General features: G+C 36.1%; 53 protein-coding genes, 1 pseudogene and 1 other annotated feature (2 of these 55 cut by a window edge). Of the genes and pseudogenes, 23 read left to right on the top strand and 31 right to left on the bottom strand.

What is annotated here, in order from left to right; translation table 11 throughout:
• The 4 genes in view from LZ480_RS14840 to LZ480_RS14825 are tightly spaced (at most 19 nt apart) and all read left to right on the top strand, a layout consistent with a single transcriptional unit that may run on beyond the window.
• Positions 1-65, top strand: partial view of a hypothetical protein gene (locus LZ480_RS14840; RefSeq protein ID WP_241370324.1) — the end only. It extends 76 nt beyond the left edge of the window; 65 of the gene's 141 nt are visible here — the last part of the coding sequence; its start codon lies beyond the left edge, outside the window; it ends in the stop codon at positions 63-65.
• A 19-nt stretch (positions 66-84) separates the two neighbouring features.
• Positions 85-1,329, top strand: coding sequence for an amidohydrolase (locus LZ480_RS14835; RefSeq protein ID WP_241370323.1), 1,245 nt, complete (start codon positions 85-87; stop codon positions 1,327-1,329).
• A complete protein-coding gene (locus LZ480_RS14830) occupies positions 1,326-2,540 on the top strand; it encodes an amidohydrolase (protein WP_241370322.1) in 1,215 nt (404 codons plus the stop codon). The genes LZ480_RS14835 and LZ480_RS14830 overlap by 4 nt, the downstream gene beginning before the upstream one ends.
• A 3-nt stretch (positions 2,541-2,543) precedes the next feature.
• Positions 2,544-3,458, top strand: a complete 915-nt coding sequence (locus LZ480_RS14825; protein ID WP_255731473.1) for a DMT family transporter — start codon at positions 2,544-2,546, stop codon at positions 3,456-3,458.
• A 794-nt stretch (positions 3,459-4,252) separates the two neighbouring features.
• On the opposite strand, the gene dgoD is transcribed toward LZ480_RS14825, so the two are convergent.
• The 5 genes from dgoD to LZ480_RS14800 are packed head-to-tail and all read right to left on the bottom strand — an operon-like array spanning position 4,253 to position 8,685.
• Positions 4,253-5,404 (bottom strand): galactonate dehydratase, encoded by a 1,152-nt coding sequence (gene dgoD / locus LZ480_RS14820; protein WP_241370320.1) that lies wholly within the window; start codon positions 5,402-5,404, stop codon positions 4,253-4,255.
• Positions 5,401-6,276 (bottom strand): SMP-30/gluconolactonase/LRE family protein, encoded by an 876-nt coding sequence (locus tag LZ480_RS14815; protein WP_241370319.1) that lies wholly within the window; start codon positions 6,274-6,276, stop codon positions 5,401-5,403. The genes dgoD and LZ480_RS14815 overlap by 4 nt, the downstream gene beginning before the upstream one ends.
• Positions 6,277-6,281: 5 nt before the next feature.
• Positions 6,282-6,920 carry a bifunctional 4-hydroxy-2-oxoglutarate aldolase/2-dehydro-3-deoxy-phosphogluconate aldolase gene (locus LZ480_RS14810; protein WP_241370318.1) on the bottom strand — a complete coding sequence of 213 codons (639 nt, stop codon included), beginning with the start codon at positions 6,918-6,920 and terminating at the stop codon, positions 6,282-6,284.
• A gap of 11 nt (positions 6,921-6,931) precedes the next feature.
• A complete protein-coding gene (locus tag LZ480_RS14805) occupies positions 6,932-7,891 on the bottom strand; it encodes a sugar kinase (protein ID WP_241370317.1) in 960 nt (319 codons plus the stop codon).
• A gap of 11 nt (positions 7,892-7,902) precedes the next feature.
• Positions 7,903-8,685, bottom strand: a complete 783-nt coding sequence (locus LZ480_RS14800; protein WP_241370316.1) for an SDR family NAD(P)-dependent oxidoreductase — start codon at positions 8,683-8,685, stop codon at positions 7,903-7,905.
• Positions 8,686-8,984: 299 nt separating this feature from the next.
• Between LZ480_RS14800 and LZ480_RS14795 the strand changes: the two genes are divergently transcribed.
• Together LZ480_RS14795 and LZ480_RS14790 are read left to right on the top strand one after the other, a co-directional pair.
• A complete protein-coding gene (locus LZ480_RS14795; RefSeq protein WP_241370315.1) occupies positions 8,985-10,739 on the top strand; it encodes a glycoside hydrolase family 35 protein in 1,755 nt (584 codons plus the stop codon).
• 24 nt (positions 10,740-10,763) lie between these two features.
• On the top strand, positions 10,764-11,966 hold the full coding sequence (locus LZ480_RS14790) for an ROK family transcriptional regulator (protein ID WP_241370314.1): 1,203 nt from the start codon (positions 10,764-10,766) through the stop codon (positions 11,964-11,966).
• A gap of 269 nt (positions 11,967-12,235) precedes the next feature.
• Here LZ480_RS14790 and LZ480_RS19940 read toward each other — a convergent pair whose 3' ends face one another.
• From LZ480_RS19940 to LZ480_RS14775, 4 genes are all read right to left on the bottom strand, one after another.
• The gene (locus LZ480_RS19940; RefSeq protein WP_255731472.1) at positions 12,236-12,367 is read right to left on the bottom strand and encodes a hypothetical protein; all 132 of its coding nucleotides are present in this window, start codon (positions 12,365-12,367) and stop codon (positions 12,236-12,238) included.
• A 414-nt stretch (positions 12,368-12,781) separates the two neighbouring features.
• Positions 12,782-13,852, bottom strand: a complete 1,071-nt coding sequence (locus LZ480_RS14785; RefSeq protein ID WP_241370313.1) for a nucleotide kinase — start codon at positions 13,850-13,852, stop codon at positions 12,782-12,784.
• Between the two features lie 382 nt (positions 13,853-14,234).
• Positions 14,235-14,498, bottom strand: a complete 264-nt coding sequence (locus tag LZ480_RS14780) for an SRPBCC family protein (RefSeq protein WP_241370312.1) — start codon at positions 14,496-14,498, stop codon at positions 14,235-14,237.
• A gap of 322 nt (positions 14,499-14,820) precedes the next feature.
• Positions 14,821-15,294, bottom strand: a complete 474-nt coding sequence (locus LZ480_RS14775; RefSeq protein ID WP_241370311.1) for a MarR family winged helix-turn-helix transcriptional regulator — start codon at positions 15,292-15,294, stop codon at positions 14,821-14,823.
• A 148-nt stretch (positions 15,295-15,442) separates the two neighbouring features.
• Here LZ480_RS14775 and LZ480_RS14770 point away from each other — a divergent pair, with 148 nt between their 5' ends.
• The 3 genes from LZ480_RS14770 to LZ480_RS14760 all read left to right on the top strand — a co-directional run bounded on the left by LZ480_RS14770 (position 15,443) and on the right by LZ480_RS14760 (position 17,430).
• Positions 15,443-16,027: a DUF3238 domain-containing protein gene (locus tag LZ480_RS14770; RefSeq protein WP_241370310.1), complete on the top strand. Its 585-nt coding sequence runs from the start codon at positions 15,443-15,445 to the stop codon at positions 16,025-16,027.
• Positions 16,028-16,084: 57 nt separating this feature from the next.
• Entirely contained in the window at positions 16,085-16,711 is a 627-nt protein-coding gene (locus tag LZ480_RS14765; RefSeq protein WP_241370309.1) for an FMN-dependent NADH-azoreductase, read from the top strand.
• A 257-nt stretch (positions 16,712-16,968) separates the two neighbouring features.
• The gene (locus tag LZ480_RS14760) at positions 16,969-17,430 is read left to right on the top strand and encodes a nucleoside deaminase (RefSeq protein WP_241370308.1); all 462 of its coding nucleotides are present in this window, start codon (positions 16,969-16,971) and stop codon (positions 17,428-17,430) included.
• A 262-nt stretch (positions 17,431-17,692) separates the two neighbouring features.
• On the opposite strand, the gene LZ480_RS14755 is transcribed toward LZ480_RS14760, so the two are convergent.
• From LZ480_RS14755 to LZ480_RS14745, 3 genes are all read right to left on the bottom strand, one after another.
• The gene (locus LZ480_RS14755; RefSeq protein ID WP_241370439.1) at positions 17,693-19,054 is read right to left on the bottom strand and encodes a sodium-dependent transporter; all 1,362 of its coding nucleotides are present in this window, start codon (positions 19,052-19,054) and stop codon (positions 17,693-17,695) included.
• 85 nt (positions 19,055-19,139) lie between these two features.
• Positions 19,140-19,372 (bottom strand) — a binding site (T-box leader).
• A gap of 1,198 nt (positions 19,373-20,570) precedes the next feature.
• The gene (locus LZ480_RS14750) at positions 20,571-21,107 is read right to left on the bottom strand and encodes a D-glycero-alpha-D-manno-heptose-1,7-bisphosphate 7-phosphatase (RefSeq protein ID WP_241370307.1); all 537 of its coding nucleotides are present in this window, start codon (positions 21,105-21,107) and stop codon (positions 20,571-20,573) included.
• Between the two features lie 666 nt (positions 21,108-21,773).
• Positions 21,774-22,112, bottom strand: coding sequence for a hypothetical protein (locus LZ480_RS14745; protein WP_241370306.1), 339 nt, complete (start codon positions 22,110-22,112; stop codon positions 21,774-21,776).
• A 142-nt stretch (positions 22,113-22,254) separates the two neighbouring features.
• On the opposite strand from LZ480_RS14745, the gene LZ480_RS14740 reads away from it, so the two are divergent.
• The gene (locus LZ480_RS14740; RefSeq protein WP_241370305.1) at positions 22,255-22,791 is read left to right on the top strand and encodes a carbamoyl-phosphate synthase small subunit; all 537 of its coding nucleotides are present in this window, start codon (positions 22,255-22,257) and stop codon (positions 22,789-22,791) included.
• A 670-nt stretch (positions 22,792-23,461) separates the two neighbouring features.
• Here LZ480_RS14740 and LZ480_RS14735 read toward each other — a convergent pair.
• From LZ480_RS14735 to LZ480_RS14720, 4 genes and pseudogenes are all read right to left on the bottom strand, one after another.
• On the bottom strand, positions 23,462-23,926 hold the full coding sequence (locus tag LZ480_RS14735; protein WP_241370304.1) for a VanZ family protein: 465 nt from the start codon (positions 23,924-23,926) through the stop codon (positions 23,462-23,464).
• 229 nt (positions 23,927-24,155) lie between these two features.
• Entirely contained in the window at positions 24,156-24,782 is a 627-nt protein-coding gene (locus tag LZ480_RS14730; protein WP_241370303.1) for a GNAT family N-acetyltransferase, read from the bottom strand.
• A 104-nt stretch (positions 24,783-24,886) separates the two neighbouring features.
• Positions 24,887-25,249 carry a hypothetical protein gene (locus LZ480_RS14725; protein ID WP_241370302.1) on the bottom strand — a complete coding sequence of 121 codons (363 nt, stop codon included), beginning with the start codon at positions 25,247-25,249 and terminating at the stop codon, positions 24,887-24,889.
• 210 nt (positions 25,250-25,459) lie between these two features.
• A pseudogene (locus tag LZ480_RS14720) lies at positions 25,460-26,266 on the bottom strand (class I SAM-dependent methyltransferase).
• Between the two features lie 128 nt (positions 26,267-26,394).
• On the opposite strand from LZ480_RS14720, the gene LZ480_RS14715 reads away from it, so the two are divergent.
• Positions 26,395-26,823 (top strand): hypothetical protein, encoded by a 429-nt coding sequence (locus LZ480_RS14715; RefSeq protein WP_241370301.1) that lies wholly within the window; start codon positions 26,395-26,397, stop codon positions 26,821-26,823.
• A 150-nt stretch (positions 26,824-26,973) separates the two neighbouring features.
• On the opposite strand, the gene LZ480_RS14710 is transcribed toward LZ480_RS14715, so the two are convergent.
• From LZ480_RS14710 to LZ480_RS14700, 4 genes are all read right to left on the bottom strand, one after another.
• Positions 26,974-27,960, bottom strand: coding sequence for a serine hydrolase domain-containing protein (locus LZ480_RS14710; protein ID WP_255731468.1), 987 nt, complete (start codon positions 27,958-27,960; stop codon positions 26,974-26,976).
• Positions 27,950-28,444 carry a serine hydrolase domain-containing protein gene (locus LZ480_RS19935; protein ID WP_255731467.1) on the bottom strand — a complete coding sequence of 165 codons (495 nt, stop codon included), beginning with the start codon at positions 28,442-28,444 and terminating at the stop codon, positions 27,950-27,952. The genes LZ480_RS14710 and LZ480_RS19935 overlap by 11 nt, the downstream gene beginning before the upstream one ends.
• A gap of 892 nt (positions 28,445-29,336) precedes the next feature.
• A complete protein-coding gene (locus LZ480_RS14705) occupies positions 29,337-29,627 on the bottom strand; it encodes a hypothetical protein (protein WP_241370300.1) in 291 nt (96 codons plus the stop codon).
• 329 nt (positions 29,628-29,956) lie between these two features.
• On the bottom strand, positions 29,957-30,505 hold the full coding sequence (locus tag LZ480_RS14700) for a GNAT family N-acetyltransferase (protein ID WP_241370299.1): 549 nt from the start codon (positions 30,503-30,505) through the stop codon (positions 29,957-29,959).
• A 328-nt stretch (positions 30,506-30,833) separates the two neighbouring features.
• On the opposite strand from LZ480_RS14700, the gene LZ480_RS14695 reads away from it, so the two are divergent.
• Entirely contained in the window at positions 30,834-31,253 is a 420-nt protein-coding gene (locus LZ480_RS14695; RefSeq protein ID WP_241370298.1) for a hypothetical protein, read from the top strand.
• Positions 31,254-31,557: 304 nt separating this feature from the next.
• Here the strand turns inward: LZ480_RS14695 and LZ480_RS14690 are convergent, their stop codons facing one another.
• The 4 genes from LZ480_RS14690 to LZ480_RS14675 form a co-directional block, all read right to left on the bottom strand.
• Positions 31,558-32,301 (bottom strand): DUF418 domain-containing protein, encoded by a 744-nt coding sequence (locus LZ480_RS14690; RefSeq protein ID WP_241370297.1) that lies wholly within the window; start codon positions 32,299-32,301, stop codon positions 31,558-31,560.
• On the bottom strand, positions 32,298-32,591 hold the full coding sequence (locus LZ480_RS14685) for a DUF418 domain-containing protein (protein WP_241370296.1): 294 nt from the start codon (positions 32,589-32,591) through the stop codon (positions 32,298-32,300). Before LZ480_RS14685 ends, LZ480_RS14690 begins: the two co-directional genes overlap by 4 nt.
• A gap of 423 nt (positions 32,592-33,014) precedes the next feature.
• Complete coding sequence (locus LZ480_RS14680) at positions 33,015-33,773, bottom strand: SDR family NAD(P)-dependent oxidoreductase (protein ID WP_241370295.1); 759 nt, start codon at positions 33,771-33,773, stop codon at positions 33,015-33,017.
• 110 nt (positions 33,774-33,883) lie between these two features.
• Positions 33,884-35,545, bottom strand: coding sequence for an ABC-F family ATP-binding cassette domain-containing protein (locus LZ480_RS14675; RefSeq protein ID WP_241370294.1), 1,662 nt, complete (start codon positions 35,543-35,545; stop codon positions 33,884-33,886).
• A gap of 928 nt (positions 35,546-36,473) precedes the next feature.
• Between LZ480_RS14675 and LZ480_RS14670 the strand changes: the two genes are divergently transcribed.
• Positions 36,474-37,442, top strand: coding sequence for an NAD(P)-dependent alcohol dehydrogenase (locus LZ480_RS14670; protein WP_241370293.1), 969 nt, complete (start codon positions 36,474-36,476; stop codon positions 37,440-37,442).
• Between the two features lie 93 nt (positions 37,443-37,535).
• Here the strand turns inward: LZ480_RS14670 and rlmD are convergent, their stop codons facing one another.
• Entirely contained in the window at positions 37,536-38,900 is a 1,365-nt protein-coding gene (gene rlmD / locus LZ480_RS14665; RefSeq protein WP_241370438.1) for a 23S rRNA (uracil(1939)-C(5))-methyltransferase RlmD, read from the bottom strand.
• 187 nt (positions 38,901-39,087) lie between these two features.
• On the opposite strand from rlmD, the gene LZ480_RS14660 reads away from it, so the two are divergent.
• Positions 39,088-40,773 carry a methyl-accepting chemotaxis protein gene (locus LZ480_RS14660; RefSeq protein ID WP_241370292.1) on the top strand — a complete coding sequence of 562 codons (1,686 nt, stop codon included), beginning with the start codon at positions 39,088-39,090 and terminating at the stop codon, positions 40,771-40,773.
• Positions 40,774-40,826: 53 nt separating this feature from the next.
• On the opposite strand, the gene cydS is transcribed toward LZ480_RS14660, so the two are convergent.
• The 5 genes from cydS to LZ480_RS14640 form a co-directional block, all read right to left on the bottom strand.
• On the bottom strand, positions 40,827-40,928 hold the full coding sequence (cydS, locus tag LZ480_RS20115; RefSeq protein WP_408641626.1) for a cytochrome bd oxidase small subunit CydS: 102 nt from the start codon (positions 40,926-40,928) through the stop codon (positions 40,827-40,829).
• Between the two features lie 12 nt (positions 40,929-40,940).
• On the bottom strand, positions 40,941-41,966 hold the full coding sequence (locus tag LZ480_RS14655; RefSeq protein ID WP_241370291.1) for a cytochrome d ubiquinol oxidase subunit II: 1,026 nt from the start codon (positions 41,964-41,966) through the stop codon (positions 40,941-40,943).
• 1 nt (position 41,967) lies between these two features.
• On the bottom strand, positions 41,968-43,302 hold the full coding sequence (locus tag LZ480_RS14650) for a cytochrome ubiquinol oxidase subunit I (RefSeq protein WP_241370290.1): 1,335 nt from the start codon (positions 43,300-43,302) through the stop codon (positions 41,968-41,970).
• Between the two features lie 133 nt (positions 43,303-43,435).
• Complete coding sequence (locus LZ480_RS14645) at positions 43,436-44,353, bottom strand: diacylglycerol kinase (protein ID WP_241370289.1); 918 nt, start codon at positions 44,351-44,353, stop codon at positions 43,436-43,438.
• Positions 44,354-44,526: 173 nt separating this feature from the next.
• Positions 44,527-45,084, bottom strand: a complete 558-nt coding sequence (locus LZ480_RS14640; RefSeq protein ID WP_241370288.1) for a thioredoxin family protein — start codon at positions 45,082-45,084, stop codon at positions 44,527-44,529.
• Positions 45,085-45,442: 358 nt separating this feature from the next.
• Here LZ480_RS14640 and LZ480_RS14635 point away from each other — a divergent pair, with 358 nt between their 5' ends.
• The 5 genes from LZ480_RS14635 to LZ480_RS14615 all read left to right on the top strand — a co-directional run bounded on the left by LZ480_RS14635 (position 45,443) and on the right by LZ480_RS14615 (position 51,149).
• On the top strand, positions 45,443-47,068 hold the full coding sequence (locus LZ480_RS14635; RefSeq protein ID WP_241370287.1) for a peptide ABC transporter substrate-binding protein: 1,626 nt from the start codon (positions 45,443-45,445) through the stop codon (positions 47,066-47,068).
• Between the two features lie 248 nt (positions 47,069-47,316).
• Positions 47,317-48,246 (top strand): ABC transporter permease, encoded by a 930-nt coding sequence (locus tag LZ480_RS14630; RefSeq protein WP_241370286.1) that lies wholly within the window; start codon positions 47,317-47,319, stop codon positions 48,244-48,246.
• A complete protein-coding gene (locus LZ480_RS14625) occupies positions 48,246-49,178 on the top strand; it encodes an ABC transporter permease (protein ID WP_274308233.1) in 933 nt (310 codons plus the stop codon). Before LZ480_RS14630 ends, LZ480_RS14625 begins: the two co-directional genes overlap by 1 nt.
• Before the next feature lie 14 nt (positions 49,179-49,192).
• Positions 49,193-50,239, top strand: a complete 1,047-nt coding sequence (locus LZ480_RS14620; RefSeq protein WP_241370285.1) for an ABC transporter ATP-binding protein — start codon at positions 49,193-49,195, stop codon at positions 50,237-50,239.
• A 1-nt stretch (position 50,240) separates the two neighbouring features.
• The gene (locus tag LZ480_RS14615; RefSeq protein ID WP_241370284.1) at positions 50,241-51,149 is read left to right on the top strand and encodes an ABC transporter ATP-binding protein; all 909 of its coding nucleotides are present in this window, start codon (positions 50,241-50,243) and stop codon (positions 51,147-51,149) included.
• 102 nt (positions 51,150-51,251) lie between these two features.
• On the opposite strand, the gene pruA is transcribed toward LZ480_RS14615, so the two are convergent.
• Positions 51,252-52,796 carry an L-glutamate gamma-semialdehyde dehydrogenase gene (gene pruA / locus LZ480_RS14610; protein WP_241370283.1) on the bottom strand — a complete coding sequence of 515 codons (1,545 nt, stop codon included), beginning with the start codon at positions 52,794-52,796 and terminating at the stop codon, positions 51,252-51,254.
• A 158-nt stretch (positions 52,797-52,954) separates the two neighbouring features.
• Between pruA and LZ480_RS14605 the strand changes: the two genes are divergently transcribed.
• From LZ480_RS14605 to LZ480_RS14590, 4 genes are all read left to right on the top strand, one after another.
• The gene (locus LZ480_RS14605; RefSeq protein ID WP_241370282.1) at positions 52,955-54,250 is read left to right on the top strand and encodes an AAA-type ATPase lid domain-containing protein; all 1,296 of its coding nucleotides are present in this window, start codon (positions 52,955-52,957) and stop codon (positions 54,248-54,250) included.
• Between the two features lie 379 nt (positions 54,251-54,629).
• Positions 54,630-55,604 carry a proline dehydrogenase family protein gene (locus tag LZ480_RS14600; protein WP_241370281.1) on the top strand — a complete coding sequence of 325 codons (975 nt, stop codon included), beginning with the start codon at positions 54,630-54,632 and terminating at the stop codon, positions 55,602-55,604.
• Positions 55,605-55,695: 91 nt separating this feature from the next.
• Positions 55,696-57,183: a sodium/proline symporter PutP gene (gene putP, locus LZ480_RS14595; protein WP_241370280.1), complete on the top strand. Its 1,488-nt coding sequence runs from the start codon at positions 55,696-55,698 to the stop codon at positions 57,181-57,183.
• Between the two features lie 104 nt (positions 57,184-57,287).
• Positions 57,288-57,671: the 5' portion of a sigma-70 family RNA polymerase sigma factor gene (locus LZ480_RS14590; protein ID WP_241370279.1), read on the top strand. The gene runs 120 nt beyond the window's last position; only the first 384 of its 504 coding nucleotides appear in the window; it begins with the start codon at positions 57,288-57,290; the stop codon falls past the right edge of the window.

Below are 57,671 nucleotides of genomic sequence, written 5' to 3'. Positions count from 1 at the left end.
TACAGAACATTCGGATAGTTGCATCAAACTACACAATAATTAATGATGTAGAAATTTCAAAATAAACGAAAGGGTGACTTTTACATGAAACAATTGATTAAGCAAGTTCATTTAGAAACGGGTTATCAATATGAAGACGGCGTAGTTATAGGGACAACGATTGCTCCTTTCGATATTTTAATAGAAGACGGACAATTTACGCAGATTGAGCCTGTAATTGAAGTGACATCTGATATGCAAGTAATGGAGGCCCACGAGCAATTATTGTTGCCCTCCTTCCGTGAAATGCATATTCACATTGATAAAACGTATTTTGGTGGAGAATGGAAAGCACCTACAGCAATAACGAAAGGTATCTTAACGCGCATTGAAGAAGAGCAAACTTTACTACCGAAGCAACTTCCTTATGCGAAAGAGCGTGCCATCAAAATGGTGGAACATCTAATCGCTAATGGACATACACATATTCGTTCACATTGTAATGTTGATCCGCAAATCGGTACGAAACACATCGATATAACGATGGAAGTATTGGCATCATTCCAAGATAAAATTACATACGAGATCGTCGCGTTTCCACAGCACGGTTTAATTCGATCAGCCGTTGAACCTTTAATGCGTGAAGCGATGGAAAAAGGAGCAACTCATGTTGGTGGTGTAGACCCAGCAATTGTTGACCGCGCAACACACCAATCTTTAGAAACGATGATTCAAATTGCTATTGATTATGATAAACATATCGATATTCACCTACATGACCGCGATACGCTTGGTGAGCATGAATTCCATGTAATGATGGATTTATTAGAAAAGCATAACTTTAAAAATAAGGTAACAATTAGCCATGCAATTGCATTATCAGATTTACAAGGTACTTCTTTAGAAAAGCTCACGAAGCGTCTTGCATCATTTAATATTGATGTGACAACTACAGTACCAATTGGACAAAATCGCTCGACAATCCCTATTCCTTATTTATATGAAAATGGTGTACAAGTTTCCGTTGGACATGATAGTTTAACAGATCACTGGTCTCCTTTTGGGACTGGCAATACGATACAGAAACTGAATGTATTAGCTGAGCGCTTTAAATTTATTAATGAATATCAGTTAAGCCAATCTTTGAAATATGCAACAGGTGGTATTACTCCACTGAATGCACAAGGTGAGCAAGTATGGCCGAAAGTTGGACAAACAGCAAATGCATTACTCGTTGATGCAGTGAGTGCAGCACATACAATTGCCCGCAATTGTCCTATTACTACTGTCATTTCAAACGGTGCGATTATTTATGAGGATAATATTGAATTGAAAGGAGCTTACCGATGAATCAATGGTTATTAAATGTTCGTTTAGAAACAGGCGAAGAGTTACACGAAGATGGAAGTATCCGTACAAAGACAAATTTATTCAATATCGAAATTGATGACAATGGACGTATCGTTCAATTAAAGGAAAATGACGCTTCATTCCAACCTGAAAATGCACAAGATATGCAAGGTCAGTTAGCATTACCTGCCTTTAAAGAAATGCACAATCATTTAGATAAAACATACTTATCTTTACCGTGGAAAGCTTGCCGTACTGTGAGTGGACTTGAAGAGCGTTTGCATTTAGAGTCACTTGAACTTTCAGCTTTAGCCGAAAATTGTGAGCAACGTGCGAGCGCTATGATTGAGAAAATTTTAGGATTTGGCTCAAACCATATCCGTACGCACGTAAATATCGATCCATATATTGGATTGAAAAATTTAGAAGGCGTTTTAAAAGCACTCGATAAATATAAAGATTATGTCATTGCAGATGTAATCGCCTTCCCACAGCACGGGCTACTGCGAGATGATGTCCCAAATTTATTACGTGAAGCATTACGTAATGGTGCGACAATGCTTGGTGGATTAGATCCAGGTGGAATCGATCGCAATATAGAAAAGTCTTTACATACGACGATGGGGATCGCCCAAGAATTTAATGTAGATGTAGATTTCCATTTACATGATAATGGACATTTAGGTTATTACACGATTGATAAATGGCTAGATATGGTCGAGGAAAATGATTTTAAAGGGAAAACGGATTTTAGTCATTCTTTCTCCTTAGGTGATGTTACAGTACCTGAGCAGATTGCTATGGCGCAACGATTAAAAAAACACAATGTCGCAATTATGTCGACAGTGCCGTTTAATTTAGGACGTAATATTCCACCGATTGATTTATTAACAGCACATGGTGTAAACGTGCATTTCGGATGTGATGGATTCTATGATTCTTGGAGTCCTTATGGTTCGGGGGACATTTTACAAAAAGTTTGTACATTTGCTGATGTTACACGTAAAATTACAGAGCGGGAACTTCGCCAAAGCTTAGCATACATTACAAATGGCACCACACCACTTGACAATGAAGGGAAAATACAATGGCCACAAGTTGGTGATGAGGCAAGCTTTGTTTTTGTCGCATCTAGCTGTAGTGCTGAAGTTGTAGCAAGACCAACAGCAAAACGTCTATTGATGAATAAAGGAGTATTTTTTAAGCAATAATTTATGAAGTTAAAAATTTATGGAACTCTTATTTTTTGTGTTAGTTTATGGGCATCCAACTTTATTATAGGTGCAGTGCTGGTCAATTATTGGTCAGCGCTGCACGTCTCGATTTATCGGTTAATTTGTATTAGTTTATTTTTAGGCATCATCGGCTTTCCTATTATACGAAAAGCACGTATTCGTCCGAAACAATGGCTATTACTATGCATCGCAGCTATTCTCGGTGTAAGCATTAACCATTTGAGCTTTTTCAAAAGTTTGGAAACGACGAGCCCTATTACAGCTGCCTATATTTTAGCACTCACACCCATTATTACAGGAATTATTAACGGCATTGTGCGGGGGGAAAGAAAAAGCTGTCTGTTTTGGCTCGGTTCTATCATTTCTTTCATAGGTGTCGGCTTTATTATTTCAGCAAAACAAGGAGCTAGCATACAGTTTGGCATCGGGGAATTTTTTAGTTTTTGTACAATGCTTAGCTTTGCGATTTTCCTCGTAATGCTTGATGTATTACGGAAAGAGCTTGATAGTTTTACAATCACTTTTTTCACAAGTTTTCTAGGCTGTATTGCACTGCTCCCTTTTTTATTTTTCGCACAAGTGCCCGTAAAACAGGTAGCAGAATTACCTATCATTTTATTATTAATCATTTCAGCTATTCTCGTACATGGTGTGAGTAACCTTGTATGGAACGCAAAACAACACGAAGTTGGCTCTACAAATGCCGCGATATTACTAAATTTAGAGCCTATCATCACGATGATATTGAGTATGATTATTTTACAAGCCATTATCCAGTCAAATCACATTATCGGTGGTGTACTCGTATTGGTAGGGATTGTAATTTCAGTTATAGTGAATGATAAAGTGCTACCGCAAAAAGTGTTAAAAGCAAACTACAATTTTAATGAGTAGTTTGTTTTTTTATTACTTGAGCCCGTGCCTCCAGAAAAGCGTCCGCCAGAACGGAGAACAATAGCTAAGAAGTAGAAATAAAAATAATGCAGTTCAAATTTTACTCAGTGTAAATTTTGAACTGCTTTTAGTTTTGAGGTGGTTTTGTACCAACCTCTTTTTATTTATAATAAATTCATAATGAGCAAATTCACTTCCAAAAAACGGATTAAGAAAGTGTTACTTATTTTTGGCGGGCTACGGCATGACCGCGTTAGAGCCATGTCGTACATGTCTCTACCACTTTCACTAATGCCGCATGCAAGGCCCGCCAAACTAAAAAGTTACTTTTTCTATATAGTTAAGAGCGCAAAATACTGCCGCTTGCGCTATCGCGAGGCGGCGGTGATGAATAAAATAGTACGTTTTTTACAACATTTTCTCTTTAATTAAAATTTAGCTCTGTAAATAAAAGCATTTTTAGATGAAGTAGACTTTATTTCAAATTACATAGTTCAATTCTGTACACTTCATTCAAAAGTTTTGTAATAAAAACCAACTTTAGTTTTATAGTAGAGTGGCGCGAAGTGAAGGGGGCGACTTCTAGGGGATCAAGCGTGCGCGGAAAATCCACTATATGCTTGCCGCCGTAGTGGCAAGCATATAGTTAGTTGAAGCCACGCCCCCAGAAAAGCGTCCCCCGTAGCGTAGCAAAACGAAATATATTACCTGCATGCACTTTATCCTAAAATTTGTATTTAAAAACACTCATTATGGGTAATTAACTCATTATTTCCAAGAATCTTAAAGAGCATTTACCACTCTGCAATAGAGCCATCTTTATGACGCCAAATTGGGTTCTTCCAATCATGTCCTTGTTGTGCCATTTCCCTTATATAAGCCTCATTCATTTCAATACCTAAACCCGGTCCATCAGGAATAGTAATAAAGCCGGCTTCATAATGAAACACTTGGGGATTTTTTAAATAATCTAATAGATCCTGACCTTCACGATTATAATGAATCCCTAAACTTTGCTCCTGTATAAACGCATTATAGCAAGTAGCATCTACTTGTAAACAACTAGCCAATGCAATCGGACCAAGCGGACAATGTGGAGCTAAAGCAACATCATATGCTTCTGCCATCGATGCTATTTTTTTCGTTTCTGTAATGCCTCCTGCATGCGATAAATCCGGCTGGATGATATCGACAAAACCTTCTTGTAGTACTTGTTTAAAGTCCCATCTTGAGAACATCCTTTCACCGGTTGCAATTGGCGTCGAACTATTCTTCGTAATATCTTTTAATGCTTCTAAATTTTCAGCAAGAACAGGCTCTTCTATAAATAATAAGTTAAACTGCTCTAATTCTTTTATTAATACCTTTGCCATCGGTTTATGAACCCTTCCATGGAAATCTAAACCGATATCTAAGTCATATTTAAATGTATCTCGAAGTAATCCAATGCGCTCGACCACCTCATCGACCTTTTTAAATGAATCGACTATTTGCAATTCTTCTGTGGCATTCATTTTAACTGCTGTGAACCCTAAGTCCATCACTTTTTTAGCTTCATCTACCAAATCCTGTGGACGATCTCCACCTATCCAGCTGTACGTTTTTATTTTAGAGCGACATGCCCCTCCCATTAACTCATGGATGCTTGCATTATGAAAATGCCCTTTAATATCCCAAAGTGCCTGATCAATACCGGCAATTGCACTCATTAGAATAGGACCTCCTCGGTAAAAGCCACTCCTATACATCATATTCCAATGATCCTCAATATGAAGAGGGTTTTTGCCAATTAACTGGCTCATTAATTCTTCAACGGCTGCCTTTACCGTATGGGCCTTCCCTTCAATAACCGGCTCTCCCCATCCTACATAGCCTTCATCTGTTTCAATTTTCAAAAATAGCCATCGTGGTGGGACTTGAAATAATTCAAAACGGGTAATTTTCATTTCGCTTCTCCTCTATACAATGAACTTTTTGCTCCCTTTGAATTTGTTTTAACAACAAAGACACTTCCGGATAATGGGTATTTTTGCAGCTGCTCTTCTGATAAATCACTTTTGGCCGTAGTAATCCAAAGCGTATCCAAAAATTCACCTGTAAATGAACAACTTGTAACATACGGTGCTGGGACAATAATTTCACTTACAATTTCTCGACGTTGTGGATTAAACCGGATTACTTTGCCACCGCCCCAAATTGCTATCCATATATCCCCATCCGAATCAATTGTTATGCCATCAGGTGTCATCCCCTCTGGCGAACAAAAAATAACTTCTTTATTATCCCAATCATATCCATTATTTTTCCTCTGCACTGCATACAATTCCCTTTTGCCGCTATCTACGATGTACATCGTGTCGTTGAACCAGGAAATACCATTTGGAATAATAAAGCCTCGTGCCTCCTCAATGAGCTGACCTGTTTTTGTATAGCGGAAAATTGAACCTTGTGGCTCTACAGGATTATATTGCATTGTTCCAAACCAAAAATCTCCATCATAATCTACTTTCCCGTCATTACATCTCATTTGAGAAGGAAGTTGGAAATATTCACATAGATGTTCATATTGATCGTCATCAAAAGAATAGTGAAACAAGCCTTTACTTGTGGCTAGTAGCATACGCTCTTCTTGCTCGTAAAATGCAAAACTACCAATATGAAATGGCAAAATACGCTTTTCGATTGCATCTCCTGTGAGGTTGAAACGATACAAACAACCATTTAAAATATCAGTCCAATATACTTTTTGACCTTTCTCATCCCAAAGCGGACCTTCCCCTAGAGTTTGCTGTAATTTAATTTTTAATTTCGCTTCCATTGTTTTTACCCCTCTTGAAACTTCGTTACAATTAACGTAATTTCCAGCGCTTTTTTGACAATTTCTTGATACTCAAAATCACCTATTGTTTCTCCATTTATGGGGAACGCACTTGATACACCTAAACAATATGCACCAGCTTCAAGGTATTCTAAAATATTTGAGGAATCTATACCACCAGTTGGTGCACATGGAATAAAAGGTAATGGCCCTGATATATCCTTTATAAATTTACTACCTAGTAAATGCGCAGGAAATACTTTAATGATTTGTGCGCCTGCCTCAAACGCTTCCAACACCTCAGTAGGGGTAAACGCACCCGGTATCATAATACAATCATTCAAAACAACTTTTTGAATTACCTCTTTATTTACAACAGGAGATAGCATAAAATCAACGTGACAATTAAGCAATTGCTCTGCCATGTCCATTGATAGCACTGTCCCTGCACCAACTTTCATTGATGGGTAACGCATTTTAATTTCACCAATTGTTGATACAATATCTTCTGAATCAGCTGTAATTTCAACACTCCTTATGCCACCCTCATATAGCGCTTGGACAGCTTTCAAACAATTCTCTTGTGGTAAACGCCGCAAAATAGCGACAATAGGATACTTTTTTAAATGCTCTAACGTGTTCATCTTTGCACTCCTCATCGAAAGACAGTATCATTTCCAGTAATTCGCTTTAGAAATCTGTCGAGTTCATCTATTGTCGGTAAATTTTCGATATCCCCCTCAGCCATAACAGCCATTGCGCCCATTGCATTTCCTTTCAATACACTGTTTCTCAAACTACCGTTATGCAACGTGCTGTAAATCATACCAGCGGCAAAGGCATCGCCTGCTCCTATCGCATCCACCTCTTCTACTTCAAACGCTTCGACAAATCCACTCTCTTCTGGACTGAAAAAATAAGTACCTCTAATGCCGTCTTTTAAAATAATTGTCGCCTTTATTTCACTAGCCAATTTATCGAGAATAACTTTCGGGTCAGTTGATGTAATATTGAATAAAAATTGCGCTTCATGCACATTTGGCATAAAAAAATCACAATGCATGACTAATTCTTTTAATTTTGCTATTTGGTCGCCACTTGATATTAATTTCATACGAATATTTGGATCAAAAAATATGCGCATCTGGTGTTTCTTGGCTAATCGTATACATTCCATACAGGTTTCAAATGCACTTTCACTCAACAATGGCGTAATTCCCGTTATATGCAAAATTTTCGCTTGTATAAACAATGACTCATCAATTTGTGTCTTATGAATATGGGCAAAAGCAGAGTTTTGTCTGTAATAGTAAACGTTTGTCATCTCTACATTTCGTTTTTCCTTCAGCATGAGGCCAGTCGGGGCTTTCGTCGTAAATTTAACATTTGATATATCGACGGAATGCCCTTTCATAAATGCATATATGGCATGCCCTAATTCATCCTCTCCCAACTGACTAATCCATGACACTTGAACATTCAAATTAGATAAAGCTATCGCTACGTTGGACTCTGCTCCAGCAAAGCTTCTTTTATAGCTAGAGGCATAACGCATTTTACCTCTTTGACTAGCGGTAAAAACCGCCATTGTCTCCCCTAATGTAATGACCTCCAAACCGTTCTCCCCTATTCGTATTGTGAAGTATACAATCTAGTGCTTAATCCACCATCTAAGACGATATTTGCACCCGTCATTTGCTTTGCCATTGAAGAAGATAAATAGACACACATATTGCCTACTTCCTCTGGATTACCAATCCTTCTTGTTGCATGCAATCCATTAATATGTGCTTGAACAACATCTGGTTGTTCAAATTGTGTAAGCCAAGTTCTATGATGATGTGTATCCATAAATCCTGGGGAAATCGCATTTACCCTTATCCCCTTATCCCCTAAGCTTAATGCCAGACTTTTCGTGAAACCAATGACACCTGATTTTGCGGCAGCATACATCTCTGTATTTGGTAAAGTAGCTAATACATGATTCGAAGCAATATTGATGATTGCCCCTTTCTTTCTTTTCACCATTTCTTTACCGACTGCTTTCGATAATAAGAACACACTTCTTAAATCCGTGTTCATCATTTTATCCCAGTCTTCTATTGTGCAATCAAATATTGATTTAAATATGGTAATGCCTGCATTGTTCACCAGTGTATCTATTTTCCCGAACTCTTCAATGACTTGCGCTACTAACAGCTCGATTTGAGTTACATTCGTTACATCTGTTTGTATAAACTTCGCTCTGTATCCAGCGCTCAATAGTTCATGCTCAAGCGCCATACCTAACTGCTCCTGCAGTTCTGCAATAATAACAATCGCTTCCCTTTTCGCATATTCCCATGCTATGCCTCTGCCAATTCCTTGCCCTGAACCTGTCACGATAACTACTTGATCTCTTATATCCATAAAAAACACCTCACTACTAACTTAATAAATTAATTTTATAAAGAATATACTATAACCGTATTAAACATTCAAACATAATATTACACCGATTAAAAATATTCTAAAAATTCCGTATAATCATTGACTACTATTTTTTAATTTGCTACATTCTATTTAAATAAAGTTAATTAATTAAATTTATTTACGAATATCAATTTATAACTTATTCAATGGTAGAAATGATTATATTTTCCGTTGCAAGCAGACAGTTTATTTCTAATATTGCAACGGTAGCTATTAAAGATTAAGGAGCGAAAATGATGAATTCAAAAAAATTATTATCTTACAAAGGAAAACAACTATTATTAAATGAACAGCCAATACAATTGATCTCTGGTGCGATTCATTACTTCCGATCAATACCTGAGGATTGGGTTGATTACTTAACAAAATTAAAGGCTTGTGGATTTAATACTGTAGAAACCTATTTACCATGGAATTTGCATGAACCTGAAGAAGGTGTCTATAATTTTGAGGGTTTAGCAAATGTAGAAAAGTTTTTTGAAATTGCTCATTCATTAGGTCTTTATGTCATTGCTCGACCTAGCCCTTATATTTGTGCAGAATGGGAATTTGGCGGCTTACCTTATTGGTTATTAAAAGATCACAACATTAATATTCGAACGTATGATAAGAAGTTTGTAGAAAAAATAGATGCCTATTATGATGTATTAATCCCTAAATTAGTTCCTTTCCTATCTACTAATGGAGGGCCAATTATTGCTGTACAAATCGAAAATGAATACGGTAGTTTCGGCAACGATAAACGATATTTAAATTACTTAAAAGATGCACTTCAACAAAGAAACGTAGATGTACTACTGTTTACAAGTGATGGACCTACAGATTGGATGCTTACTGGCGGTACGGTTCAAGATGTTTTACCAACTGTCAACTTCGGGTCACGCCCAACAGAATCTTTTGAGATATTAGAAAAACATGCTGGTGCGGTACCACATATCGTCATGGAATATTGGAATGGTTGGTTTGATCATTGGAATAGTGGCCACCATACACGCAATGTAGATGAAGCCGTAGATATCTTTAAAGAAATGTTATATAACGGCGCTTCTGTGAACTTTTATATGTTCCATGGTGGGACTAATTTTGGATTTTACAATGGCGCAAATTGCGGCGAAAAATACAATCCAACAATTACAAGCTATGACTATGATGCCCCACTTACTGAAGCAGGAGATATAACCGAAAAATATTTGAAATTAAAAAATGTCATTGAAGAATATACAGGTATAGATGCTGGGCCAGTACCTGAAAACTCGAAAAAAATGGCTTATGGTACGGTACAACTTTCTCAAAGCACGCAACTATTTGATGCCTTAAATCAACTTAGTTCCCCAATCCTAAGCCCACAGCCATTAACAATGGAAAAGGCAAATCAGGATTACGGCTTTATTTTATATCGAACGATTTTGCCAAAAAATATGGGTGCTGGATCGATTCGTATAGACAATGTGGCAGACCGTGCACATATTTTTATTAACCAAGAATTCAAAGGCATCATTGCTCGTTGGGATCAGCAAGAAATCGATATTCATGTAGGAGAGAATGATGTACAATTAGATATATTAGTAGAAAATTTAGGACGGGTAAATTACGGCGAAAAAATGTTTGATCCAAAAGGCATTGTTAAAGGGGTTCGCTTTAAAGGTCAGTTTATTTTCGATTGGGAAATATATACGTTACCACTAACAAATATAGAGCAGCTTTCATTCAATCCGCTACAGCCGGTTCGCAAAAATGAACCTACTTTTTATAAAGGTACTTTGACACTTAGTGAAGCAGCCGATACTTTTATTGAGGTGCCTTCAGGTAAAAAAGGCGTTATCTTTATCAACGGGTTTAATATAGGTCGCTATTGGTCTGTTGGTCCGCAAGAAACGTATTATGTACCAAGTAGCATTTTGCGTAAAGGAATAAATGAAGTGATTGTATTTGAGCTAGACGCTGAAAAATTACAAACTGTGCAATTTACAGATGTTCATCGCCTTGGATAATAAATAGTAGGAGGGGGAAATATTTTGAGACTAGGTACATTTGAATGGATGAAATCAGTGAATCGATCCATTATTATTAATAAAATCAGAACAAACGCACCTATATCTAGAGCTCAAATTGCCAAAGAAACCAAAATCACTCCTCCAACAGTAAGTAGCAATGTAAAAGAATTAATAGCATTAGGCATTGTAGAAGAGACAGATTATGGTACTTCTAGTGGTGGACGTAAACCGAAAATGCTCATGCTAACGGATAATAAGTATTTTGTAGTAGGCGTAGATGCCGGTTCGCAAAATATTCAAGCTAGTTTGTCGAACTTAAATGGGGAAATTTTGTATCGTTCCCACTGCTCTCTAAAAGGTGTCAATACTAACGAATTGTTTATTGAAGCTCTTACGACAAGCATCAATACTATCTCATCATTTCTAAAAACTAATCAGGACATTTTAGGTATCGGAATCGCTATGCATGGTGTGGTAAATCCTCTCGAAGGGGAGGCCATATTTGCCCCCAATTTAGGATTAACAAACATCTCGATTAAAGAAAGGCTATCTGAGCATTTTCAAATACCGATCTATGTAGAAAATGATGCAAGAGCTATGGCAATGGGCGAGGTATGGTTTGACAAAACTAACGCTCCTCTATCATTAGTTACCCTTAATATCGGACGTGGTGTCGGCGCTGGGATCATTGTTGATGGGAAGCTTTTTTATGGCAAAGATTACTTAGCCGGGGAAATTGGTCATATGACGATTGATATGAATGGCGATATATGTGACTGTGGGAATCGTGGTTGTTTACAAACGTTAACTTCCGGAAAAATAATTGTTTCTAAAGCAAAGGCACGAATCCCCTCCATTCATTTTGAACGGTTCAATGACCAAATTACAGGAGACACGGTATTTCAGCTCGCCTGCTCTGGAAATGAGGAGGCCATTAAAATCTTTCATGAAATTGGACATGCGATTGGTATTGGGCTCATTAATCTCATTCATTTGTTCAATCCCGAACGCATTGTATTAGGCGGAAGAGTGATGGATGCCTCACAATACTTACTACCGATCGTAAAGCAAATCATTCAAGAAAAAGGGCTAACTGGGAAAGCCAAAAATAGTCATGTTGAAATTTCTAGATGGGGCCATGATGCTACATTAAAAGGAGCCATTGCCATTGTACTTTCCCATGTCTTTGATGATGTTGCTGAGGATGAACTCACCTACGAATGATAAATATTTGAGTAAAAACTATGATAAATCCTCACTTGGATGTTTAGGAAAAGGCCAGCCCCTTCCTAAACATCCATTTTTCGAGCTGTTGCGTCGGGTGTAAATTTCCCTTTCATGCAACTATTCGAACACCTCTTCTTGTGCTACACGGACAGTTCCTTCCGAAAGCTGGCCTGCCCAAATCCACAAATCAGATTCGTCCCATGCTGCGCCTTGATACAGTTTGTTCTTGTTTCGCCAGCTCTTTTTTGATTTTTCGTGTGCCATAATTATTGCGACTTTGCGCATTGTGACTGTCGCTGCGCTTTCTTCATATCAAAAGCGCGTGACTTTCCGTGCTCATCTCGCTTGACTAGTTGTCGTTTAATTTCAGTTGTAAAACCTTTATGTTCTCTTCTCATAGAGGGTTACGCTCCTTTAGATATAATCGTATTTTTATAATCCCCTTATGTTAGGGAGTTAATAACGTATATCCCATCCATTCAATTAATTTATATACATTGCATAAAATAGATATGAATGATTAAAAAAAGGATGATGAATATTAAAATTTGGCAGCTTATTGTGGCAAGAACTTGTCGCCTAACGAATGCTGAAGAAACAACCAATGACTTGGACATTGATCGTTGGGAGAATGATGGAGGCAGGTAAAATCAAAGTCACATCCTTGTAAAATGTTTTCGATTAATAAAAGGAAACACCTTCGACAGAGTATCCCGCTGAAGGTGTTTCCTTTTATTTTATTATTTTCGTGACAAATTAATTACTTTCACAACGCCCGTTTTTTAACTAAGATTGTTTAATTTTTTTAAACCTTACAAAGTTTGAAATAATTTCGCTGTTTGTTTATTAAATTCCTCTATATCTAGTGAAGCATCAATCGCTTCCCGAACTTTTCTTTCTTCCTCGGCAAATAACTTTGCGAAACGTGTTGCCTCAGCTATTGAAGCTTTATATTTAGCAACAATTTCTTTAATATTATTTTCTTCTGCTTCTGTTGGGTGGCAATGCTTGGCGATATCAAAAATCTCATCGCCAGAACGGCTTTTTTCCGGAAAATAAACATGTGGCTCTGTGCTATCAAATATACAGAACTTTAATTCAGGCAAAATCACCATATCAATTGAATTGGAGTCTAATCCACACCATACAAGCTGTACATCGTATCCTCGCTGCAAAGCGTCGTTCGCCAATTTTTTCATCATAGAAGACTTTCCTGTACCTGGATAGCCCTTGATGAACAATCGTTTTTCAAGATTTTGTGTGATGCTTTGAACTGTATCACGAGCCCCTGCTGGTGTTAATGTTCCAAGCAGGCGATGTGTTAACTTTGCGGACTTCTCTAATTGGTTTTCTCCAAAAAGCTGCTTTTTTAAATCAGCATACTGTTGATTTAATCCATTCCAATTCATATTTTTCCTTGTCTCTACTTCCCAATCATCATGAATGTGAATGGCTTTCGAAAGTGCGTCAAAACATTTATCATAATATACTTGCTTTAATTCGGTTATGGAATGCATCGATAAGTTTGAAGAAACCTTTTGTTCATCCAAACAATCATATAGAGAAACGACATGATCCCGATCATCAATAATTAATGGTTCAATCGCTGGATTTGTTGCAGCAAGAAATAAAATTTCAAAAGGTGCTTTTACAAATGTCGCTTCAATAGACTGTTCAAACAAAGGGTCATGAAAATATTCGATTTCTGCACCTTGATCATGATAGTAGGTGCCTAGTTTTTGGAGTAGCTCAGAAATTTTAAACCCATGTGCACCTTTAAGAAGATACACTGTTTTCGCTTCATTCATAACTTCCCTATATACATTTTTTATACCCTGCCCAGTCATTGCCTGCCCAAAGAAATGGGTAATTATACCACTCAAAACGTCATCCTTCCATCACCTTATTATACTTATTTTTATGTTAAGAACCTAAAAAAGGTACCGTACCATGCCACCGCTTCAAAGTGTGTGGCGTAGATGCGGCAACAGATGGGTGCTAATAGGTTTAATGGAAACGGTTTTTCTCTTTTTTAAAACTTCACCTAAAGCTCTCTTTGCTTTAAGTGAACATGCTAAAAACATTACACTGGTTTTTCAGCGCATTGTTTCAGTGCCTTCATTTGTTTTTCTAAACCTTTTTTCATAAATACACGAAAAAGGATACTTAATATATTTCCTGAAACAGTTTTAGCTGTCACTTCTTCTGTAATTGAAAGAATAGTGGAATTAGGACTAACATCTTGAAGGTTATATGAAACATTGATTAAAAAGAAGGATGATTCATTTGAATACTTAATTTATTATTTTTATTGTACTCAGTAACTTGTCCTTCATACTCTTGAATACGATTCCCTTCCCTTAGTATCTGTTTAAACATAACACCAACTGGATTACTACTATCAAACTTCGTTAAATACTCAGTTCCTTCTAATCCTGTCATCCATTGTTTTTGTTTATCATTATCTTCTAAGTAAGAGAATACTACCTCAATAGGGGCTTGAATCTCCGTCTGACTTGTAATTAGCAATGTTTTGCACCTCCAATTATTAGCAGTAGTTATTATTTATTAACTTTTATTCCCATGAAGTTAACGCGCATATGTGCTTTTTATAATTGAATTGCATGGCTTTTCCTAGCAAATAGTTGCTCTAATTATTTCCTGATCATGCCAAACTTTTCATGACCCAACGATAGTTGAAATTAGGATAAAGTTGTACTTAAAATAACTCTCCCGTTACTTTAAGTACAATTCTTAACAAACACTGTCGCTAATTTAAATAATTTCAAGAATGCTGCACTGGTTAGTACGAATATAAACTCGCTTAAAAATCTATCTTATAAAATTCATTTTACCAGATGGGTCTAATTCTCAATGATGATTTACATTCATTTTCTTTATAAATAAATTCCAATAAATCTTCTTTTAACATTTGAATCCGTTCAGTGCCGATGTATTCCATCCAACGTGTCTCAATCTCATTTAATATCTTTTCTTTTGCTTTTACTACTAACCATCCACGTTCAGTCAAAACAATGATTTTCCCTCTCTTATCAATGGGATGCGGTTTGCGTATTACATAACCACTTTTCTCAAGATAATCAACCATATTACTCACAGCTTGCTTTGTAATTCCTAAATATTCGGCTATTTCTATCCCTGTTGCTCCATTGGGCGTGATGCATTTAAACATATAACCATGTACAGGTCTAATATCGTCAAATCCCAATTCTCTCAATCTGTCATGTAGTTCATTAATTGATGTACTTAAAGATAAAGACAAAAGTGATATAAGATCCAACTCATTAACTTCTTTAATATTCATGTATACCTCCGTTGCATATAGTCAATTTAGTTGACTATATAATAAATTCATTGTACTATACGTAAAGTAGTCAATCAAATTGACTATAATCCGAAAATAAAAGTAGTAGCATTCACTGAAACAAATTTAATATTTTTTGGAGGTTCTAATGACTAATATCGTTAAAGTTAGAGCAAGTGTATTTATTCCAATGTCTTGGACTGAACCTAAGAAAGATGCTCAAACAGAGGACGTAATTCAATTCGAAGGTGACTCACGTGAATTTACACCATATGCTGTCAATGCTATGCGTTCTAGAATTGAACAAGAAGTAGTTGTTGATTTTAATAAAAAGGAAATATTCACATATGCAAATACTGGCATTACAACAGAAAAAATCACAACTTCTGATGGTTCCGTTCATAAAAGAACAGGAAAAGCTAGTACAAAACGTATTTTATGCACTGATGTTGTATGGGGAGAGGATGACGTCAAATTTCATATGAGCGCTAGTGCTAGCAACCCATTAAATGAATATGCACCTCCTGTCGATTATCTATTAATTGTCCATGTTAAGAATGATGGTACTGTCGATATTCACGGTGAACATGATGGATTCCCTTGTTATGAATTTTATAAGCAAGTCGACTTTGGACCGTTTGAAATGATTCATACACATGATTTCAGAGAAACTGGTGATACAGCTGTAGCTCTAAGTGGAGATATGGAATATAGTTTTAAAGAGCTAGTGTAAAGACAATAAGAAATCAAAATATCACAACATAAGAATAAACAACAGGAGAAAAAGAAAATGACAACAGTTTTATTTGTAAAAGCAAACAATCGCCCCGCAGACCAATCGGTGAGTGTGAAATTATATGAGGCTTTTTTAGCAAGCTATAAAGAATCTCATCCAAATGATACAGTGGTAGAACTTGATCTATACAATGAAGAATTGCCATATGTAGGAGTAGATATGATTACCGGTACATTTAAGGCTAGTAGAGGACTTGATCTAACAGCAGAAGAAGCAAAAACAGTAGCAGTTGCTGATAAATATTTAGACCAATTCCTTACAGCTGATAAAGTCGTGTTTGGTTTCCCATTATGGAACTTAACAATTCCTGCTGTACTACACACATATATCGATTATTTAAACCGCGCAGGCAAAACATTTAAATATACACCAGAAGGCCCGGTAGGTCTTATTGAAAATAAGAAAATTGTAATATTAAATGCTAGCGGCGGTGTATATTCTGAAGGACCAAAAGCTGAACTAGAGATGGCTGTTAAATATGTAACAAGTATGATGGGTTTCTTCGGTGTAAAAGATATAGAGAAAGTAGTCATTGAAGGTCACAATCAATTCCCAGATAAAACAGAAGAAATTATTGCCGCAGGACTTGAAAAGGCTGTTAAAGTAGCAAGTGCATTCTAATTAATAAAACACACTTCAATTGAATATGGCAGTGCCAGCGCTTTTATTGCGATGGTACTGCTTTTTTATTCGCATATCTCGCTAATATATAGTTAGAACTTAATTAAATCGTGCTTTTCATGCTCATCTTATTGAACCGAAACCCCATAAAATTAGCAAATTATCTTCTATTACAAATTATAATCAAACTACATAGCATACGCAGATTCAAACTTTGTAAGTTTCCGTTATAATGGTTACAGTTGGAGGTTTTATTTATGACACATAAAGATGAACAATTTATGGAAATAGCCATTAAATTAGCTTTAAAATCTAGAGAAGATGGTAATGAACCATTCGGAGCTATCTTAGTAAAAAATAACGAAATTGTAATGTATGGTGAAAATAAAATAAATAGTAATTGTGATCCTACACACCATGCTGAAATTGGACTTATACGCAATTATTGCTCTGAGAACAATGTTTTTGATCTTAGTGAATATACCTTATTCACTAGCTGTGAACCTTGCGTAATGTGTACAGGGGCTATGGTATGGTCTAATTTAGGGAAAATCGTTTACAGTGTTTCTCACGATCAACTAGCAGAAATTGCAGGCAGTAATATAATGATTTCATGTAAAGAAGTTATCGAAAAAAGTCCAAATAAACCGGTCTTAGTTGAACAAATTTTAAATAATGAAGGGCTAAAAGTATTCGAAGGATATACATTTACCCACTAATTCTATAAGTTACTTCACTATTTATTCATGGTATTTATGTATTTCTGAATATCATGGATATCTTTGTTCGCTTGTCAAAGTAAGTGTTAAGTGAGACTTAAAGACTCCCTTTTTTATTAAACTAAACAGTACCCATTATTCAATAACAGCAACAAAAAAACATATTCTACCGTAAGCCCGAAATACAAAAAGTGCTGAAGTTTAGCAGAATTTCTGCTAGCTTCAGCACTTTTTGTTGGGTTTCTTTAAATAGTTTTTTTATTTAAAAGATAGAAATAATTTTATCTAGTATTCCAGTTATATCAAGGAATACGATGATAATTACTAATGGAATAATATATCTCATGATAAAGAACCAAATGTTAAATGCAGTCGCACCCAAACTAGAGTGCTGTAATACTTCTTCACGCAATTTACTTTTCTCAATCTTAAGTGGTACGAAAATAGAGATTAAAAATACGCCAAGTGGCATTAATATATTACTAACTAAATAGTCTGCGGAATCAAATATGTTCTTTGAGAAGATGGTAATATCATCAAGAACACTATATGATAATGCAGATGGAACTCCAACTGCGAATATTAAAACACCGATAATATATGCATACTTTGTTCTCTTCTCTTCTTTTCCTTTCACTAAAGAAGCTACAATAATTTCTAACATAGAAAATGCCGAGGTTAATGTGGCAAATAAAAATAAAGCTAAAAATCCTAATAAAAAAGCTTCTCCAAAGATGATTTGATCAAACACAGCAGGCAATACAACAAACAGTAAGCCAGGTCCTTCAGCAGGTTCTAAACCTAATGAAAATACAGCTGGGAAGATTGCTAAACCTGCTAATAAAGCGATGAATAAGTTCATTGAAACGATTGAAATAGCTGGTTGAATTAAACTTTCTTTTTTTGAAAGATACGAACTATAAGTAACCATTACTGATACACCGACACTTAGGGAGAAGAAAGCCTGTCCCATTGCATACAAAATACTTTGAGATGTGATACTTGCGAAATCAGGTGCTAAGAAGAATTTCACACCTTCCATAGCATTATCAAGTGTAAGTGAACGAATGATAAGTACAAAAAATAGGATAAATAGAGCGGGCATCAAAATTTTACTTACTTTTTCAATTCCATTTTGAATCCCTTTTGCTACAACTACAGCTGTGAAGGCTAAGAATGCAAATTGAGCTCCGATAACTAACATGGGATTTCCAATCGTGTCGTTAAAGACAGATGCATAATCTGCGCCTTCACTAATAATTCCACCTAACAAACCTTTTGCAAAATAGATAACAATCCAGCCACCAATTACACTATAAAAAGACAATAGAAGGAAACATGTAAATACCCCTAACTTGCCGATCCAATGCCAATTAGTATTTGGAGCTAAAGTACGATATGCACTTACCGCTTCCTTTCCCGTGCTTCTACCAATGACAAACTCTGCTAATAACAGCGGAAAACCTATGAATAATGAAAATAGGATAAACAGTAGAAAAAATGCTCCCCCACCACTTATACCAGTTACATAGGGCAGCTTCCAAATTGCGCCTACGCCTATAGCTGATCCTGCTGCTGATAAAATAAAACCAATCTTAGATGACCATTGCTCTGATGCTTTAATACTTACCAATCCAATCTATATATATTATGAATATTCCTTTAGAAAACTAAGAAAAAGACAAAAAAACCACGTCTCTATCTTTAACGATAGGGACGTGGCTGTTCACGCGGTACCACCCTAATTGGAAACAAATCTGGTTTCCCACTTTACTTGGTAAAATAACGGTTTAATCCGTTTTTATACTTCCTTCTGTATGATGAAGTATAAAAAAAGCTCTAAGAATGAAATTCACCAAAATCTATGTATCAGTTTCCACCAACCACTGATTCTCTGTCAACAGGGAGACCAGGCTTAATATGTTCTTGTCATCGCTCATTTGCTATTTAGAATATTAAACGAAATTATAGTATGAGAATACATTACGGTCAAGAGTTTTTTCAGGGGTTTAACTATTAGTGCCGACGTTTTAGTATTTTTTCTAACTTTAAAGACATATTTCTCCCGTTAGGAAAGTATGTCATATATCCCCAAAAAATGTTACGAAAACACAATGCCCACTTTTTGAAGTAACCTGCCCCGTAAGTTAATCCATTTCAAAAAAGTAGACAACATCCCATTGGAGTAATTGTCTTCTAAACGATTCCTTAACAAGGAATTGCGAATGTCGATTCAGCAGTGGCTGCTATCCTCTTACATAAAAACTATTTTGGGCATACATCCACCCCAAGCTTTTAACTTGAGAATAAACTGGTTATAAGTCTAATTTCAAAAGGAGGAAAACTTAACTTATGCGAAATATGGAACAAATGCCTTTCTATGGCCAGAATCCTAGGGGACTTGAAAATTGTATATTTCGTTTCACGTATATGTGGCTTAGAAACGGAGACAATTTTTGGTTCTTTTTGACGACTGTTGGGCACGAAAGGGTTTATGGCTATAGGTTTTTCGGCGGAAGATGGAATCAATATTCAATAGCTTTAAGAGAAATTGATTCTTTCCACTGCTCTCCCCCGACTCCAACTCCATATTAAAAAACTGCACCTGACCTTTGTAAACTTATCTTTCCATCTTACCTTAAAAACGTCCGGACTTTCATAATTAGAGATCGTTCTTTTGAATCTAATACAGTAAACACAGGATTCCTCCACCAGCGTGTTCCCTTCCATCATGTATAAAACGCTAATCATTTCGGTTAGCGTTTTTTATACTGAAACTAGACTAAATACCAATACGAATATAAGTTTAATCCTTCACAACTTGATTTGTATTACAAAAATATGCTTTTACTTGCCTCAACAAACTGGCCCTTTAATCAAAAATGAGCACTAATCCTTATTCAAGGAAAGCGCCCGATTGTTGAACAGAACTGGAAAAGATTATTAAACTAAGCTCATCGTTAGTTCAATAAAACTCCAACCAAATTAACTTTTGTCCATTAATAAAAACCAATGAAAAAGAACGGATTCCACCGTTTGGAATCCGTTCTTCTTTCATTCATTATATTAGGTCTAACCCGTGACCACCTCACAATGCGTTGAGATAAATACACCCATAATGGATAATTTTCCACTGTGGGTTATTTCTTATCATTTTTAATATCGCGAATAATCCATTGTACTGCCTCTTTTAAATTTGGACACACTGCATTTGCTGATGGATCACTCTCACCAATAAAAACGGTTCTTGTACCTGCTTTTTTACCTGCCTGAATATCCGTATCAGTATCTCCAACCATATATGATTTTTCAAGATTAATTTTGTATTTTTCTCCTAAATCTAAAATCATTTTGCTATTTGGTTTTCTACATTCACACCCAGCCTTTGGTTTATGCGGACAATAGGCAACCTCATGAATCGTTGCTCCTTTTTTCTCCAGTTCAGCCACCATATATTCATGAATTTTATGTAACTGCTTTTCCTTCATATAACCTAATCCAATTCCACCTTGATTTGTTACGACAAACACATAATCAAAATACTCATTTAAACTTTTGATTGCTTCTTCTACACCAGGTAAAAAATAAAATTGTTTCGGTTCGTTTACAAATTTCACTCGATCAGTTAGCACTTCATTTATTACTCCATCTCGATCTAAAAAAACTGCCCTTTTCATCCAATCACACCTTTAATTTTTAACATTACTTTTATTATGTTAAAAATTATCGGCTTTAAGCAGTCTTATTTCATATGTCCAATAATTTCCACAATGAAATCCATCAGCTAAAAAAAAATTTAAAACCTTTCTTTCATTTTCTTATATCTTTTTTGTAAAAAAACATTAATTTTACTTCAACGACAATTGTTTCAATAAGTGCAACTAACCATACAAATAGAAGAATTATTATAATTCTAATATCTGCTAACCTTTCAATTGTATTTTTGGTCTAAGAAAAAAATTACTCCTACTCCAAATAATTTTATGAACAGTTGCATTTTTGTCCATATCAATAAGGCCCTATTGCAGAATTAGGCACAATTAAAAAATGTAGTTTTAAGGCGTTAATAAATTTTCTATTTATACAGGTTTTTATTCAGATAACACACCTGCAGCGTTTTCTACAAAATCTTGAAAAGCTTATTGTAGGTATGTTTCTATACCTTTACATAATAAACTGTATAAACTATATTAAAGGAAAAGCCAAGAAATGTTGGTTTCACAGCATTTCTTAGCTTTTTGTGTATTCCAAAACTTTTGTTTGGGAACGTTATTTATGTTTGTTTTGTATACGCTATAAATCGTTATTGCACTAAAGCCCCCGTTAGTTGAATAAGGAACTGTCTAAAAAATTATAAAATAATCATCAAAACATATACCATCTAGGTTAAAAAGCATTTTGTATTCTCCAATTTGATTATCTTTATAGATGATTGGAATGTATGAAGTAACGTAATCAAAACCGTACTGCATAAAAGCATCTTTATTCCAAGCATCAATAAAAAGTCCAAGTCGATTCATCTTAATTATCAATTGCCTTTTATCCAAATCCGCACCGAAAACTTCAAGAAATTCCTCTTTTTGTTCCTCTTTATAGTTATTAAACATTTCCCAAAAGCCTTTGATTGTATTACTTTCAATGGAGTGATTCTCTGCCCATTTTCTTAGTTCATTAGTATTCACCTTTTTAATTTCCCCCTTTTAATGTTAATTCTATATCAAGGAATAGAAGATTCTTATTAAACTAACCTGCTCCGTTAGTTTAAGTGAAAACCTTAAAATATCTACCAATATCTTGGTAAAATAAAAAGTATAGGGGGGCATTATGATGACAGAAGATAATAAGTTTCAAAAAGAACTTACATTAGAAGAAAAAAGTATAATTATTATGGAAGTAAATAAAGTATTGAACAGCGGCTTTCGAATATTAGGTTTTGATGGGGGAGTGACATTTCCTCATTACCCATATCATTTCTATTTCGGTGATCCTGATAAAGAATTGAGACGGTATTCTGTTGGCATATTTACTATTTGGCTTGGCTATTGGAATACAGGATGCAGTTTCCGTTTTACCAAACAAAGTGAGTTATATAAATATATTAAAACTTTAATTGAATACCAGGAAGAAATTGAAAAAGAATTTCCTGCATCATTTAATTATATTGTCTTCTTTCTAATGGAACTTACCGAAAATTATCGTTATATTGAGGAAACTCGTATGAAACCCTATATTATTGAAATTGTGAAAAATGATTTTCTTAAAACAAAAACAAATTATAGAGAAATGTATATACAAAAATTGAATTTTATTGATTTTCTTAAAGAACTTAAAGTTCAGGATTATGATAAACCATACGAATAAAATACAAATAGGAGATGTCTTTGTACTTGTATTTTTGGTAGGAAATCAAAAACCACCAGTCGAACTGGTGGTTTGCTCTACGCGTGAAACGCTGGATTACTGGCTCATGTCTAAAGACATACTAAAAGGTCCGCCAACCGCACTTTGTTTCCTCACTGACCGCTAAAGCGGTTTAATTTATTTTCTCTTTTTTGTACTTTCTTTTCCTAAAAAGGTGTTACTCCACAATCTGGCTCGATTGTTGAACACAAGTTAAGCAACGCTATTGAACTAACCTGCACCTTTAGTTCAATAATAAAAAAAGAGCTGCATATGCAACTCAATGATCTTCAAGTAAAGCCCCCGTTAGTTTAATAAAGAAAAAGGCTATGTTATAAGAAAAGGTTGATTTATAACGTTAAGGAATACCCTGTATATGCAAGATTTTATTCAAAATATGACCCAGTGCAATTTCTTTTGAACAGCGTTGAAAGCTTTGTTGTATCATAGTTCCAACAATAGTGCATAAAAAGGTGTATATGAACGAAATACAGAAAAACACTTAATACATTGGTATGACAACGTTTTAAGTGTTTTATTTCGTGCCAAAACTTTCATTTGGGAACGTTTTTAATAAATATTATACAGTCCTATACACCTAACAAGAGCCTTATAATAAGATTAACTAAATTCAAGAAACTACTCTAAAGATATTCTTATACGCATTAAAAAGTATAAATCCTATAAAACAACTTAGTAGGTTTAGAATAATGTCATCTATATCAAAACTGCCTAAAAACAAAATTAGTTGGAGGATTTCTACACTGAGTATGAGTAAAAAGCAAGAAATCATCGTTTTAATTATATTTCTTTGAAAGGGAAAAGCCATTGGTATTAAAAATCCCATTGGTATAAAGGGAATTATATTACCTAAAATATTCCTAAAAGATATACCAAAACTCAAATCACTTATATACGCTTCAATTGTTCTAAAAGGAACTAAATTTGCACCTGATTCCCCTTGGTTTCTACGCTCCATATTCGATTGTATAGTATTGATAACATCTTGTAGGTCTCCATTGAACTTAATCACTATAAAATTTAGCACTAATAATATGTATATAGAAAAAAGAATCTTCCAAATTTTATTATTCATACCTAAAAACCACCTAAATTAAAGATTTGATTAGCTCGTTACCGCAATTTGTCTAACTTTATTATTTCAATATATAGCTTGATGATTCCTTTAATTACGTTCCCAATGCGTGGTTTTGGGACATACTGTTCATAAGCAGCCAAAATCACCCCCTCTCAATTGAATGGGGGTGATTCCCTAACTTTGATTTGGGAACGTTATTTTGTATGACAATGTATAACCTATTAAATTATTTTATTTTTTTGAAGTATCCTCGTGAAGGATAATAGCGTTCATATTCTATTTTTTCTAATGCTTCTAAATCGTATACTTCATAGACACCATCAACTATTACAAAATTACAAGGCTCACCGTTTTCATGAAATGCCTTAATCCTATTACTTTCTATCCCAATGGAAATTGTGTCCCTTAAACCTTTCTCGATTCCAAATACATCATATGACTCTACTAATAATTCAAAGCCTATTTTTTTATAAAAATTATTCGCTTGTTCATCTCCACGTGTATACAATTCAATAAATTCAATCGGCGTATTTTCTAACTCTTTTAAAGCAGCTTCGTAAAGTTTAAGTCCAATTCCTTTTGACTGATAATCTGGATGAACGGCAATCGTTTTTAAAAACGCACCTAGGCCATCTCCTAGAAAAGATGTTTTTAACTCCTCTGTATCAAGCACCATATCAATCAATCCAACAACAATTCCATCTTCAATTGCGATTAATTCAATCGACGGGCGTTCATAGAAAGTAGGCTTTGATGTTTCCACATCTTCATATAAAGATGTATAAAAGTAAGCTAGTAAACGACAACGTAACCAACTATCTTCGTATTGTGGTGTGTACTTTTGAATTTGCATAATAGTCTCCTTTATACATAAATAGATTTACATGATTTCCTAAGTGTCATTTGGGAACATTGAATAATAGGTGTATGCTGCACAATGAGTATTGATTAGCAGAGTTATACACCAAAATGAATCATCCATTTATTTTCTTTTATTGCCTCATCAATTTTTTTTATCAAATTTTCAAGTTGTTCTGATTTGTAGTCGTCGTTTGCTTCACGCACAATATTTAAAAAGTGTGCGTGAGAACTCGGTGGTATCAATGTTATTCCAAAGTAAGAGAGATTGTTATAAGGTCTATTTGTATTGTGTGCGAATGTTTTTAGGGTATCTATTTTTTTACCAAATTCCTTAGTAGATAGTTCGTCAATAAGGTCGCCATCCATAATTATGCAATCATATTTTTCGGGTTCATAATAAATATATTCTTTATTTTTTTCTATACAATCAACTATTCCAAACTCGTGGACATAAGGCATATTAACATCTCCTTCATTTTTAACTTAATATATACCTCTATTATCTTAGATTCCAATGAATATTGATATAAAATGTCCAAAGAGGTTACCAAAGCGTCGTTTGGTCACATTTCTTAACTTAGCGTTGTAAATCCCTATAATTTTGAAGTTACTCCTTCTTGAACTAAACTGCCCCGTTAGTTGAAGAAGAACTAAAGGTGTTGAGATTAATTAACACTTTTTTATATCTCCAAAAGTAATTTTCATGCTGGGTGCGTATATTAAAGAGGAATCCATGTTAAAAACTTGTGAAAACAGTAGTTCAGCTTCAAATTGTTCCTGTGCTTCCTTAAATGTAACTCCTCGTTTGGTCAAACTTTCAATAAACTGATCTTTATTTATAGGTTCTCCACCTACTCCATCTTCTTTAAGCGAATTAAACAATTTTTTCTTATCTTGTTGATTCTTATCTGAATAGAGGAAGTTAACTTTATCACTGACTCTGCACTCAATGTTCTTCACGCCCAATTCAGATAGGTATTTAGGTACTTTTGCTCCAATATTTCAATCATTTGTACACTCTTCGAATAATTTCTGCAGAATACCAAGTGGAACAATTTGTGATTGTTCATACCCTCCAAGTTCGTATGATGACATACCTGAAATCCAATGTGGTTCAAAACAAATTATTTTTCCATTGTTAACAATAGAATTTACCATTCTTTCAAGCATTTTTTGGGGTTCAATCATGTGTAATAAAAAAGCATGGCAAACAGCAATGTCGTACTTACCCTCTAATTTAATCTCATTGGTATCTGCTACAAAGAATTCGGATTCATACGGAAGACCATGAAAATATTCTATCGCCTTATTAATAAGTTGTTGTCCTTTATCTATCCCTGTATATTTGGAACATTTCGGTAGTATAGGCAATAATTTGAGTCCTAAATACCCATATCCACAACCAAAATCAACAATATGTACCGGCGTCACATACCCATCTTGCAAGGATTCTGAAATAACGCTAAAACAAGACAACCTATATTATGGTATAATAACCAGTAGTTAACAGTTTATATCTATGTTGTACGTGAACGGGTTGGGTATGACAATTCATTCCCCTTCTGACGACTGATGAAATCAAATTTTTTTGAGGGGATGTTCTTATGAAAAAGATCATTGGATTAAGTATTATTCTAATTGCTGGTATCACGTTATCTGGATGTTCAGATATAGTAGAGGATTCTTTAGATTCAAGTGATATAGCCGCTATTGAAATTGCTACTATACAAGAAACTGGAAACGGAAGTATTGAATTATTAACACCAACGATTACAACAAAAGATAATCAATTAGAATTTATGACTCAGGGAATTGATGAAAATAAAGTGACCTTTATTTTTGTTGCCAATAAAAAAGTATTTGAACAAAAAATAAAAAATGATGAATCCTACAAACTTGACATTAAGGGTATCAAGGATGCTCATAGGACGGACTACATGCCAAAAGTTCAACTTATGCAAACTAAAGATGAAACTGAAAATGGAGACATAGTAACCTTTAAACAAGTTAGATATTCAGTTGAAAAAGATTAGTTTTATCGTTATTTAATCCCCACCCTAATGGAAAATTATTGAAAAATATTTCTCCATTAGGATGGGAACACATTAATGATCCTACTCCTTATTGTAGTAAAGCCCCCGTTAGTTCAATTATAAAATAGTGTATTATTTTATTTGAGAGTGCTACTTTATATCTAATGAAATCACCTTTTTTGTTATAAATAGTAATAATACAAAAAAGTAATAAATAATGATTGTTGCTATTCCAATAAAATAAAACGCCGAAATTGAAGTTGGGCCCCAAATTCTAATAAAATCCCAGCTCATTCCTAGCAATATTTTAGGCGCTATCAGCATAAGTATCAAAATCGCAGCTACAAACAATGAATGAAACACTAATAGAAAAAGCCTCTTTCCTTTTAACGCTACCAAAGTTCGTTTCTTTCTATTTAATTTCCATAAACTTCTTAGCAATAAAATACTGAAAATTATACCTAAACAGCCGACAATAACAAACAGTATCGTCACAATATTATCGATTTTTTGGTATACGTCAGAATGACTAATTTTAACGTTATTTCCTTCCCACAAATCCATCACGCCTTGACCTATTGCAGTTGTAAAGGTTGAATTCATATTGGAGAGTACAGCTACCCCTAATTGCTCATCCGGTTGCATGATGAAATAAGAGGTAAATGTTGGATTTTCGCCAGCGTGTAGGATGTATTGTTTGTCACCTTTTTTCATAATGCTCCACCCGCTTGCATAGTAGGTGTCTTGATCGAAAGGCTCCACGGATTTGTCAGGAATGTGAGATTCTTTTATTACTTGTTCGCCAATCGTGTCATTCTGTTCGGATCCTAACTGTACGTTCATCCATTTTGCGATATCGTTTGTGTTGCTAACTATATAACCAGCAGGTATATTACCACGATAAATAGGCGGAGTATATTTTTGTTCTCTCAAGAAACCTATTTTATTACCAGTCGCCAACTCATCCGATTTAACTTGATGTAAGCCAACAAACGAGTCTTTCATACCTATTTCTTCTAATAATTGTTGTTTTAAATACAAATCATAAGGCTGTTTAGAAAGATTCTCGATGATGAGACCCAAAATGTCATAATTGATCGTAGCGTATTCAAATGAGCTACCCGGTTTACGATTCAATGGCTGTTAATTCAAGTGCATTATCTGCGTTACTTTCAGGAATATGTACAATAGAGTTCCAAGCGATCCCACTGGTATGATGAAGCAATTGATTTATAGTAATCGCTTGCGGTTCTCCATTATATTTCAACTCTAGCCATGGGATATAGTTTCTGACATCGTCAGTTCGTTTTAACAACCCTTCTTCTTCTAATTTTAAAATAGCTAGACCAGTAAATGCCTTCGAGGTCGATCCCAGTTCAAATAAGGTATGAGAAGTTACCGGTGTTTTCTCCTTTACATCCGCATATCCAAACCCTTTTTGATAAACTATTTTCCCCTTTTCTACTATTACTAACGATATCCCAGGAATTTTACTAATCTCCTTTTGTTCTTCAACAAATCGTTCAATCTTATGAATTTTATCATTTGAGTCGGCGTGGACTACTGGAATCAAAGTATTTAGTGATAAAATTATAGCAATTAATAAAATTATTTTTTTCAACTTTTTCGTTCCCCCTTACTATAGGTTAAATATATTAAACTGAAATCGGAAATACCATCGATTAATGTTACATTGTGATTATTAATGTTACATTCTCGTCACTTTAGTCTTAGGTTGAATATAAGGCTATACTCATAAAATTATGTACTTCATTTTTTTAATTAGTTCGTGTTCATCATCTTTATGTAAAAAATCAATTACACTTTCTCATCAGGATTTTTAAAGTTATTCAGTCCATTTCCAATAAAACATCCTGCTACTGGCATTCCTATAGCTATCAAAAGTAATCCAAATTCACCTGATTACTCTCTAAATAAAATAACGTATCAAAGCTATTTCTAATAGTCCTTCATTTCTAAAATAATTTCTTAATTTAACACTAAGACTTTTGTAAATATGATTTGCCAACTATTTTACTAAAGAAATATTAGTAGGGTATTACGTTTATGTAATTATTCCTTCTTCAACTAACCTGCCTCTTTAGTTCAATAAGAAAAAAGAGCTGCCTAAGCAACTCAACGATCTTTCACTAAAGCCTCCGTTAGTTTAATGAGCATTTATTCTTTATTTTTTTTAAATCATTTGAAATCCAGCTTACTGCATTTACTAGGTTCTCTGCAATATAATCAGGTTCAACTTCTTGCCATTCATACCGAAAATCGGTAAGTGCAACTAACTATACCAATAGAAGAATTATTATAATTCCAATATTTTCTAACCTTTCTATTGTATTTTTGGTCTCAAAGAAAATCATTTTTCCTAAGAAAAAAATTACTCCTACTCCAAATAATTTTATGAACCGTTGCATTTTTGTCCATATCAATAAGGCCCTATTGCTGAAAAAAGCACAATTCCTCTTCAAGAATTGCGCCCGTTTGTGGAAGATCGTTTTTCAATTAATAACTGCATTTAATTCAAGATTTGACATAGCGAAAAAGCCGTTCAATCTTTTAACAATACTCTCACGGACTTCAGCTTCCTTTTCAGCATCAATCGCTTCAGGATATGAAAAAGTAATACCCATCGTACCTTCATTTGGTGGGTTTAACATTACACCTGTGCCTGTAATAATAGCATTTGTCATTGCTGAAAAATGTAAAATTGAGTTTTGTAAAATTAGTTGTTCTCTTTCTGTTAAAGCTTGTTTAGAATTTCCATCGACTACTACTTTAAAATATGACAATTTGAATCCCCCTTTTATAACAAAACACTTTCTTTATCTTATCGTTTTTACAATTTTTAACAAACGATTTCCTGATAAAGTTAGCCCTTAAGAAACCCAACCTTTATAATCTTCAATTTCAATAAAATCAACATCATGATAATAGAAAGAATTCATCTTCAAGCCGCGCAAAGTATTCACAATGTTTGGAGTGTATGAAAACATCTTGTTAATTATACAAATCTGGCTCCTATTAAGCGTGGTTTTTGGGGGTTTTTAATCATTGAAAGCATATTATTGAGATTATTGTCAAGAAACCTTTTCATTTTTTCTGTACATGAACTCTAATTTTACTGGTTAGTAATTTTGCCGAAAAGTAATGCATCATAATACTTATCCTCTATAAAATAGTGGTCTTTTAATCGTCCTTCTAACTCATACCTGTTCTTTTCAAGTATCCGTGCAGAGCCAATATTGGCATGCACTACAATAGCATGGAGCTTATGAAGATTAAGTGATTTAAATGCAAAATCACTCATCAATGCAACAATCTCTGTGCCATACCCCTTACCCCAATGTTGTTTATGCAACACATAACCAATTTCAGCTTGGTTTGCTTCTTGGTCAAAGTTGAAAATTATGGCTGTTCCAATAATTGCTTGTGTTAATTTTTCAACAATGGAGGAATATAAATGAGTTCCTGCCGACTCACGTTTTAACATTATTTCAATGAACTGAGAAGTTTCCTCCAAAGTACTCATCAAATTCCAGCCAATAAATCGTGAAACCTCTTGATCTGACGCATAACGATGTATCTCTTGAACATCCTCTATCCTTAGTGCTTTGAAGTAAATTTTTTCACCTTCTAATGAATGAAATAAAACAGCCTGCTTCTCCATTTTAACCTCCTCTAATTTGCGCTTTGTTAATTAACTCCGATGGTAGCGAAAATGTCGCCAATTAAGGTTAATATTTCGCACTCATCTTAGTACATCCTTTCTAATAATTTAACATATATTTGTTTCAACTGTTTACTCAAGAACCTGGCCCGATTGTTGAACAAAGCTAAGTACGAGTTATTTGGTAAATTTTGTTATTCACTAATTCCAACCAATCAGAGCTACCCTGTGTGCACAAATGATTGTATTTAAATCCAATTATTGAAAACATCTTTTCTTCGTGGTTTTCGAGAAGATGTGCTATATTCATAGTGTCAGGAGTGAGTTGATGAAAAAGTTTTTAACAATTACCGCAATATTTTTTGTTTTACTTGGAGTAGCTGGCTATGCTGTGTGGCATTTTGGGACAAATATCGCTTCCGAAAAAATAATCGAAAAAGCGGAAGCTACTTTAAATGATGAGAATCTAGAAGAAGTAAAATCCTTTATCGAGAACGATTCGAAGGTTCAAGAAATTGTTCGCGAGGCAGCAACTACAAATCCAGATACTCTTCCCTTCCAAACTAAGGAAGAAGCAACACGTGTGTTAATAAAAAAAGTAGGCGTTAATCGTTTACTAGATATTCAGGAACAAGCGCAAAACGGTACCATTAGTAAGGATGAAGTATTATCCGAAATTGAAGGTAAACTGTCTGAAGATGAAATTTCTGCTTTAAAATATGTTATATATATGGAATTGAATAAATAAAATTAGCCATTTAAAAGTTTAAATTTAAATTGCAGAGAGGCTGAGATTCATATAATAAGATACCTGTAGTTAAGACACTTGAATAAGAGTGTTTTAACTGCAGGTATTTTTTTATCTACTAGATATTCAAGATTGAAGGACAGACTAGAGCCTAATAAGATAAAAATTTTAGTTTCACTAAAAGGCGTGCATCTAAACCAGTTGAACCATGTGCATTAACAAATATGGATAGACGCCCCCCCCGGATTCTTCACGAGTTTGAATTTTTTCTAAATTACTCATGAATTCACTTCCTTCTACTCTTCTATGATTTTTTTAATGGCTGAATGCTCATATATGTTCCACATCTCCATAACCATTCAACTGGTCCAAAGCGGAAGAATTTAAGCCAAATGTTTGAAAATAGTATCTGAATCACATACACGAAGAAGCAAACTAAAAGTACTTCGACGACACTTAGTGAGTGCGATTTTACAAAAATAGGTATAAGAGTAATACCGATGATTGTTTGACTTAAATAGTTTGTTAGCGCCATTTTTCCGTAAGAACGGAAGATAGAGAAATATTTTGAAGCAATATTTGAATGACAAATAAGAATCAAAAGGCCGATATAAAGCATTCCAGGGATAATACTTAAATTAAAATTCACAGCATGTAGTAAATGGTTATCTTGAATTAACAATGACCACGTCCAGATTGCTATTGTACCTACAAAGAGTAAGATACAGGTTTTACGAATAGTTGGTATCCACTTTTCTTGCTGGAATAAACCGATTTGGAACGCTACAAAACCAAGCATCATATGTCCCAATGTTTTAAGTATTACTAAAATGTCTAGGAACGATGGCAAAAAGTCGATATTTGCCGCTTTTGAAAATACAGTGTAGAAATCATAAAAGAAGGATAGAAAGACGCCAATAACGACAATCCATTTTAATGGGGGTTTATTACAGAATAATAAAATGAACCCACAAAATGCGTAAGATAAAAGTACATCGCCTCCCCATAGTGTAATATGTCCAATCGCTATAATGCCTAAAATCGTCATTCTACGCATATACACCCATTTACTAAGTTTTTTTGTGAGAGTCGTGTAAAAAAAATGCTTGCCCCTACGCCAAATAAAAAAGCAAAAATAAAGTGAAATTTTCCAAGTGCCAGCATATCAATAATTTGATAGCCCCATTTATCAACCTTTGAAATTATAAGCTCCTCTTGTCCTGCAAGTAGTAAGAAACTTTGAATGTTAATTAGAAAAATACCCATTATGGCGATTCCTCGAATTATATCAATTGAAGAAATTCTTTGATTTGTTGGTGTTAAATTAGTTGTAACCAAGTGAGGTTGCCCCTTTTGTTTAATTAAATTTAGTTTAGGTAGTGAATAGCTATACAATAACTTATATTTCTTACGTCATATTTAAGTGAAACTTACATTAATCTTACGAAATCGAATTCCTTGATATTATGCTGGTTTTCTGGGTATATAAGGAAATTTTGACCTTTCATACGAGAATATTCAAGAATCTTGACAATAACAAATTGCTGAACCATTAGAGACCTTCAAATACAAGAAAAAAGACACTTTCCTTTTTACAGAAAAGCGCCATTTTCTTGAATAACTAAGATCCTTATATTAACATAAGCCGAAGTAAGCAGCTTAAGTACCTACTCTATGAAGCATAACTTATAGATAAGTAAGTTCTTCCTATTTTTTTCAGCATTCTATCTGCTTCTATTCATTGCTTAAAGGAAAGTTTCTTTACACGGTTAAACTACCGTCTACCGTCACAATCGAACCGGCCATGAAACTTGATTTATCGGATGCTAAGAATAAAACTGCTTCTGCAACCTCTTCAGGTTCACCATGACGACCCATTCTAACACGCGACATTTCTTCTGGTACGTATCCTGTTTCTTCCATGGTTTCCCCTACACTTTTAAATAGTGGTGTAACGATCCCTCCTGGGCAAACAGCATTGATTCGAATACCTTTATTAGCGTATTCAATTGCAGCCCCTTTAGTCATACCTATTACGGCATGTTTGCTTGCAGAATAAACAGCAATGCTATGCTCTGGACGAATGCCTGCTGATGAAGCCGTATTGATAATAGATCCTTTACCTTGCTTCTCCATCACTTGGATTACGTATTTCATTCCAAGGAAAATTCCCTTTACATTTATGTCCATAATTCGTTCGTATTCTTTTGTATCCACAGTTGTAAATGGTGCAAACTTTTGAATAATACCCGCATTATTGAAAAAGACATCAATACGATCATAATTATCAATAGCTTGGTTTATATAGTTTTGAACATCTTCCTCTTTCGAGACATCTGCTTTTATAAAAATACCTTCTCCACCTTTATTTTGAACAAGCTTAAGCGTTTCTTGACCTGTAACTTCGTTGAAATCAACTAGAACCACTTTATACCCGTTTTCAGCGAATTTTATACTTGTAGCTCTACCGATTCCACTACCTGCTCCTGTTACGACAGCAACTTGATTTTCATTAGACATATATATTTCCTCTTTTCCATTTTATTTTTCATTGTGAGCCTAATTTATAATAATTTGATTTATAAGTAGTTGGTGGCCCCCTACTTAGGGCTTGCTTCTTCATCATTGTTTTATACCCTAGCTAAGAGACCAGCTGCTTCTTTTTCTTTTTGCGATTTAGCTTCAACATAGTCATCATAGTTGCCGTTATATACAATGGTTCCTGTTGGAGATAGTTCCAACATTTTGTCAGCTAGCTTATTCAAAAAATAACGGTCATGAGAAATAAAGAACAATGTACCCTCATAATTCTTTAGTGCAGATTCCAACACCCCTTTACTGAATAAATCTAAATGATTTGTCGGCTCGTCTATAATAAGAACATTAGCGTTTTGTAACATAAGCTTGGATAACGCAACACGTGCTTTTTCACCACCACTAAGAGCAGATATTTTCTTAAATACATCTTCACCGGAAAATAAGAAATTCCCAAGTACAGTACGAATTCTAGCCTCTTCAATATGAGGGAATGTATTCCACACCTCATCCAATATCGTATTATTGGGATGTAAAGTTGACTGCTCTTGATCGTAATAAGCAATAGTAACTCCATTTCCCCAAGTTATTACGCCACTTTTTGGTTTATAATCATCAAGTAACGTCTTAAGTAATGTTGACTTTCCAACACCATTTGGACCAATTAATGCTACCCTTTCACCTCGTCGTAGCTGGAAACTAATATTCTTTAATAGGGGCTTTTGTTCAGTACCTACTCCGACACAGATATCAATATCTCGAACTTGTAACACCTCTTTATGAGACGCTTTTTCTATTGAAAACGACATCTGTGCACGTTTTAAGTCTTTGAGAGGTGTATCTATACGTTCAATTCTCTCAAGCTGCTTTCGTTTGTTTTTTGCACTTTTAGACGACGTTGCCATGGTAATGTTCCGTTGAATGTAATCTTCCATCTTCGCAATTTGTTCTTGCTGCATTGAATATTTCTTAGCTAGAATTTCACGATTTTTCTCTTTGTTCTCAACATATTTCGAATAGTTTCCTACATATCGTCGTGCTTCTGTTCGCTCAATTTCATAAATAATGTTTACAAGCGAATTCAAAAAGTAACGATCATGTGAAACAACAAGGATAGTACCAGGATATGAGCGTAAATAACCTTCTAACCAAGCTAAAGTAGTGAGATCCAAATGATTTGTTGGCTCATCAAGGATAAGCAAATCTGGCTGTTCCAATAGTATTTTAGCTAAAGCAAGTCTCGTTTTCTGACCTCCACTTAACGTATGAATGAGTGTGTCTCTTGGAAAATCTCCAAAGCCCATTCCATACAGAACACCACGAATTTTTGCTTCTATTTCATAACCACCGTGCTCCATAAACCATTCTGATTTTGCTGCATAACGATTCATCATTTTTTCATATTTTAAGGGATCAGCTATTAAAGCAGGCTCACCCATTGTTCTTTCTAACTCTCGAAGTTCTTTTTCAACCTCAAGAAGAGTAGAGAAGACATTCAACATTTCATTCCAAATTGTATTCTCCATTTCTAGTCCACTATTTTGGCGGAAATAGCCAACCTTTGTTTCTTTTCCAATAAAAATTTCCCCATTATCGTAAGGGATATCCCCAGCAATAATCTTTAATAAGGTTGATTTTCCAGCACCATTCACTCCAATAAGACCAATCCGGTCGCCTGCTTCAATTTTCATTGATATATCTGAAAGTATTGGATCACCTGAATAACTTTTACTAATACTGTTTAATTGAAGTAACATTTATATCACTCCTTCTTTATTAATATTGAACAGCGTGTTTCTTGAATTTCATCAAACAGGAAGCCACAAAAATAGATTCATTTCAATTTTTCTCCTTTAGAACGCAAAAAAGCGCCGAATAAACCGGCGCCTAAAGATTGCGTAATCCTTTAACAAGTACAAAATTGTTTAGAAATATTCTACAAATTTTGCTTTAAAACACAAAAAGACGCCGAAACCGGCGCCTAGTAATTGCATATATTTAATCAAAACTAAAAAAGTCAGTCATTAAAGATATTTTACAATTTCTAAAATAAGAATGCAAAAAGCTTCCGGTAGCTGTTTTCTATATGAAGTTTGCTTAAAAAAGGGCAGACTAATCCCGTTGTAAGCAAATCCCCTAACAATCTATACGACTTTACTTCTTTTTCCAAGTTCATAAAAACAGTTTCCATCACTTTTTGCCTCCTTTCTCAATTTAATAATCTTAACCATTATAATACACATTGACTAAAAAACAACCCTCTTAATATTACCATCAAATCGTATAACCCAGTGAACGATTTTCATCTCGTACACGTTGCATATTTTTTGCAATCAAAAAGCTGTGCTGAAAAACCGAATAAGAATTGGGTTTTTCAGCACAGCAATATATTAATAATAAATCAAACTAACTCCAACCACGCCACCGCTTCACAATGCGTGGAGTGTATGTGGCAACACATTGATGCTGGTGTGTTTAAGTGATTGGCTAGGTCCTACCAAAGTAAAACCTAGCCTTTTTTTGTATTCCCATTTTTTTATTTCGGAATGTTATTGAGTTAATTTTTATATGCTTTATAAACCCTTTCTTCACTAAAGCACCCCGTTAATTGAAGGGTTAGTCTTCGGTGCTTTGTTGCTGCTGAGAGGTTTGATGGTTGCGAGGTTAACATTTGGAGGGGGTTTTATGAAAGCTATAGTTTGTGATAAATATGGTTCACCCGATGTACTTGAATTAAAAGAGATAAAAAAACCTTTCCCTACCGAGAATCAAGTTTTGGTAAAGGTTCATTCAGCATCTTTAAACTTTGGGAACTTAGTTCTTTTGACAGGCAAACCCTTCTTAGCTCGATTTGCCTTCGGACTAACGAGACCAAAATACTCGATTCCAGGAGGTGACATAGCTGGTACAGTTGAAGCCGTCGGGAAAGACGTTAAGCTATTTAAAGTAGGTGATGAAGTATTTGGCGACCTATCTGGTTGCGGTTGGGGTGGTTTTGCTGAATATGTAACAGTCCCCGAATATGCTATAGCCTTAAAGCCAAACAGTATCTCCTTTGAGGAAGCTGCTGCGACTCCTATGGCAGGTGTGACTGCCTTACAGGGACTACGTGATAAAGGTAAAATTAAATCGGGTCATAAAGTATTAATCTATGGGGCATCTGGGGGCGTTGGTACTTTTGCGGTACAAATTGCTAAATCATTCGGTGCTGAAGTAACGGGTGTATGTAGTACACGAAACGTAGAAATATTGCGTTCTATAGGGGCCGACCATATCATTGATTATAAAAAAGAGTGTTTCGCTCAACATAAGGAATGTTATGATTTGGTTCTTGGCGTGAATGGTTCTAATTCTATTTCAGCTTATAAACGTGTACTAAAACCAAATGGGAAATTTGTTCACGTAGGAGGTTCCGAATTTCAACTTTATCAAACATTATTACTTGGACCTTTTATTTCAATGACTGGAAGCAAGAAAATAAGTAGCCTGTTACAAAGAGCAAATCAAAAAGACTTAAATGATGTAAAAGAGTTACTTGAGACCCAAAAAATAAAACCAATAATTGACAAACGATTTAAGTTAAGTGAAATAACTGAAGCATTCAATTACTTTCAGGAAGGTCACGCTCAAGGTAAAGTGGTAATTACTTTATAACGGAGTGCCTTGCTTCATCCATAAATAAAAAGCATACGGCAAATTAGAAGTGCGATATCACCTCTTCCAAACCGTCTGCTTTTTACTTTACTATTATACTAACTCTAACCAAGCGACAGCTTCACAATGCGTCGTATGCGGGAACATATCCACTGGCTGTACTTCCTGTGTTTTATACCCACCATCTTCTAAAATACGTAGATCACGCGCTAATGTTGCTGGGTTACATGATACATACACTACACGTTTTGGTTTTTGCTCGATAATAGTGTTTAGTAGTGCTTCATCGCAGCCTTTGCGTGGTGGATCTACTACTAATACGTCGGCAACTTTACCTTCTTGGTACCAGCGTGGAATGACTTCTTCGGCTGGGCCAGCTTCAAAATACGTGTTCGTGAAGCCGTTTAGTTTGGCATTGCGTTTTGCATCTTCAATAGCTTGCTCGACAATTTCAACACCCATTACATGACCGGCTTTTTGTGCTAAAAAAAGCGAAATGGAGCCGATACCACAGTACGCATCAATAACACGCTCATTGCCTTCAAGCTGAGCATAGTCTAGTGCTTGCTTATAGAGAACCTCTGTTTGAATTGGGTTTACTTGATAGAACGAACGCGCTGAAATTTCGAAGCGTACGTTGCCGATTGTGTCTTCAATCGTATCTTTGCCCCATAGTGTGAACGTGTCATTACCGAAAATGACATTCGTTTTTTCATCGTTTACGTTTTGTACAATCGACGTCACGTTTGGTACAAGTTCACGGATTTTTGCGATGACTTCCTCTTTTTGTGGGAATTTTTTTGATTTCGTGACAAGTACGATCATTACTTCGCCTGTTGCGCGACCTTTACGCACAACAACATGACGTAGCATTCCTTGGTGAGAGGCTTCGTCGTATGGACGTACCCCTAATACCATGAGTTCACGTTTTAAATCAGCCATCACCGTATCAGCTTCACCATTTTGGATTAGACAGCGCTCCATGTTGACGATGCTATGCGATTTCGTTTTGTAAAAGCCCGCAATAATTTCGCCTGTTTCTGATTGCGCAAATGGGATTTGAGATTTGTTGCGGTAATGCCATGGCTCGTCCATTCCTTTTACTGGATGAACCGGTGCATCAATTTTCCCTAAGCGCTTCATCACATTTTCGACCATCGATTGCTTCCATTTTAATTGTCCCTCATATGAAAGGTGCTGTAATTGGCAGCCACCACACTGTGCGAAATAGTCGCATGGTGCATCTACACGATCTGGTGATTTCGTTAAAATTTCAATAATTTTTGCAAAGCCGTAATTTTTTAATGTTTTCAAAACATGCACTTCAATTGTTTCACCAGGAAGTGCCCCTTGAATGAATAATGGATAACCGTCGATTTTTGCAACGCCATTGCCATCATGTGTTAAATCTTCTATATAAACCGTTGTACGATCATTCTTTTTAATCGGTGCCGTCATATCTGTTCGTCCTCTCATTTCAATCTCTCTATTGTACCATGTCGCTCTAAAAATGCACTTCTAGAAATTCCATCATTTAATTCTAATAATTTTGCCTATTATAGTTTGTGTGGTATTTACTTCCTAATGCTACTATAATTTATAATTACTAATTAAGTTAAAAATTTTCAAAAAGGAGACTTACAGTATGTCTGTTCGAATGAAATTGAATTTAGGATTTCTAACAATTGGAATGCTCATGTTAGCTTCCGTTATTTTTGCAGCTGTTCAATTTTTCCGCATTGGCAACGAAGTATCAAACGCGGTAGATGTACAAATGGCACAAATTCAGCGTATTCATGATATTCAACAAAATCTACTATTACAAAGTAATTCTGCGCGCTCATACACGGTTGATCCGTCTCAAAAAAATTTAGAAGCCGTTACTACATATTCGAATAATCTTACCGAACTGATTGCTGAGGTAGAAAAACAAAATACCTTAAAGGATGCAACTATGCTCATTTTGAATTTACAAACTCAGCTTGCACTCATTAACGAGCAAATTTCGAAAATGACAGCTGCGGTTCAAAATCGTGACGTATCCGCAGCACTAACCATCGTTAATGGTGATTATAATTACACAAGCTCCTTCACCCATGAATTGACCGAAAAAATTGAGGTGCTTGAAAATACACAGCTCGATACAATGGCAAACGATACAAAAACACAAATTAATATTTCAACTATTGTCACTGTTGTCTTTATTTTCATTACGATTATTGTCGTAGCCAGTTATATGCTCTATACAAAGCGCGGCATTACAAAACCACTTCAAATCATTTCAAAAGATTTAGAGCAAATGGCAGACGGGAATATTAAAATTGACCATAGACCCTTTAAATCTAATGATGAAATTGGAAAGCTTTCACGTGCATTTATCACTTTGCAGCACAACTTTGAAGAATTACTATCAAATATTCAGCACAACTCTAATGAACTCACAAAATCCTCAGAGCAGTTGACACATAATAGTCATGTCATTTCAAAAGAAACCGCTCAAATTCAGCAGCTTATCATGCACACTACCCAAACCTCTGAAACGATGGCTATTGGAGCAAGTGAAGGTGCCGATGCAGTAGATGAAACTTCACAAGGAATCAGTGAAATTGCGCGTGCTACACAGGAATTGTATAGCGGTGCAATGACCTTAACAGAGGCCGCAACAGCAGGTGTAGCGATTGTTGATGATGCAAACAGTCAAATGGCAACAATGCACGAATCAACACAAAATATTTCAATATTAACACAAGTCTTAATCGAGCAATCCGAGCAAATTAGCGCCATCACAAAAGCGATTACCGACATCGCCGACCAAACAAATTTACTAGCATTAAATGCCTCAATTGAAGCAGCGCGTGCTGGTGAGCATGGGAAAGGCTTTGCGGTCGTAGCCGATGAAGTACGCTTACTAGCTGAACAATCTAAAAAATCTGCCGAAGAAATTGTTGGTCTCACGAGTACCATTCAAGCAAACTCACAAAAAGTGAGCAGCGCCGTAGAAAGTAGCCTGCTATGCGCAGAGCAAAGTGTATCCGTTATTAACCGTGCTGGTCAGTCATTCCATGAAATTTCTAATTATATTGGAGAAATGTCACAGCAGGTTGAACAAATTTCGGCAACGTCCCAAGAAATTTCTGCAAGTGCCGAAGAAGCTGCTGCTACTGTTATGGAAATTTCACACGGTACGGAACAAACAGCAAATAACGTAGAGCAAATAGCTAATGCAACAACTGAACAGGCCGCTATTATCCAACAAGTCGATGCATTATCTGAACGTCTTGCTGCTCAATCATTGGAATTACGTAAAAGCCTTCATAAGTTTAAAATATAAAAAACAAGCCTACTTTCAGTGTGAATTAACGACTGAAAGTAGGCTTTAGTTAATTATCGCTCGCTTTTATTATCCTTAGGTGCTACATAAAACGCCGCGACAAGTGCTACAATGACTACTAAGAACGGTGCAAAAAACATTAAAAATTCAAACATCATCCATTCCTCCTACACATGCTCATCATGCGCCCCTTCTACATAATCCTTATCAAATACAAATAGTTTAAACAATAAATATAGCGACGGAACAAGTAGCGCCGCACCTAATATAAAGACAATAATAAGCGCAATACCCATTTCATGATTCGTAACACTGTCATGAATTGTTAAGTACGGATACAGTAAATATGGATAATGCGAAATACCATACGCAAAAAACGCAAATGCAAACTGCGTAAATAATAAAATAATCGCCATCCCATAACTTCGCTTCATCCATAATAAATAAGTAGTAATTAAAAATAGCACACCTGAAATTGCAAACAGCCACCATACATCTATAATGCGTTCAAAGCGAAACGGATTATGCCCTTTAAATTCAATGATTATCCCGATAGCCGCAATTGCAAGTGGCGCCGACCAAATGAGTGCGTATTTACGCATTAGATTTGCTGCATTTTTGTCGCCCGCTTTATGCGCATACCATGTTAAAAATACCGCCGAAATATACAATACTGCGACAATACTCAGCACAACAATGCTCCACGTCAACGGACTCGTAAATAACTCCCTATAACTAAGCTGTGGCACACCCCCAACCATTTTCACATAGCCACCTTCTGAAATCGTCAGCACGACCGACAACGAGGCTGGAATCAGAAGCCCTGCAATACCATAAGCCGTCGCATAGCCTTTATGCCCTGCCACCCCGTACGATTCAAACGCATAATAGGCACCGCGAACAGATAGTAATATTAGCGAAATACTGACGGGTACTAACAATATTGTTCCGTAATAATAGGCCGTTTGCGGGAAAAAGCCAACAATCCCAACAAAGAAAAACACTAGGAATACATTTGTTACTTCCCATACAGGTGACAAATAACGCTTAATCACACTACTTAAAATATCCGAACGATTTGTCAACACACTGTAAGCATTATAAAAGCCTGCCCCAAAATCGATCGAGGCAATAATGACATAGCCAAATAAAAACGCCCACAGTACACAAATCCCAATCAATTGTAACGTCATCTTACACATCTCCTTTCGAAGAGCGCTTGGCAATTTCTTTTACGATTGGATTGTTTTTAAACATACGATGTAGCGTCACAATGCTACCAACCGCTAAAATGAAATATAAAATCGAAAACAATATGAGCATTAGCTCCACATGATTACTCGTCGTTGCCCCTTCTGCTGTTGTCATGTAACCACGTAAAACCCATGGCTGACGTCCAACTTCAGCTAACCACCAGCCTGTCTCAATCGCAATTACTGATAAGGGTCCACCTAAAATAACGATAAAACGAAACCATTTTGAACGAATAAATGACCACTTGCGCCAAATGGCAAGTAAATAAATAGCTGAGACAAAAAGCATAAACATCCCTATCATCACCATAACATCAAAAAAGTAATGAATATAATATGGTGGGTGTTCTTCCACAGGAAATTGATCCAGTCCAATTACTTCTGCGGTAGGATTACTGTGCGCTAACACACTAAGAATGTAGGGAATTTCTATCGCATACTTTATTTCTCCATCATCCAGAACCCCAAACAGTACAAGCGGCGCATTTTCACTCGTTTCAAAATGCCATTCTGCTGCCGCAAGCTTTTCTGGTTGGTACTCCGCTAAATACTTACCAGAGAAGTCGCCAATAATGACGGTCGCCACTGTAAAAATAAAACCTAATTTCATCAGTAAATACAACGCTTTTTTATGATAGATATGATTTGAGCCGCGCATTAATTTATACGCTGCAATCGAGGCTAATATAAAAGCACACGTCATATACGCTGTTACGAGCACATGGGCTACCTTTGTTGGCATCGCAGGGTTGAACATGGCCACAAGTGGTTGAATATTAATCAATTGCCCGTCGACCATATCAAAGCCTTGTGGCGCATTCATAAACGCATTCAAAATCGTAATAAACATCGCAGACATCGAAGCACCAATCGCTACAGGAATCAGTAATAATAAGTGCTTCTTCTGATTTTCGAAGCGATCCCATGTGTATAAGTAAATACCTAGAAATATTGCTTCAAAGAAAAATGCGAATGTCTCCAAAAAGAGTGGCAACGCAATGAGCTGTCCCGCCACCTGCATAAAATTCGGCCAAAGTAACGAAAGCTGTAAGCCCATTACCGTCCCAGTTACAACCCCAACAGCAACGGTAATTACGAAGCCACGCGCCCAACGTCTCGCCATTAAAATGTAATGTTCATCATTATTTTTAATACCAACCCAATGCGCAATCATAATGAGAATTGGTACTCCTACCCCAAGCGTCGCATAAATAATATGAAAAGATAACGTAACCTCGGTTAATATACGACTCCAAAAAACAGCAGACTCGTTCATCGGAAAAAAAAATCCCCCTTAACAATCATGTCATTATCGTTACTATACCCAACTAGCCTGCATTTGAACGGATTACATGAACAAGAGCAAAAAACCTGCAAGGAATAAAAATCCTCACAGGTTCACATAAAAACTATTCTATTACATTGATTTCACTTATATCATTTAATGGCACAAATACTTCAATATGGCGCTTTAAGTTTTGGAAGGTAGCTGGAACATCGCCACCGTACTCGCCATCTAAGTTTAAGTGCACATCTTCTTCGGAAGTCACTTCGACATGGCTCGCTTTACGATAAATAACACGCTCATCTGACAGATGCTCACCGCGTAATGTTAATGAGGCAATACGCACGAAATCAGCAATATTACATTCCTTTAAAATCATGACTGTAAATAAACCATCATTAATCGATGCGTCTGGCGCGATTTTTTCGAAGCCACCTACAGAGTTTGTTAAGCCACATAAAAACATCATCGCATTGCCTTCAAATTCTTCGCCGTCCATCTTAATATTCATATGTGTTGATTTAATAGAAGGAATCATTTCGATTGCTTTTAAATAATATGCCATTTGTCCAAGTAAGGTTTTCATTTTGCTTGGTACTTCATACGTTAATTCCGTAATACGGCCTCCTGCAGCGATGTTAATAAAATAACGATCGTCATTTAATAGCCCTACATCTACTGGAATCGTTTGACCGCCAATAATGATTTCTAACGCTTCCTCAATATTACGCGGGATGTGCACGGCACGAGCAAAATCATTCGTCGTACCCATTGGAATTAAACCGACCTTTGGACGCTTTTCACATTGACTAACACCAGCCACCACTTCATTTAATGTACCGTCTCCACCAACTGCAATGACCACATCGAATTCACGTTTTACTGCTTCAATCGCTGCCTTTGTTGCATCTCCAGCACCAGTTGTGGCATGACAAGACGTTTCGTAACCTGCGAATTCAAGTTTTTCTAATACTTCTGGTAAATGTTTTTTAAACGCTTCACGACCAGAAGTGGGATTATAGATTATTCTCGCTCTTTTCATAAGTTTTATCATCCTGATTTATAATATTTTTCATTCTGTTCAAAGTATACTGTTGTTTGATTTTGAAAAGCAACAAATCATTCTCTCCTTATTCGCCTCTCAAAACCTAAAAAGTTCTTACTATATTATATAGTAAGAACTCATAGTAAAAAATAGGATGTTTTGACTTAAATTTATAGAGATGGTGCTACTTTTTGTTTGAATGATTCGTAGACATAATTCCATAGCTTTGCGTCTTCTACATATTGTGCTCGCATTTTTTCGTAAATGGCTTTTTGTGCCTGATCAAATGTCGGGTCCTCCTTATCTGGTAAAGTTGCACGAAAATCCATTACAAGTTGCTGTAATTCAGGTGCACGTGGACCCCAAGTTGTCATAACCTCACCTGCTTCATTTAAAATTAAGTACATCGGAATTGCGCGACCACCGTTTGTTAAATAGCGGTCAATTAAGTCCGTATCCGCATCACGAAGCGCTGTACGTACTTCTACATCAGCAGTTTCTGCAATTTTTCGGATAATTGGGTTATTAATCATCGCATCACCACACCAGTCTTCTGTAATTGCTAAAATATGCACATTGGCTTGTTTTAGTTGCTCGATAAACACATCATCGTTTGGTAAAGTAAAGCGATCATAAATCGTAAAACTTTGTTCCTTTAGCTGCGACATATCTTCCATATAATCTCGCATTGCCTTACTTTCTTCATAATATTGTTGTTCTTTTTTCATAATATAACCACCTTTTTTATTTATTCCTCCTAATTTTGCACTATTTTTAAAAAAAAAGAAAGTTAAATGTGTCTAAATTGTTAACTAAATAAAAAATTCTAAATTTTCAATACAACTAACATAAAGTAGAATTTTTGATACATTTTCGATAAAATTTACGTAATTTTATTGTATGAATATTAAAATTAATCTACCGTAATATAAAATTAAGAATTTTAGCAATTATTTGATTTTTTAATAAAAACAATAAATTAAATCTATTATCTTTTCTTAATAAAATTTTTCTGATATATTGTAGTAACGCATCAAAATATTATCAGAAAATTGAGTATACATCATTTTCTAGGGGGTTTTTAGAATGAAACACAAGAAGAAAGTCGCACTTACTGCAACAGCTCTTTCACTATCAGCAATTTTAGCAGCATGTGGTGCAGAAGAAGAAAAAAAATCAACAACATCGTCAACTGGTGATGGCGAAAAAGAATTAAATCTATTAATCACATCTGAGCCACCATCATTACACCCACAATTAGCTACAGATACTACTTCAGGTGCTATTTTAGAAAACACATTTGAAGGTTTAACAACACTGAAAGACGGCGTGCCAGAATTAGCTGCTGCTGAAGACTATGTTGTTTCTGAAGATTTATTAACTTACACATTCACTATTCGTGACGCACAATGGTCAAATGGTGAAAAAGTGACTGCTGAAGACTTTGCTTACGCTTGGTTATGGGCATTAAATCCAGAAAACGCATCTGAGTATTCTACAATCCTTTACCCAATTAAAGGTGCAGAAGCTTACAACAACGGTACTGGTACTGCTGAAGAAGTTGCTGTAAAAGCAATCGACGAAAAAACATTAGAAGTAACATTAGCAGCACCAACTCCATATTTCTTAGAGTTAACTGCTTTCAAAACGTTCTATCCTATTCATAAAGCAACAGCCGAAGCAAATCCAAAATGGTACACAGAAGCTGATTCATATGTAGGTAACGGTGCATACACACTTTCTACTTGGAATCACTCTGGTGACATCGTATTAGAAAAAAGCGAAAATTACTGGGATGCTGAAAATGTAGCAATCGACACTGTAAACGTTGCAATGGTAGAATCTGAAACAACTCAAATGACTATGTTTGACGCTGGTGAAATTGATTTCTTAGGTGCTCCATACGGCACAATTTCACTTGATGCTATCGATCGTTTAAAATCAGAAGATAAATTAAACGTAACAGACCTTTCAGGTATTTACTGGTACAAATTCAATACAAAAGATGATGTAATGCAAAACGAAAACATCCGTAAAGCATTAACATTAGCAATCGACCGTGAAAGCTTAATTTCTAACATTGTTAAAGGTGAAAAACAACCAGCATTAGGTATCGTTCCTAACTCAGTAGCAGGTTTCGGCGATGACGAAGGTTACTTCCAAGATGCTAACATCGAAGAAGCGAAAAAATATTTAGATGCTGGATTAAAAGAATTAGGCTTAGCAAGCCCTGCTGATTTAGAAGTAAAAGTTTCTTATAACACATCAGAAGCTCACTCTTCTATCGCTCAATTCATCCAACAAGGCTGGACTTCTAACTTAGGTATTTCAGTTAAATTAGACAATGCTGAGTGGCAAGTATACTTAGATAAATTAAATAATGCTGATTACCAAATCGGTCGTCTTGGTTGGTCTGCGGACTACAATGACGCTTACTCATTCTTAGAAATGTATAACTCAGCTTCAAATGGTAATAACCAAACTGGTTGGTCTAACGAAGAGTATACAAACCTATTAAAAGCTTCTACTACTGAAACAGACGCTGCAAAACGTACTGAATTATTATTACAAGCTGAAAAAATCATCATGGACGACATGCCAGTTGCACCGATTTACTACCAAACAAACTTATTCATCAAAAATGATGAAGTAGAAAACATGGAACCGGATGCATTAGGTCATGTCAACTTAAAATTCGTTGACGTTAAATAATTTTCATAATTCTTGGTAAATACAAACCGTATTTGCTTCATATAAAGGAGCTGACCTAAAAGAATTCATTTTTAGGTCATGCATGCACCTTCATGATTTAGCTATACGCTTAATGCGGTGCTTCTGCGATGGTCAGAGTAAACTTTCACCATCCTCAGTGCAAAGGGATTACCCGGAATTCAATTCCAGGTAATCCCTTTCACTCTATATAAGAATATTCAAAATAATAAAAAAAGGAGGTTAGGACATTGCTTAAATTCATAATTAAACGATTACTTTATATCGTACTCGCAATGTACTTAATTATTACAGCGACGTTCTTCTTAATGCAATTAGCACCAGGTAGTCCGTTTGCAAGTGAGCGTGAATTACCGCCTGCAATTGAAGAACAATTAAACGCCAAATATGGTCTGGATAACCCTTGGTATATCCAATATAAAGACTATTTAGTAGATACAATTACTTTTGATTTTGGTGAATCAATGAAGTATAAAGGGCGCTCAACAAACGATATGATCTCCGAGAGTTTCCCTGTTTCTCTTGCATTAGGTTTAGAAGCAATGATACTAGCCATTGGTCTTGGGATTTTACTGGGAGTTGTTTCGGCGCTCTATCACAATAAGTTCCCAGACTATGCAGCAACAATCATAGCAGTCTTAGGTATTTCGGTGCCGTCATTCATTTTAGCCGGCTTACTGCAATACTACTTAGCATTCCAAGCTGGTTGGTTCCCAGTAAGTGGGTGGAAAGGTTTTGCATATACAATCTTACCTGCATTTGCAATTGCAATTTCGCATGTTGGTTTCATCGCCAAGCTGACTCGCTCTAGTATGTTAGAACAAAACAACTCCGAGTACGTAAAATTAGCGCGTGCAAAAGGCCTTGGTAAATGGACGATTGTTTTCAAACACTCGCTACGTAACGCGTTATTACCAGTCGTAACTTATCTTGGTCCATTATTTGCTGGGGTTATTACTGGTAGTTTCGTTATCGAACAAATCTTTGCCGTACCAGGACTTGGTCGCCACTTCGTAACATCAATTACGAACCGTGACTACACAGTTATTATGGGTACGACAGTATTCTATTCACTAATTTTATTATTTGCAGTTTTAATCGTCGATATTTTATACAGCGTAATCGACCCTCGTATTAAATTGAAAGGAGCGAAAAAATAATGGCTCAAAACGAACAGCAAATTCCAAAAGTTTCACCTGATATGTTCGAAGTGGTTGGCCGTTCTGAAAATACGGACGCATTATCGAAAAAACAAGTGTCTTATTGGAAGGAAGTATTTTATCGCTTCTCTCATAACAAATTAGCCGTATTAGGCTTATTCTTATTAGCGATTATTGCAGGCTTTGCGATTTTCGCGCCGATTTTCTCATCTTATTCGTATGAACAAAACGTTGGTTTATACAATTCTGCCCCTTCTGCAGCAAACTGGTTTGGTACAGATGACCTTGCGCGTGATATTTACGTTCGTGCTTGGGAAGGTGCTCGTATTTCTTTATTCATCGGTATTACTGCTGCGGTGATTGACCTAATCATCGGTGTTTTATGGGGTAGTATCGCAGGTCTTGCAGGCGGACGCGTAGATAACATCATGATGCGTATTGCCGACGTATTAACAGCTATTCCATACTTATTAGTCGTAATTATTTTACTTGTAGTTATGGAGCCAGGTTTAGTGCCAATGATTATCGCCCTTTCGATTACGGGTTGGGTGAACATGGCACGTATCGTACGAAGTGAAGTATTAAAAATCAAAAACCAAGAGTATGTGCTTGCCGCTCGTACTTTAGGTGCAAACCAATGGCATATTATTAAGCGTCACTTAATCCCTAATGCTATGGGTGCTATTTTAGTAACAATGACAATGACAATTCCAAGTGCAATCTTCACAGAAAGTTTCTTAAGCTATTTAGGTTTAGGGGTACAAGCACCTCTTGCCAGCTGGGGTACAATGGCCTCTGAAGGTTTCAAAGCACTTCAATCTGCACCATGGCGATTATTGTTCCCTGCATTCTTAATCTCGATTACAATTTTCGCATTTAACGCAGTTGGGGACGGCTTACGTGACGCACTTGATCCGAAATTACGTAAATAAGGAGAGCGTACACTATGAAGAAAAAAGTATTAGAAGTAAATGACTTACGTATTAATTTCAAAACGTACGCTGGTGTTGTACAAGCCGTACGTGGCGTTAGCTTTGAACTGTATGAAGGCGAAACGCTCGCAATTGTTGGTGAATCTGGTTCTGGTAAATCGGTAACAAGTAACGCCTTAATGAAATTAATCCCTCAGCCACCTGGTATTTATGCCGGTGGTGAGATTAAGTTCAACGGTCGCGACATTATTCCATTAACAGATAAAGAAATGATGAACGTGCGCGGGAACGATATCGCAATGATTTTCCAAGATCCAATGACGGCTCTTAACCCAACCATGCGTATTGGGAAGCAAATTACCGAAGTTATTTTAAAACATAAAAAAGCAGCTTCAAAAGAAGAAGCAAAAAAGCGTGCGATTGAGCTACTTGATCAAGTAGGGATTCCATTCCCTGAGCGCCGTTACAAATCATACCCACACGAATTATCAGGTGGTATGCGCCAACGTGTTGTTATCGCGATTGCACTTGCAGCAGATCCAAAACTATTAATCGCAGACGAACCAACAACTGCACTTGACGTAACAATCCAAGCTCAAATTTTAGAGCTGATGAAAGACATCCAAAAGAAATCAAATACGTCGATTATTTTCATCACCCACGATTTAGGTGTTGTAGCAAACGTAGCTGATCGCGTTGCAGTTATGTATGCGGGTCAAATCGTTGAGTATGGTACAGTAGAAGATATTTTCTACAATCCAAAGCACCCTTACACATGGGGCTTACTTGGTTCGATGCCAGACTTAAACAATTCTACGGATGAGCTACTAATGGCGATTCCTGGTTCACCACCAAACTTAATCGATCCACCAAAAGGTGATGCGTTCGCAGCTCGTAACGATTTAGCGATGAAAATCGACTTTGAAATGGAGCCGCCAATGTTTAAAGTATCAGATACACACTTTGCAAAAACATGGTTACTACATCCAGATGCGCCACCAACTCCACTTCCTGATGCGGTAGCACGCCGTATTTCTGGCTATCAACAGGAGGGGAAATAATATGGCTAATAAAATTTTAGAAGTAAAAGGCTTAAAGCAATATTTCGGAACTGCGAAAGCACCAATTAAAGCAATTGATGGCATTTCATTTGATGTCTATGAAGGTGAAACATTAGGTTTAGTTGGGGAGTCAGGTTGTGGTAAATCTACAACAGGCCGCTCAATTATTCGCCTTTATGATATTACAGAAGGTCAAATTAACTTTAAAGGTCGCGATATTTCAGAATTGAAATCACGCAAAGACTTGTTACAATTCAACCGTGAAATGCAAATGATTTTCCAAGATCCATACGCATCACTAAACCCGCGTATGACTGCTGGCGAATTAATTGCGGAGGGCTTTGAAATTCATGGTCTTTATAAAAATAAAAAAGAACGCATCGAACGCGTTGGCGAGTTACTAGAAGCAGTTGGTTTAACACGCGAGCATGGAAACCGTTATGCCCATGAGTTTTCAGGTGGTCAACGTCAACGTATTGGTATCGCACGTGCACTAAGCTTAGATCCAAGCTTCATCATTGCCGATGAACCAATTTCAGCACTTGATGTTTCTATCCAAGCACAAGTTGTTAACTTATTAAAACAACTACAAAAAGAACGTGGTTTAACTTACCTATTCATCGCCCATGATTTATCAATGGTGAAATACATCTCTGATCGTATTGCGGTTATGTATCGTGGGAAGATTTTAGAGCTTGGTTCGGCGGATGAGATTTACAATAATCCAGTCCACCCATACACGAAATCTCTATTATCTGCTGTGCCTCAACCGAATCCTGAGTATGAGCGTAGCCGTGTGCGTATTCCATACAAGCACGAAGACCACGATCCAGCAGCACAAGTAATCGAAGCCCGTCCTGGCCACTTTGTCTTCGGTACAGAAGCACAAGTAAAAGAATGGGTTAAATAATTTAGTTTCGATATGATAGAACATGAAAAACTCCTTCACGAGGCAATTGTGAAGGAGTTTCTTCTATATATAAGGCAATTTCCAAAATCGTAGTTTTTTAAATTAGAAAGCTTCTGACGTCGTTTTCGCTTGCATGTGCAATGTTAAGTAGTCAGGGCCACCTGCTTTAGAGTCTGTACCTGACATGTTGAAGCCACCAAATGGTTGGTATCCAACGATTGCGCCTGTACATCCACGGTTGAAGTATAAGTTCCCTACGTGGAATTCATCGCGTGCATATTCTTGGTTCATGCGATTTGATGTAATAACCGCGCCTGTTAAGCCGTATTCTGTGTTGTTTGCAATCGCAATCGCATCTTCAAACGTATCTGCTTTTGTTATCGCGACAACTGGACCGAAGATTTCTTCCTTCATAATACGTGCTTCCGGATCAACATCTGCAAATACAGTTGGGTTCACGAAGTAGCCTACTGTATCGTCTGCCGTGCCACCAGCAACTAGGCGCCCTTCCTCTTTACCAATTTCAATATATTCGCTAATTTTTTTGAATGCCGCAGCATCAATTACCGTTGCCATGAAATTTGATGGGTCAGCTGGGTCACCAATAGTTAAAGATTTTGTGAGTGCTTCTACACGGTTCACCACTTGGTCATACACGTCTTTTACGATGACAACGCGTGAACATGCCGAACATTTTTGACCTGAGAAGCCGAATGCTGATTTCACAATTGATTGTGCTGCTAATTCTAAATCTGCTTCATTATCAACAACGATTGTGTCCTTACCACCCATTTCAGCGATCACACGTTTAATCCAAATTTGGCCTTCGCTTAATACAGAAGCTCGTGAGTTAATGCGTAAGCCGACATCACGAGAGCCCGTGAAGCTGATAAAGCGTGTTTTTGGGTGATCTACTAAATAGTCCCCTACTTCTGCACCGCTACCAGGTACAAAGTTTACGACACCTTTTGGTAAACCCGCTTCTTCAAGTACTTCGATAAATTTATATGCGACAACTGGAGTCGTTGATGCTGGTTTTAGTAATACCGTATTCCCAGTGACAACAGCTGCTACTGTAGTACCCGCCATAATTGCGAATGGGAAATTCCACGGTGAAATGACAATACCAATCCCTAAAGGAATATAGTCATAACGGTTATATTCATTTGGTCGGCTTTCTACCTTACGACCATCTTTCATTTCTAACATTTGACGACCATAGTATTCTAAGAAGTCGATTGCTTCTGCTGTATCTGCATCCGCTTCATTCCATGGCTTCCCTGCTTCTTTCGTTAACCAAGCAGAAAACTCATGCTTGCGTCGACGAATAATTGTCGCTGCTTTGAATAATACGTCTGCACGAATTTCAGGTTTAACTTTTTTCCATGATTGGAACGCCTTATCCGCTTCTTGCATTGCTTTTTCAGCTAGCTCCTGTGAAGCCTTTGATACAGAACCGATAACTTCTGTTTTTTTCGCTGGATTGTACGATACAATTTTTTCTTCTGTTGAGATGCGCTCTCCACCAATAATAAGTGGATATTCTGCGCCTAGCTGTGACTCTACTTTTTTCAACGCTTCTAAATATGCTTGCTTGTTTACTTCTACCGAAAAATCTGTGAATGGTTCGTGTTTATAGTTAATCATTTATCCATTACCTCCGATATAAGGTGCAATATTTTTTTGCATCATAATGTATTCCTTAATTCGAATTATGCAATATAATAATGCTTATTGCAATATTTTTTCTTAAAAACAAAAAATCTCTTATTCATGCTAAAATAATGCTAAGGGGGTTACACCGCATGAAACAGCTAGATATTTCTAGTGTCTTTGAATTTATGATTGAAAAAATTGAAACAGGGCTTTGTGCCATAGATGAAAATGGACGTGTGATTGTTTACAACAAAAAAATGCGTGGACTAACTGGAGAATCGCTTGAGCAAATTACACAGCGTTTTTTATCACAATCACTCGATTTTAACTTAGAGCAAAATATGCTACAAAAAGTGTTAGCCTCTGGTCAAAGTTTTAAACATGTTAAGCAAACATTTTGGAATGCACACGGTGAAGAAGTGACCACGATTAGTGACTACTATCCTTATACCCTTAACGATGGTACACAAATCGCGATTCAATTGTCTCGTGATATTACACAACAAGAGTTCTTAATGGATCGCCCTCTAAGTCGTTACGGTGCACCATTAACATTTGATATCATTACTGCAGTCTCAAAATCGATGAAGCAAGTCATTCAGCAGGCAAAAATTGCAGCGCTTGGCCGAATCCCTGTCATGTTAGTCGGTGAATCAGGAACAGGGAAAGATATGATTGCAGAAGGTATTCATCACGAGCTACAAGAAAAAAATGAGCGATTCGTAACACTCATTTGCCGTCGTAACGAAGAAACACTGCTTGCACAAATCGAAAAGTATATTGCCGAAGAAAAAAATTACACGTTTTTTGCAGAGCGCATCGAATTTTTATCGAGCCTAGCACAAGAACGAATTATTAAATTATTGGAAATGCATAATGACCGCAATCATGTATTTGTTGCTAGTATTGGTGAAGATCCGATTGATCTAATTCAGCAAGGGCGTCTTTCAAAAAACTTATATTATTTATTTTCGAATTTAACGATTCAAGTACCAGCACTTCGTGAACGTCGCGAGGACATTAAGCCCTTTATCGATGACTATTTTACACGCCGTCGCAATGATTACGGCATGTTTGTAAAAGGACTTGTTCCAGATGTTGAGGAAATTTTCTTAACTTATGACTGGCCCGGCAATCTGAAGGAGCTTGAAGTGCTGCTGGATGATATTAGCGCACTACTAACAAACGAAGAATACGTAGAAATGTCTCATATTCCAGCGTACTTTAAGTGGAAGCTAAAGCAAATAGAGCCTGCTTATACAGAAGTTGAGCAACTTTTTGATTTTTCACAGCAGGAATTACAGCCACTTGATGAATATATGCGCAAAGTTGAAGATCATTACATTAGCCATGCCCTTCTACTTAACGATGGTAACATCTCGCAAACTGCAAAAGCATTAGGAATTCATCGTCAGGGCTTACAATATCGATTAAAACGCAAATAGCTTTAACTTGCTTCAGCTGGAGTTCAAACACCAGCTGAATAGAGAAACTCTGACTAAAAAAAACACGTCGCAACTGAATAATTGGAAATTTATTAAGCAAAATCATTGACGAAGGCCCCTGTTGAAAAGGGGTCTTTTTTATTTTCCGTCTATGCACTATAATTTTGCACAAAATAATATTTCCGTTTTACTAAGCAATTTATGGCATAGAAAAGATATTTCAATAAAATTTTTTTACACCACAAAACGTTGGTATGACTTGATTTTCATTTTTCATAAACCTTATTCCGATTATTTTCTATTTCCATTTTTAAAATTTTTGTTTTATACTCTCCTCAATGTTAATAAAAACAATTTTTTCTCAGGAGGAATACTTAAAATGTCATTGAAAGATTTTTTTATCGCACTTTCTGAAAATCAAACTTTAAATTCTGCAGCCCAAAAATACGGTTATCAACTTGGGGCGCAAACTGTTGTTGCAGGTACAAATATCGATGAGGTTGTAGAAAGCATTAAGGCATTAAACGCTCAGGGTATTGCTTGTACCGTTGATAATTTAGGTGAATTTGTATTTGAAAAAAGTGCTGCACTTGCTGCAAAAGAACAAATTTTAACTGTGATTGAACGCATTCATTCTGAAAATTTAGATGCCCATATTTCACTAAAACCATCACAATTAGGCTTAGATATTGATTATGATTTCTGCTACGAAAACTTAAAAGACATCGTTGCATTAGCAAATGAATATCAAATTTTTGTTAACTTTGATATGGAAAACTATGCGCGTTTACATCCATCATTTGAGCTATTAGAGGCACTTCACGCAGAATATGGGAATGTCGGAACTGTTATTCAAGCGTATTTCTTTGAATCCGATGACAACGTTGAACGCTTTAAAGACTACCGTTTACGCTTAGTTAAGGGCGCATACAAGGAAGATCCATCTGTCGCGTTCCAAGACAAAGTAGACATCGACCGTAAATTCATTGATCAAATTGAATACCATTTACTACATGGTAAATTTACGTCAATCGCGACACATGATCATAATATAATTAATCATGTAAAACAATTTGTAAAAGAGCACGACATTCCAAATGAAAAATTTGAATTCCAAATGCTTTACGGCTTCCGTACAGATATGCAAGTGAGTCTTGCAAAAGAAGGGTACAACTTCTGTACATACGTACCATTTGGACAGGACTGGTACGGCTACTTTATGCGTCGTTTAGCAGAGCGCCCTCAAAATATCAATTTAGTAACGAAACAAGTATTTAACAAAAAAACAAACACATTTTTAGCTGTAGCAGCTGGGGCATTTTTATTAGGTCGTGTAACAAAAAAGCGTAAATAATTGCTTTAGGTGCTACGATATATTGCATTGACGGAGGACTATTGGTTCATGCTAAACTTAGCAGAAAATTATCAATAGAGGAGCTTTTTTTATGTCGGATTACAGTTATCAATTATTAGCAATTATCATTTACATGATTGCGATGCTTGGTATTGGCTGGTATGCGTTCCGAAAAACAAGCAACTTAACGGATTATATGTTAGGTGGACGTGGACTTGGTGCTGCGGTAACAGCTTTAAGTGCTGGTGCTGCCGATATGTCAGGTTGGCTCTTAATGGGGTTACCTGGTGCCATTTACGTATCAGGTCTTGTAGAGGCATGGATTGCCCTTGGTTTAACGATTGGTGCTTATTTAAACTGGTTACTAGTAGCACCGCGCTTACGTGTTTACACACAAGTAGCCAACAATTCAATTACGATTCCGAGTTATTTAGATAATCGTTTACGTGATCACACAAAATTATTACGTATCGCTTCAGGGATTATTATTTTAGTATTCTTCACGTTTTACGTATCGTCAGGTATGGTTTCTGGGGGGAAATTCTTTGAAAGCTCGTTTGGTATGGATTATCACACTGGGCTAGTGTTCGTATCTACCGTAGTTGTTGCATACACATTATTTGGAGGCTTTTTAGCAGTAAGTTATACGGATGTTATTCAAGGGCTTATTATGGTAATAACGCTTATTGCGGTACCTGTTGTTGGAGTGTTTTTGACAGGAGGCATTGGTGAGACCGTAGATTCAATTAAAGCTGTTAATCCAAATATGCTTACCTTAATTCCCCCTTCTGTAACAGCTGCCGTTATTATTTCATCGTTAGCTTGGGGGCTTGGTTATTTCGGACAGCCCCATATTATTGTGCGCTTTATGGCCATTGCTTCGGTAAAAGAAACGAAATCAGCACGTCGTATTGGTATTGGTTGGATGATTTTCAGCTTACTTGGTGCACTTGCAACAGCGCTTGTGGGGGTTGCTTATTTCCAACAGCAAGGTACGGAATTAAAGGATGCCGAAACAATATTTATCGTATTAGGACAAATTCTATTCCATCCTTTCATTGCAGGGATTGTATTAGCAGCCATTTTAGCAGCCGTTATGAGTACGATTTCTTCTCAATTAATCGTAACAAGCTCTGCGCTCATAGAAGATATTTATAAAGCGCTGTTCAATAAAACAGCAGACGATAAGCACTATGTATTTTTAGGTCGTGTAGCGGTATTACTTGTCGCCATTTTTGCCGCAATTGTCGCTTGGAATCCTGAAAACACCATTTTAGATCTTGTTGGATTCGCGTGGGCTGGCTTTGGTTCTGCATTCGGTCCAATTATTTTGTTATCGCTTTTCTGGCGTAAACTCACAAATTACGGCGCTCTAAGCGGGATGGTTGCTGGTGCAATCGTAGCGTTTGTTTGGGGACGTACAGAAAGCCTTTCAAGCATGTTATACGAAATCGTACCGGGCTTTATCGCCTGTCTTGTTGTAGCGGTTGTTGTAAGTATGATTACGTACAAGCGAAACACTGAAATCGAAAAAGAATTCGATGAAACACTGCGTATTTTAAACGAAGAACGTAACTAATTACGAGAACTAGTCTCTCCTGTAGAGACTAGTTTTTTCGTTATCTTGAAAATAAATTGAACGTTTTTTAAAACTGCTGCGTCTAATCGGCAAAGGAGGGATAGATGATGGATGAACCACTTTTACAACGCGCGATTAATGGGGAACACCACGCCATTTTACAACTTATCGAGTTCGACGAAGAAATTTTATACTGCACTGCCTTTGCTTATGTCAAGAATGAACATGATGCACTCGATGCGATGCAGGAGCTCACATATAAGGCATTAAAGAAAATGCATACAATTAACCAGCCTACATACGCTCGTACATGGCTAATGCGCGTATTAATCAATTGCTGTATTGATATTTTACGTAAGAAACAACAAAGTTCACCTTTAAGCGAAGAACCCGCATCATTTGATAAGTATGAAAGCGATATCCAAAGCATACTTCAAACATTAACATTATCCGAACAGCAGCTCATTTACTTGAAGTTTTTTGATCAA

Source organism: Solibacillus palustris, from assembly GCF_022549215.1.
Taxonomy (GTDB): domain Bacteria; phylum Bacillota; class Bacilli; order Bacillales_A; family Planococcaceae; genus Solibacillus; species Solibacillus daqui.
Note: the sequence above shows the minus strand (reverse complement) of the source record. Positions and strands in the feature narration are given on the sequence as shown.

What these genes read in the sequence shown, in the direction of transcription:
- LZ480_RS14835 (WP_241370323.1), top strand. Translation starts at nt 85, where the DNA reads ATGAAACAATTGATTAAGCAAGTTCATTTAGAAACGGGTTATCAATAT.
- LZ480_RS14830 (WP_241370322.1), top strand. Translation starts at nt 1,326, where the DNA reads ATGAATCAATGGTTATTAAATGTTCGTTTAGAAACAGGCGAAGAGTTA.
- LZ480_RS14825 (WP_255731473.1), top strand. Translation starts at nt 2,544, where the DNA reads ATGAAGTTAAAAATTTATGGAACTCTTATTTTTTGTGTTAGTTTATGG.
- dgoD (WP_241370320.1), bottom strand. Translation starts at nt 5,404, where the DNA reads ATGAAAATTACCCGTTTTGAATTATTTCAAGTCCCACCACGATGGCTA.
- LZ480_RS14815 (WP_241370319.1), bottom strand. Translation starts at nt 6,276, where the DNA reads ATGGAAGCGAAATTAAAAATTAAATTACAGCAAACTCTAGGGGAAGGT.
- LZ480_RS14810 (WP_241370318.1), bottom strand. Translation starts at nt 6,920, where the DNA reads ATGAACACGTTAGAGCATTTAAAAAAGTATCCTATTGTCGCTATTTTG.
- LZ480_RS14800 (WP_241370316.1), bottom strand. Translation starts at nt 8,685, where the DNA reads ATGGATATAAGAGATCAAGTAGTTATCGTGACAGGTTCAGGGCAAGGA.
- LZ480_RS14795 (WP_241370315.1), top strand. Translation starts at nt 8,985, where the DNA reads ATGAATTCAAAAAAATTATTATCTTACAAAGGAAAACAACTATTATTA.
- LZ480_RS19940 (WP_255731472.1), bottom strand. Translation starts at nt 12,367, where the DNA reads ATGAGAAGAGAACATAAAGGTTTTACAACTGAAATTAAACGACAACTA.
- LZ480_RS14775 (WP_241370311.1), bottom strand. Translation starts at nt 15,294, where the DNA reads ATGAATATTAAAGAAGTTAATGAGTTGGATCTTATATCACTTTTGTCT.
- LZ480_RS14770 (WP_241370310.1), top strand. Translation starts at nt 15,443, where the DNA reads ATGACTAATATCGTTAAAGTTAGAGCAAGTGTATTTATTCCAATGTCT.
- LZ480_RS14765 (WP_241370309.1), top strand. Translation starts at nt 16,085, where the DNA reads ATGACAACAGTTTTATTTGTAAAAGCAAACAATCGCCCCGCAGACCAA.
- LZ480_RS14760 (WP_241370308.1), top strand. Translation starts at nt 16,969, where the DNA reads ATGACACATAAAGATGAACAATTTATGGAAATAGCCATTAAATTAGCT.
- LZ480_RS14750 (WP_241370307.1), bottom strand. Translation starts at nt 21,107, where the DNA reads ATGAAAAGGGCAGTTTTTTTAGATCGAGATGGAGTAATAAATGAAGTG.
- LZ480_RS14740 (WP_241370305.1), top strand. Translation starts at nt 22,255, where the DNA reads ATGATGACAGAAGATAATAAGTTTCAAAAAGAACTTACATTAGAAGAA.
- LZ480_RS14735 (WP_241370304.1), bottom strand. Translation starts at nt 23,926, where the DNA reads ATGAATAATAAAATTTGGAAGATTCTTTTTTCTATATACATATTATTA.
- LZ480_RS14730 (WP_241370303.1), bottom strand. Translation starts at nt 24,782, where the DNA reads ATGCAAATTCAAAAGTACACACCACAATACGAAGATAGTTGGTTACGT.
- LZ480_RS14725 (WP_241370302.1), bottom strand. Translation starts at nt 25,249, where the DNA reads ATGCCTTATGTCCACGAGTTTGGAATAGTTGATTGTATAGAAAAAAAT.
- LZ480_RS14715 (WP_241370301.1), top strand. Translation starts at nt 26,395, where the DNA reads ATGAAAAAGATCATTGGATTAAGTATTATTCTAATTGCTGGTATCACG.
- LZ480_RS14700 (WP_241370299.1), bottom strand. Translation starts at nt 30,505, where the DNA reads ATGGAGAAGCAGGCTGTTTTATTTCATTCATTAGAAGGTGAAAAAATT.
- LZ480_RS14695 (WP_241370298.1), top strand. Translation starts at nt 30,834, where the DNA reads ATGAAAAAGTTTTTAACAATTACCGCAATATTTTTTGTTTTACTTGGA.
- LZ480_RS14690 (WP_241370297.1), bottom strand. Translation starts at nt 32,301, where the DNA reads ATGACGATTTTAGGCATTATAGCGATTGGACATATTACACTATGGGGA.
- LZ480_RS14680 (WP_241370295.1), bottom strand. Translation starts at nt 33,773, where the DNA reads ATGTCTAATGAAAATCAAGTTGCTGTCGTAACAGGAGCAGGTAGTGGA.
- LZ480_RS14675 (WP_241370294.1), bottom strand. Translation starts at nt 35,545, where the DNA reads ATGTTACTTCAATTAAACAGTATTAGTAAAAGTTATTCAGGTGATCCA.
- LZ480_RS14670 (WP_241370293.1), top strand. Translation starts at nt 36,474, where the DNA reads ATGAAAGCTATAGTTTGTGATAAATATGGTTCACCCGATGTACTTGAA.
- rlmD (WP_241370438.1), bottom strand. Translation starts at nt 38,900, where the DNA reads ATGACGGCACCGATTAAAAAGAATGATCGTACAACGGTTTATATAGAA.
- LZ480_RS14660 (WP_241370292.1), top strand. Translation starts at nt 39,088, where the DNA reads ATGTCTGTTCGAATGAAATTGAATTTAGGATTTCTAACAATTGGAATG.
- cydS (WP_408641626.1), bottom strand. Translation starts at nt 40,928, where the DNA reads ATGTTTGAATTTTTAATGTTTTTTGCACCGTTCTTAGTAGTCATTGTA.
- LZ480_RS14655 (WP_241370291.1), bottom strand. Translation starts at nt 41,966, where the DNA reads ATGACGTTACAATTGATTGGGATTTGTGTACTGTGGGCGTTTTTATTT.
- LZ480_RS14650 (WP_241370290.1), bottom strand. Translation starts at nt 43,302, where the DNA reads ATGAACGAGTCTGCTGTTTTTTGGAGTCGTATATTAACCGAGGTTACG.
- LZ480_RS14645 (WP_241370289.1), bottom strand. Translation starts at nt 44,353, where the DNA reads ATGAAAAGAGCGAGAATAATCTATAATCCCACTTCTGGTCGTGAAGCG.
- LZ480_RS14640 (WP_241370288.1), bottom strand. Translation starts at nt 45,084, where the DNA reads ATGAAAAAAGAACAACAATATTATGAAGAAAGTAAGGCAATGCGAGAT.
- LZ480_RS14635 (WP_241370287.1), top strand. Translation starts at nt 45,443, where the DNA reads ATGAAACACAAGAAGAAAGTCGCACTTACTGCAACAGCTCTTTCACTA.
- LZ480_RS14625 (WP_274308233.1), top strand. Translation starts at nt 48,246, where the DNA reads ATGGCTCAAAACGAACAGCAAATTCCAAAAGTTTCACCTGATATGTTC.
- LZ480_RS14620 (WP_241370285.1), top strand. Translation starts at nt 49,193, where the DNA reads ATGAAGAAAAAAGTATTAGAAGTAAATGACTTACGTATTAATTTCAAA.
- LZ480_RS14615 (WP_241370284.1), top strand. Translation starts at nt 50,241, where the DNA reads ATGGCTAATAAAATTTTAGAAGTAAAAGGCTTAAAGCAATATTTCGGA.
- pruA (WP_241370283.1), bottom strand. Translation starts at nt 52,796, where the DNA reads ATGATTAACTATAAACACGAACCATTCACAGATTTTTCGGTAGAAGTA.
- LZ480_RS14605 (WP_241370282.1), top strand. Translation starts at nt 52,955, where the DNA reads ATGAAACAGCTAGATATTTCTAGTGTCTTTGAATTTATGATTGAAAAA.
- LZ480_RS14600 (WP_241370281.1), top strand. Translation starts at nt 54,630, where the DNA reads ATGTCATTGAAAGATTTTTTTATCGCACTTTCTGAAAATCAAACTTTA.
- putP (WP_241370280.1), top strand. Translation starts at nt 55,696, where the DNA reads ATGTCGGATTACAGTTATCAATTATTAGCAATTATCATTTACATGATT.